Here is a 44,081-nt window from a genome sequence, read left to right as displayed (position 1 = left end):
AGATATTTATGATTTTTAAGTATAAAAATCAAGATATTTTATTAGCGAACACCGAATTTTGTTGGGTAGATGATGAGACCGGTCGCTGTTCGCTAATCAGGATTTACTCGACGTCGACGTGATGGTCATTACTCTCATCCGCGCTCTCTTCTGGCTCGATAGTAATCACTAACAAGTCATCGATTCCGAGATCGGTATCGCTGCTGTGATGTGGATCCATATGGCCGATAATACTTTGATAATAGCGACGGATGTTTTCAACATAAGCGCGAGCTTCATCTCCACGAGCATAACCATAACGCGTTTGCGAGAAATAGCGTTGTTGACGCAAAAGAGGAAGACGATCTTTAACATCGGCCCAAGCATCCGGCGACCCACCTTGTTGGCGAGTTAGACGGCGAGCATCCATCATATGCCCATAGCCAATATTATACGAAGCCAATGCAAACCAGATTTTTTCATGCTGCGGAACACTGTCTGGAATGCGTGCAACCATTCTGCGTAGATACTCGACACCACCTTGAATCGATTGCTCTGCATCGAGTCGATTGGTCACTCCGACACTGCGCGCCGTTGGTAAGGTGAGCATCATCATTCCGCGAACGCCGGTTGGCGAGCGAGCAATCGGATTCCAGTGTGACTCTTGATAAGCCACCGCAGCAATTAAACGCCAGTCAAATTCTTCTGAATATTTTTGAAACAGCGGTGCCCATTTAGGTAAGCGAGTTTCCAAAGCACGGATAAAGGCGCGAGTATCCACATAGTCAAAGTTACCAACATGACCAATGTATTTCTCTTCTAAAGAGGCTAAGCTTCCAGATTGTTTGAGATTACCGAAAAACTCAATCATTAACGCATATAAGCTTTCATCATCTGAACGCCGCATAAACCACGAAATAGGCTGGTCTTCGGTCATTTCAAAGGCCATCGCGATATCTGGATAAATACGTTGTGAGAGTGAAATTTCTACTGAGTCTGCCATGGTAAACAGCAGCTCACCTTTAGAGACCTGTTTCAATAGCTCACTCACATCACTATTATTATCAATCACGTATTGAAAATCAGGATAACGCTCGGCAACGCTGGCTAATGTCGTAGTAAAATGAGAGTCGTTGACGATTTTAAAAATAGGCTGCTGATCATTATTTGCCAACAGTTCATCTTGTCTGGCGATTAACTGATTAATGTTACGAGGTCGCCATTGGCCAGGTTTATATACCACCTGTTGCGATACATAGTAATAGGCTGGCCCAGCGCGATACTCTTTTAAGCGCTGTTCTGATTGACTTAACCCAGCAGCAATAATATCTATCTCGCCATTTTTTAACGCTGGAAAGAGACTCGATGTACGATAGGCCGGTTTCATTTCTAACCGTACCCCTAGTTCACGAGCAAACTCTCTTGCTAATTCATAATCAAGACCCGCGGGACCATCTGGGCCAATGAAATAGGACAGCTGATTATTCAACGTACCGACTCGTAATACGCCTCTCTCGCGGATTTTTTCTAGCTCACTTTTCGGCTCAGAGTCAATTTGGCAGCCGCTGAGAACGAGCAGGGTTAATGCTAGCCATAGCGCACGATAGAAAAACGTGAAAGAAAATGGGGTCATTGATTAGCGATCTCTTACATCCGGTATGTCTTTATACCAAACCCGAGGCGTTGAAGGCAAAGTTTATACACCATCGCTCAGGAATAGGAACTTAACGACCTTATTTTTCTGAGCTTCTTGAACAACCTTGTCGAGCGAGCAATGAGGGCTGGTGCAAAATATACGAAAAAATGGCGCAAACGGTTGCTTTTAGTGTTACGTCACAAAAAGAAATCCTCTATAATGCCCTCGCAATAATGAGTCGACATTGGTATTTGTTTATTAATTCATACATAACCATTTGTAATGTAATGAACTTATTCCAATTTCATCTTAATCACTTGTATATAGAGACCTAAGCTCATGAGAATTTTGCGTGGCTCCCCAGCGCTTTCTGAATTTCGCATTCAAAAACTGCTCGAAACGTGTCGTCAACAAGACCTACCAGTTACTGGTATCTATGCTGAGTTTATGCATTTTGCTGATCTTAATGCTGAGCTCGACAGCGCTGAACAGAGTAAATTGCAACAATTACTCACTTACGGCCCAACGATTCAAGAGCACCAACCACAAGGTTTACTGTTGCTAGTCACGCCGCGTCCCGGCACCATCTCTCCTTGGTCTTCTAAAGCCAGTGACATTGCTCATAATTGCGGCTTAGGCAAAATTAAGCGCTTAGAGCGTGGCACGGCTTATTATATTGATAGTCAGAGCCCACTGACTGAGGCTCAAAAAACCGAACTAAGTCAATTACTTCATGATCGGATGATGGAAGTGGTATTCAGTGATTTAGAGTCGGCGAGTGCCTTGTTTACTGTCGCCGAACCTGCACCATTGTTACCAGTTGATATCCTCACCGGCGGCCGCGCTGCGCTTGAACAAGCAAACGTTTCCCTTGGTTTGGCATTAGCCGACGATGAAATTGACTACTTAGTCGAGAGTTTTACTCGTTTAGGTCGTAACCCGAATGACATTGAATTAATGATGTTTGCGCAAGCTAACTCTGAGCATTGTCGCCATAAAATCTTTAATGCCGATTGGACGATTGATGGCGTAGAGCAGAAAAAATCGCTGTTTAAGATGATCAAAAATACCTTTGAAGTCACCCCTGATCACGTCCTTTCTGCTTATAAAGATAACGCTGCCGTTATGACCGGTTCTAAAGTCGGCCGTTTCTTCCCGGATCCCGATTCTCGTCAATACACTTATCATCATGAAGATGCCCATATCTTAATGAAGGTAGAAACGCATAATCACCCAACGGCTATTTCACCATGGCCCGGTGCGGCAACGGGTTCGGGCGGTGAGATCCGTGATGAAGGCGCAACCGGTATCGGTGGTAAACCGAAGGCTGGATTAGTCGGTTTCAGCGTATCTAACCTACGTATTCCTGGGTTTGTTCAACCGTGGGAAAGTGATTTTGGTAAGCCAAGTCGGATTGTCACCGCGTTAGACATTATGCTCGAAGGTCCACTAGGCGGCGCGGCGTTTAATAATGAGTTTGGTCGTCCTAACTTATTGGGCTATTTCCGAACCTATGAAGAGCAAGTGATCTCTCATGCGGGAGAAGAGGTGCGCGGCTATCATAAACCGATTATGATCGCTGGTGGGATGGGCAATATTCGCGCAGATCATGTGCAGAAAAAAGTGATCCCTGTTGGTGCGCAGTTAATTGTGCTGGGTGGCCCAGCGATGAATATTGGACTTGGTGGTGGTGCGGCATCGTCGATGGCATCGGGTCAATCAGCAGAAGATTTGGATTTTGCTTCTGTACAACGTGAAAATCCGGAAATGGAACGTCGCTGCCAAGAGGTTATCGACCGCTGTTGGCAAATGGGTGACGCTAACCCGATTGCCTTTATTCATGATGTTGGGGCGGGGGGTATTTCTAATGCCCTTCCTGAGTTAGTCAATGATGGTGATCGTGGTGGTAAATTCCAACTCCGTGATGTGCCCAACGATGAACCAGGCATGAGTCCACTAGAAATCTGGTGTAATGAATCTCAAGAACGTTATGTACTAGCGGTTGCTCCAGAAAACATGCCAGTGTTTGAAGCGATTTGTAAACGTGAACGCGCCCCTTATGCGGTGGTTGGCGAAGCGACTCAAGAGCGCCATTTAACCCTTGAAGATAGCCATTTCGATAATACGCCGATTGATATGCCGATGGATATTTTGCTGGGTAAGCCACCGAAAATGCATCGTCAAGCCACTACGCAACAAGTACAAAGTCCGGCGTTAGACCGCTCTAATATTGAGATGAATGACGCTATTGATCGCGTCCTACGCTTGCCAGCCGTGGCCGAAAAAACCTTCTTAATTACCATTGGTGACCGCTCGGTAACTGGATTAGTGGCACGTGATCAGATGGTGGGGCCTTGGCAGGTGCCAGTAGCGAACTGTGCGGTAACCGCGGCCAGTTACGATACTTATCATGGCGAAGCGATGTCCATGGGCGAGCGTACGCCAGTTGCGTTGCTCGATTTTGCTGCTTCAGCACGCTTGGCGGTTGGTGAAGCGATCACCAACATTGCCGCCACGCATATTGGTGATATTAAACATATCAAGCTGTCTGCCAACTGGATGTCGCCAGCAGGACACCCTGGGGAAGATGCTGGGCTTTATGCCGCAGTCAAAGCAGTTGGTGAAGAGCTTTGTCCGGCATTAGGGTTAACCATTCCCGTCGGTAAAGACTCCATGTCAATGAAGACCCAATGGCAAGATGATCAAGGGCAATCTCAATCAGTGACGTCACCATTATCACTGGTGATTACTGCTTTTGCTCGGGTGGAAGATGTGCGCAAAACCATCACTCCTCAGTTGAGAACCGATAAAGGTGAAACAAGCTTAGTTCTGATTGATTTGGGTAATGGTAAAAATCGCCTTGGTGCAACAGCACTGGCTCAAGTTTATAAACAATTAGGCGATAAGCCAGCAGATGTTGATAACGCTGCGCAGTTAAAAGGTTTTTATAACGCGGTTCAAACGCTGGTCGCCCAGCAACAAGTGCTCGCTTATCACGATAAGGGCGATGGTGGTTTACTGGTTACGTTAGCAGAAATGGCCTTTGCTGGGCATTGTGGGATTGACGCTAATATTGCGCCATTGGGCGATGACCACTTAGCGATTCTGTTCAATGAAGAGCTTGGCGCTGTATTGCAGGTGCGCAACGAGGCGCTGACTTCAGTACTGGCTACCTTAGCGAATCATGGATTAAAAGCCTGTTGCCATGTGATTGGTACGGTAACGGACTCGGATACGTTACGTATTACTTCAAATCAGCAAGTTGTGGTTGAACGTAACCGCACCCAGCTACGCACTATTTGGGCAGAAATGACCCATAAAATGCAGGCATTGCGTGATAACCCACGCTGCGCTGATCAAGAGTTTGCGGCTAAGCAAGATAACCTTGATCCGGGTTTGAATGCTCAGTTAACGTTTGATGTCCAGCAAGACATTGCCGCGCCGTATATTGCTAAGGGAAGCAAACCCAATATGGCTATCTTGCGTGAGCAAGGGGTCAACTCACACGTGGAAATGGCTGCTGCCTTCGATCGTGCTGGCTTTAATGCCGTCGATATCCACATGAGTGATATTTTAACGGGGCAAGTCGTTCTTGATGAGTACCATGGTTTGGTCGCTTGTGGCGGTTTCTCTTACGGAGATGTGCTCGGTGCTGGTGAGGGATGGGCGAAATCGGTCTTATTTAACCCCCAAGCTCGTGAGCAATTTGAGCGCTTTTTCCAACGCCAAGATACCTTTTCATTAGGGGTATGTAACGGTTGTCAAATGCTGTCTAATTTGAAAAGCTTGATTCCGGGCGCTGAGTTATGGCCACGGTTTGTGCGCAATGAATCTGAGCGTTTTGAAGCGCGCTTTAGTTTGGTGGAAATTCAACCGTCGCCGTCACTGTTTTTTAATCAGATGGCTGGTTCACGGATGCCGATTGCCGTTTCTCACGGTGAAGGCCGAGTGGAAGTGCGTGATCTTGGTCATTTAGATGCGATAGAGCAATCTGGTACGGTGGCACTGCGTTTTGTGGATAACCATGGTCAAGCGACTCAACAATACCCGAACAACCCGAATGGCTCGCCAAATGCGATTACTGGCTTAACGACCCAAGATGGCCGAGTGACGATCATGATGCCGCATCCTGAGCGAGTATTCCGTACGGTTGCCAACTCATGGCATCCTGATCATTGGGGAGAAAATGGTCCTTGGATGCGTATGTTCCAAAATGCGCGTAAAAACCTCGGTTAAGTTTACTCTTTAACGGAGCGATGCTCGCGCTCTAATACCCCATCAAGCCGCGGTTCGTCTGCGGCTTGATGCTATCGGTTGAGCGTAAAATTTTGCAAAAAAAGCGGAAAAATAGTGAAATTTGTGCTCTAATGCCGCGCTTACCAAGGGATGGTGTTCAACATATTCAGCGGCTAAGCCAGTCGGCTCTAAGCGCGATTAACGTTGATGAGTAATCCCTTCTTCTTCCCTTAGGAAAATGAAAATGTCAGACAGTAAAAAATTCACGATTAAAGTGACCGAAAAGAATAATGGTTGGGCGGCAGAAATTGTTCGTCAAGTTACCTCCCGTCGCACCGTCGTTTCAAAGCGCGAAATGGGTTTTGAGAGCGAAGCACAGGCACAAGCTTGGGCTGAAAAAGAGTTGATTGGTTTTATTGAAAGCCAAGCTAAGCGTAATGAGCGCAAAGCCGTTGCAAGAAAAGAAAAACAAGAGAAACAAGACTAACGCGTTTCGTTTCGTCGACTTGTTGGATGATAAAAAACTCACTTCAATTTGTGGGTTTTTTACATTTATGGCCCATACCATCTTGTCTATCAAGTCGAGCTATGCGTATTAGCGAAACTGACCAACCTCAGGTAAAAACTCAAACCCCGCATTGGCCAAGCGTGCTTCTAATGCCTGACGATCGATAGCAAAATGATCACTCAACTTATCAAGGTCACCAGCAAACTCATCGCGCAGCTTCATATTAACGATACTCATCAGCATGATGGGATCCATATTCGCAAAATTGTCGAGCATCATGCTTAGTCCTCAAAATCAGAAATGAGCAAATTGGCAGCAGCGAAAGCGGCTTTTTCTTGAGTGTCTTTAGGCAGAGTCGGATCGGCAGCAATATCATTTAAGGTTTTTACTGCGCAGGAGATAGCTTTAGGGATATAGCCTTGATCGCCACTGCCAATTTGTGCGTACAGCTCGCGGACTAAATCACAACAATCGTAAACTCGCATCTGGGTTTCCTATTGATAGATGATAACGGCTCGCAATGATACACAGGGTATGTTCAGAAAACAAAATCATTCTCTCGTTTCCGACTTGAAGCGATAAGGGCTCTATACATTAATGGTGAATAGATAGTCTTGGAACCCGCATGGGATAGAACTGATTTTTGCCGTTTTTAAGGTGGAGCTTTTAAGCAGCATCGATAAAAAAGGCTGCCATTCAGCAGCCTTCATTGAGAATGAGTGATGGATGATCATCCACTCACATCGCTTATCTATCGCCCAATTGCTCGTGAATAAAGCTCACCATATTGGCCATGGGGACGGCAGATTTTTCACCACTGCGACGATGTTTATACTCAAAGTTGCCTTCATCCATGCTGCGATCACCGATGATGATCGTATGCGGAATACCGATCAGTTCCATATCCGAGAACATCACGCCTGGGCGCTCTTTACGATCGTCAAACAAGACTTCAATACCGGCTGCGGTTAATTCCGCGTAGAGTGTTTCCGCCGCTTGTTGAACTCGCTCAGATTTGTGCATGTTCATTGGTACAATCGCGACTTGGAAAGGGGCGAGTGCATCTGGCCAGATAATGCCGTACTTATCGTGGTTTTGCTCGATGGCTGAGGCCACAACACGAGAAACCCCAATCCCATAACAACCCATTTCTAAAATAGTGTGTTTACCATTGGAATCGAGTACGCCACAGTTCATCTTTTCCGAGTAGTTAGTCCCTAACTGGAAGATATGACCCACTTCGATACCGCGTTTCAGCATCAAGGTTCCTTTACCGCATGGGCTTGGGTCGCCTTCAACGACGTTACGCAGATCTTCCACTTTCGCTAGCTCAACATCACGGCCCCAGTTAATACCGAAGTAGTGTTTGCCGTCAATATTGGCACCCGCGCCAAAGTCACTCATCACCGCTACAGTGCGATCAACGATAAATGGTAGCTGAAGGCCGACTGGTCCAAGAGAACCAGGACCTGCACCAATCAGCGCGCGAATTTCTTCTTCGCTGGCCATTTCTAATGGAGCGGCAACTTCAGCGAGTTTCTCTGCTTTGATTTCATTGAGTTCATGATCACCACGGATGATCAGTGCCACGATAGGGGCATCGATCTCATCAGAGGCTTTGACAAACAGTGTTTTAACGGTTTTCTCGATCGGTAGACCGTGCTGCTCAACCAATTCAGCGATGGTTTTTGCGTTTGGTGTATCAACCAGCGTCATTTCTTGGGTTGGAGCTGGGCGCTCGATTGCTGGCGCTACCGCTTCCGCTTTTTCAATGTTGGCTGCGTAATCTGACTCAGTAGAGAAAGCAATAATGTCCTCACCACTTTCAGCCAGCACGTGGAATTCATGCGAACCGTTACCACCAATCGCACCGGTATCGGCTAATACGGGACGGTAATCCAGCCCCATACGATCGAAGGCTTTACAGTAAGCGTCGTGCATCGCTTGGTACGATTTTTCTAGACCGTCTTTGTCGATATCAAAGCTGTAAGCATCCATCATACAAAATTCACGGGCACGCATCACACCAAAACGAGGGCGGCGTTCATCACGGAATTTGGTTTGAATTTGGTACAGGTTCAACGGCAGTTGCTTGTAAGAGCTGACCTCGTTACGAACGAGGCTGGTTATTACTTCTTCAGCCGTTGGGCTAAGAACAAACGGACGAGTATGGCGGTCAGTAAAGCGAAGTAGTTCCGGGCCCATTTTTTCTGAGCGGCCGGTCTCTTCCCACAGTTCAAACGGCTGGACAACGGGCATCAAGGTTTCAATCGCACCGGCGTTATCGATCTCTTGACGAACGATGTTTTCGACTTTACGCAGTACACGCAGACCAGTAGGTAGCCAAGTATAAAGACCTGAAGCCAGCTTACGGATCATACCTGCACGTAACATGAGCTGGTGGCTCACGACTTCAGCGTCGTTTGGAGTCTCCTTCAGAGTAGAAAGAAGATATTGACTGGTACGCATTCTATGGTATCCGTTTATCATGATTGAAAAGCCCCTCATCATTATGAGGGCGTAAAATTAAGCCTTGTATAATATCAGCCAATCGGCTTTGTCAAAAGCGTTCAATGCTCGTTACTGTCACTAACTTATCGAGAACGGTAAATTTCACATTCAAATTGAACAAATTGACCGCATATTCCTTATTGTCCAGTTGGTTTTTCTTGTAGGCGGGACGTGGATCTTGCGCTAAAACCTGCTCAATCACTTGTTGTTCATGGTGATGCCCCGTAAGTCTATTGAGTTGTGTTTGTGCTTGAGGGGAGAAAACCACAGGCAACCGCTCTGGTTCATGGTCGGCATAGCCTCCGGTCGCTTGAGGAATTGCATCCGAGTATGGAATATAAGGCTTAATATCAATCACTGGTGTGTGATTGACCAAATCGACACTGCCTAACTCAAGAAACAATTGCTCACCTTGTTTGGTTATCCCTTTTAGTTCAACGGCAGACATACCGATGCCATTCGGGCGAAAGGTTGAGCGGGAAGCAAAGACTCCAACCCGTTCATTGCCACCAAGGCGAGGTGGTCTTACCGTTGGTTTCCAGCCTGCGGCCAAATTTTGATCAAATAAGAACAGTAACCAGAGATGAGAAAATTGTTCAATGCCACGCACGGCTTCAGGGGTATTCGCCGTCCCGAGGAGTTTTAAACGTGCGGTTGCCGCGGGCACTAAGCGAGGTTGACGAGGAACCGCAAATTTTTCTTGATAGGGACTTTCAATAATACCAATAGGATCAATTGTATACATAACCGAACGCTGAATAATAAGAATGAGACATGCCAACATAGCACATTTTTTACTTGCATTTTTAGTTGATAATGATTATTAATTGATATGTTATAATGTATCAATTTTCGGAGGGGCTATGAAAGTAGGAATTCATCCTGAATATCGACCAGTGGTGTTTCATGATACCAGTGTTGATAAATATTTTATGATTGGTTCGACATTAAAAACCGATCGCACGATCGAGTGGCAAGATGGCAAAACTTACCCTTATTTTACGGTCGAAGTTTCAGCAGAATCGCATCCTTACTACACGGGTAAGCAGCGTGTGATTCAAAAAGAGGGACGTGTGGCTAACTTTAATCGTCGCTTTGCTCAATTTACCAAGGAATAAACCATGAAAGTCTTAAGTTCGTTAAAAAGCGCAAAATTACGCCATCCAGATTGCCAAATTGTCAAAAGACGGGGCCGTTTGTACGTGATTTGTAAAACCAATCCGCGCTTTAAAGCCGTGCAGCGTTAAAAATTGGACAGGATCATAAACAGCGAAAGGAAGGCGGTTTAGGTTCGATCACAAAACACGTTAAACAGTAATGACTCATCAGATGATTGATTTACCGATTAATCATCTGATTTTTTGTTTAAAATCGGTTAAAAATAAGACTGAAATTTACACTTTGTAACATGTTCAATTTTTACTTATTCGTTTCCTCAAGTAATCTGCGCTCGATTTTGACATTTTTGTCACATATGAGTAGGAATAATAACAAGGAGGGAACAGATGAGTTCATCTGCTTCGATTAATCAACCAGCACCGAAAAAACCGCGCTTTACACGGTTTTTAGATGCTGTGGAATATTTAGGGAATTTATTACCTCATCCCATCACACTGTTTGCCATTTTTTGCGTGGCAATTTTAGTCGCCTCAGGTATTGCTGGTTATTTTGAAGTGTCGGTTGTCGATCCTCGACCTGAAGGTGCAAGAGGTCGTGCTGCCGATGGTATGATCCATGTGGTCAGCTTACTGAATGGCGATGGTTTACAGCGCATTGTGACCAATCTTGTTACTAACTTTACCGGTTTTGCTCCTTTGGGCACGGTGTTAGTTGCCATGCTGGGTGTCTCGATTGCTGAGCATTCTGGCCTGCTGTCTGCTGCGATCCGTGGCATGGTGATGGGCGCTTCAAAACGCATGGTTACGTTTACGGTTATTTTTGCCGGTATCATGTCTAACACGGCGGGTGAACTGGGTTATGTGGTGCTTATTCCACTTGCCGCCATGCTGTTCCATTCATTAGGGCGTCATCCTTTAGCTGGCTTAGCGGCTGCGTTTGCGGGTGTTTCTGGTGGTTATTCTGCCAACCTACTCATTGGTACGGTCGATCCGCTGCTTTCTGGGATTACGGAAACGGCGGCGCGAATTTTGGACCCAGAATACATCGTAGGCCCAGAAGTAAACTGGTACTTTATGGCCGTTTCCACCTTCTTTATTGCAATTGCTGGTGCTTGGGTTACGGAAAAAATTGTTGAGCCTAAATTGGGTAAGTACAATGTGGCTGAAGCGGGTGATGATTTATCACAAGATAAAATGGGCTTTTTGACCGATGTGGAAAAGAAAGGCTTAAAATACGCTGGATTCGCCACCGTCGTTGTTTGCGGACTGTTGGCTTGGACGATTGTACCGGAAAATGGCGTATTGCGTCACCCTGAAACCGGGCTGGTTGCAGGTTCCCCGTTCTTACGCAGTATCGTTGCTTTCATCTTTGTGTTCTTTGCTGTTCCTGGCTTTGTCTACGGTAAAGTCGTTGGTACGATGAAAAATGACCGCGATGTGATTGATGCGATGGCAAAATCCATGTCCTCAATGGGCATGTATATTGTGTTGGTGTTTTTTGCCGCTCAGTTTGTAGCATTTTTTAGCTGGACTAACTTTGGTCAAGTGTTTGCTGTCGGTGGTGCTTCTTTCTTGCAAACCATTGGTTTGACTGGTCCAATGCTGTTTTTTGCTTTTATTCTGATGTGTGGCTTTATTAACCTGATGATCGGCTCGGCTTCAGCACAATGGGCGGTCACGGCACCTATTTTTGTGCCTATGTTGATGCTTGTTGGCTATGCACCGGAGACCATTCAAGCGGCGTACCGTATTGGTGACTCTGTGACCAATATCATTACCCCCATGATGAGTTATTTTGGTTTGATATTAGCGATTGCGAGTCGATACATTAAAAATCTAGGCATTGGTACGCTGATTGCGGTCATGATCCCTTATACGATAGTCTTTACATTAGGTTGGAGTGTACTGTTCTTTGTATGGGTATTTGTGCTGGGTATGCCTGTCGGGCCGGGCGCTGCAACCTATTATATTCCTTAATCTTTTCACTTTAACGAAAGAGTAAAAACAGGCTTAACGCCGCTGCGATGATGAAAATGGCAGCGGCGTTTTTTGATCGTAAACAGGGGCATCTCGACATGACCAAGATTATCTGACAACGTTTAGCGTCGGCGAGTCAACCAGCGATCGAGATGGTTGGCGAATTCACGTCGCTCGGTTTGAGATAATGCATTTGGGCCACCCGTTTGAATGCCACTTGAGCGCATGGTATCGAGAAAATCTCGTATGTTCAGCCGAGCTTTAATGGTTTCAGTGGTAAACAGCTCTCCTCGTGAACTCAGTGCTAATGCACCTTTCGTGATCACTTCGTCGGCTAATGGGATGTCTGAGGTGATAACTAAATCTCCCTTTTCGACTCGCTTAACAATTTCATTGTCGGCAATATCAAACCCAGCAGGAACTTGCAATGCAATGATATTACTGCGTTTAGGGAGTGGGATTTGATGGTTAGCAACAAACGTACATTCTACTCCCGTACGTTCAGCGGCTCTGATCAGGGTTTCTCTGATCACCTTAGGACATGCGTCGGCATCGACCCAAATTTTCATCTTGATTCCTTCTGATTGGTCAGTTCGGCGGCTAACTGTTCGACTCTAGTACTGAGCATCGCGAGTTGCTGTTCAAGTTGGGCAATACGTTGTTGATCCGTTAGTGGAGTAACGCTATTGACCTCAACCTTTGGGACTCGTTGGGCTTGTTTCCAACTTGTTATTGCCGCAATAAGGACGGGGATTGGCAGCGAGGTGCTAAGGCGAGATTTCACCAGAGCCACCGTTGGCGCTTTTCCTTGTTGTTGTAATTGCGTGAAAATAGCCTGTAATTCATGCGATAGATCTTTACTGAGCATATTCTGTCCTTGTGTCATGGATAGTGCCTATCTTACCCATAAATGATGGCTTCGTGTTGAGTTTTCTCTTCTCTCAATCTTTGTTCTTTTGGTAGCAAAAGAGGGCGTTGTGTGTAAGAGATCGCTTACCTGTGATGTGCGAGAAAAGCGCTACGTTATTGAAGTCTTAAGATATGAAAACCCTAATAGATTGTTTTATAAGTGATTAAATTTAATGTTGAACTATTTGAGTGATATGAAACTTGAACTTGGGATTGAATCGTGGCCAGAAGTGAGTAGATTAATAGCTGTCGCAGCGGAAGTGACAAGGAATAGGAATGACACAAGGAGTGTTGCTTCAAGGATGAGACGGTGAATCGGAACATCGCCGCAAGGATTAGGACTCATTAAGGATATGACCATTGACATGAGGTTGATGGGCAAGGAAAGCAGGACCCTATGGAATAGGTCGGGACCCCTTCAGGATGAGGGTAGGACACCGCTCAAGGAACAAGTGAAGGAAACTAACCAGGATCGGTTAGTGTCATGGATGAATAGGACACCGCCAAGGTGGCGATGCATAGGATAAGGTCACTGGATTGTACCGCTACTATTAGGGACGATGCAGGGAGCACGAACAAGTAGCTGGATTGCTATAAGTAAGACTTAAGCCCCGATACCATGTGTGTCGGGGCTTTTCTTAGTTCGGATAGGGCAGTGAAAACATGATGTTGCTGCCGGTAATGTCGAACGGTTTGAGTATAATGATAATTATAATAATGTGATGTTGAGCAAATGACATCAAGATCAATACGTCATCGTTGGGATTGGTTTACTTTCGCCTACTTCTTCAAGAAAACTCCGCAGTGGCTTAGCGCTGTTTATACCGCGAGACGGTGAAGTGGCAAGGTTGTCGTGATACCCGCGCTATCATTATGATGGCTACGGAGTACGACGATTTGTTTCTTTACTCGTTTTAGGTATTGAGAGAATTGATATTGTTGAGAACAAGGATGGCCCGTGACGATAGTAACACGTAGAACGTTAATAGTGCCTTATACCGAGACGTTTGAATCTGATTTTTTGATGCTTAATTGTTGTGCTAAAAATCGTGCCCAAATGAATGGCCCGAAAACCGTGGCTGCGGCGAGACAGCAATTTCAACGTATTTTACATGACCCTCACTTACATGCGATGGCTGTGCTGGATAATTATAATCGTGAATACATGGGGCATTTGTACGTTGAAGTCGACGAGCAGAGTGCTGAGTTGGGCTTTGTGTTCGATAAAAGTTATTGGGGACAAGGGATCGCTAATGAGGCATTGCAGGCTTTTTTCCCTAAAATTTGTCAACGATTACACCTTGAGAAGGTGATGGCTAGGGTCAACGCTCAGCATGCGGCGGCTCAATCTATTTTGGATAAATTAGGTTTTGTTTCGATAAGAACGGAAGACGACATTTTTGGCGTGTTTTATGAGTATCAATGGCAACGCCAAACCGAGTTATCCTCATTTGCCAGTTACTTTCTCTGAGCAGTAACGGCGTTAAGTTTAAAGCATTCGGTGCGGCGGCAGATGAAAGCCCGAGGGGGTAAAGCCGACCATCACCAGTTGCCCTTGATAGCAATCATCGCCGAGTGCAGAGAATTCAAAATAGTAAACCGTATGCCAACGCCAGCGATGAGCTGGCGTTTTCCATTTATGCTGCCCAAAAGAGACACTGAGTAACTGTAAATCTAATGCTGCGCATTTACGTGCTATACACTGTTTGGCTATTTCTGATTGACGACGCTGCTGCCAAAATAGGTAACAGATTAAGCTCAGTAGAATGATGCCAATAAGGTTATTAATCATTCGCTTTCCTTTATGGCGATGAAGGTTTGGTGGCACGCTGTAAATTGACCAGCGCTTGAGAGAGTTCTGGTGAAGGGCTGCTATGGAGTAGCGGTAATAGCACGACTCGCAGCTCTGGTAACATGACTAAATCAGCAAAAATTTGATTAAATAGCGTTTGATCGCCACTTTGCGCTAGGCGCAGTAAAAATCGTTGAGCACGTCCGCTTTGTTTTAGCGCAGACCAGCAACGACCGGCGATAGCAATCAGTACTTCTGGGTGACAAAAAGAAGAGTCATCCAACACTTGATCAATCCATTGAGCTAGCTGCTCTGGCGTCCCTCCAGAGAGTGCTCGGATCAACGCGGCCAATAAAAATAGATCACCTTCAGGTTGCGTGATGCAAACTCGTAATTTCTCATCGAGAGCCTGTGCTAGTTCATTAGGTAATGAGCTGTGTTCAAGGGCTCCGAGCAGAGCATAGAGCACTGGCGAAGGTAAATGGGGTAACGCATTGATGATTAACTGGCTATTATTAGCGTCGTTAAGGCGTGCACAGATATCGCTAATACCTTGCAGGCCAACACTTTGCCAGTTATCCCATCCTAAATCACCCGTTAAGTAATGCTGGGCATGTTCATAATATTGGCTACTTGGCAATGAGAGCTGTCGACGAATTTGACTATGAATGACCGCCATTTTTTCTTCGCTTGGCTTAAAGGTATAAGGATTATTAGCAAGCTTTTGTTGTTGAGCTTCGGTTAATTCGCCGGTGAGGCGCGAGCCCATTGCTTCGAGAACATAGCTAAGAAACTGGCCTATTTCCGTTTGGGCCAGTAACCCGCGTTCATCAAGGTTAAATTTTACAAACCATATCCACGGTTGTTGGTGTTGATGCCAATAAACAATCGCTAGATGAGCCTGACGTTGCAACGGGTAAGGGTACGGTTGTCTTGCTTGTTCAACATGGTGAAATTGTTGTGCATCGACGGGTTGGATTCGCCGTCCCAGATCAAAAATCTGATAGTGTACTTCACTCTGTTGGAGTAAATCAGTGAGGGTATGAATCGGCTGCATAAGGGATTATTTGTTCCTAACTTTCTTTGTTTAATAAATGGTATCATTTGTCGCAAATTCAAGGCCCAACAAATAAACATTGATGATCAATCCGACACCTTTACCGGTTTTGCTGCAACAATTAACCACAGAACTCAAAGCGGCGGCTTTATGGCAAGCACATCGCCCAACGGAAGATAAGCTCCTCAGTCGAGAGCCGTTTGCTATTGATACGCTACACCCACACGAATGGCTACAATGGATTTTTTTACCTCGAATGTGGCAATTACTCGACACGAAACAACCTTTGCCTAGAGGGTTTTTGTTAACGCCTTATTTTGTTGAAGCGTGGAAAGGGCAATCCGGCTATCAGCCGTTGATTGAGGTATTAATAGAGATAGATAGAGTGGCGCAACAATGTTAGAGATTATTTATCAAGACCCGTATCTGGTTGCAGTCAATAAGCCAGCGGGAATGCTCGTTCATCGCTCTTGGTTGGATAAGCATGAAACTCAATTTGTGATGCAAACCTTACGTGATCAAATTGGTCAACATGTCTTCCCTTTGCACCGCTTAGATCGACCGACATCTGGCGTACTTGTGTTTGCATTATCCAGCGAAGTCGCCTCAACACTGATGCCCATGTTTGCTAGTCAACAAATGGAAAAAACTTACCATGCTGTAGTGCGAGGCTGGATTGAGCAAGCGGATGTTTTGGATTATCCATTGAAGGTTGAGTTAGATAAAATCGCCGATAAGTTTGCTCAAGAAGATAAAGAGCCGCAATCAGCAATGACTGCTTATCGACCGCTGGCCAAAGTTGAAGTGCCTTTTTCTACCGGCAAGTTTGCCACCACCCGCTACAGTTTGATGGAATTGAAACCGAAGACTGGTCGTAAACATCAACTGCGGCGTCATATGGCACATTTGCGTCACCCGATTGTTGGCGATACCACTCATGGTGATGGTAAACATAATCGCTTGTACCGTGAGCAGTATCAAGTGCAGCGTTTGATGCTTCACGCTAGCCAATTAAGCTTTATTCATCCTTATACAGAGCAAATGGTCACCTTAAACGCAGGGTTTGATGACGATTGGCAACGCTTGTTTAGCGCTTTTTCATGGCCAGACCCACAACAAAAAAGCCTTCTCGATTGAGAAGGCTTTCCTTTATATCTTTGATTACTTGGCTAAGTAATCACGAATCGCAGCTTCAATGCCTGCGCCATCTAAACCTAATTCAGCATGCATCTCTTCTTGCGTCCCTTGAGCAATAAATTGATCCGGCAAGCCAAGATTTAAGGTCGGTTTGAGGAGTTTTTGCGCCATCAAATACTCAACCACAGCCGCGCCAGCACCGCCAGCAATAACGTTTTCTTCCAACGTGACCAGTACGTCATGGCTATTAGCTAACTCAGTGATCAATGCTTCATCAAGCGGTTTCACAAAGCGCATATCCGCGACGGTGGCATTAAGCGCTTCGGCGGCTTGTAAGGCATTAGGTAACAAGGTGCCAAAACTGAGGATCGCCACTTTATCACCTTGACGGATCAGGCGGCCTTTGCCAATCGTCAGTGGGGTAAAATCGGTTTCAATTTTCACGCCCATGCCGGTACCACGAGGGTAGCGCACGGCACTTGGCCCTTGATGCTGATGACCAGTATAGAGCATTTGTCGGCATTCATTTTCATCTGCCGGAGCCATGATCAATAAATTGGGAATACAACGCAAGAAGCTTAAATCAAACGCGCCTTGATGAGTTTGACCATCGGCACCCACTAATCCCGCGCGGTCAATCGCAAACATCACGGGTAGATTCATAATTGCCACATCGTGGATCAATTGGTCATAACCGCGCTGTAAAAAGGTTGAGTAAATCGCCACAATCGGGTGATAACCGCTGATTGCCATTCCTGTTGCGAGGGTGACGGCATGTTGCTCAGCAATCGCGACATCAAAATACTGACTAGGGTACTCTTTGGAGAAACGCACCATCCCCGAACCTTCACGCATCGCAGGGGTGATGGCCATCAATTTAGGATCTTGCGCGGCCATATCACATAAGAAGTCACCGAAGATTTTTGAGTACGTAGGCTTACTTTCAGCACTCTTTGATAGGCTGGTATGGTTTAAATCAAATTTGGGTACCGCATGATAACCAATCGGATCTTTCTCTGCTGGAGCGTAGCCCTTACCTTTTTTGGTCATGACATGCAAAAATTGCGGGCCTTTGAGTTCACGCATGTTTTTGATGGTTTTAATCAGTTCTAACACATCATGGCCGTCAATCGGACCGATATAATTAAAGCCAAACTCTTCAAATAGCGTCCCCGGTACGACCATACCTTTTAAATGCTCTTCGGTACGACGTACCAGCTCTTTAATCGGTGGAATGCCCGATAAAACTTTTTTGCCGCCTTCACGTATCGAAGTGTATAAACTGCCAGACAGTAATTGCGCCAAATGGTTATTGAGTGCGCCGACATTTTCTGAAATCGACATTTCATTATCATTTAAGATAACCAGCATATCGCTGTCGACATCGCCTGCGTGGTTCATGGCTTCAAATGCCATTCCCGCGGTTATGGCACCATCACCAATCACACTGACGACTTTACGTCCTTTGGCTTCTTTCGCGGCGCAAATAGCGACGCCGAGCGCAGCACTGATTGAGGTTGATGAGTGACCAACAGAGAGGGTGTCATACTCGCTCTCTTCTCGCCAAGGAAAAGGATGCAGTCCATCTTTTTGACGAATGGTCGACATCTGCTCGCGGCGACCAGTGAGGATTTTGTGAGGGTAAGCTTGATGGCCGACATCCCAAATCAGTTTATCAAAAGGGGTTTGGTAGACGTAATGCAATGCGACGGTTAGTTCTACTGTGCCTAATCCAGAGGCCAAGTGACCGCTAGAGCGACTGACGGAATTCAGTAAATAGGTACGTAACTCATCACAAAGCTTAGGTAGCATTTCTTTGGGCATGCTACGCAGTTCGTCTGGGGTATTTGCTAGGGCCAGTGTTGGATATTTCGAAATATCAAGAGTCATAGTTATGCGCGCTTATCGTGTTAGTTTTTGCGCTCGATGACGTATCGGGCGAACTCTTCGAGATGCTCAGTATTATACGGAATCGCTTGTAATGCTTCGAGCGCTTCTGCAAGCAGAACTTGAGCTTTATTCATGGCACCTTCTAAGCCGAGTAGGGCTGGATAAGTGCTTTTATGCAGTTGTTGGTCTGAACCTTGCGGTTTACCTAATGTTTCAGTATCGCTGATGATGTCTAAAATATCATCTTGTACTTGAAAGGCGAGGCCTACCGCTGCCGCATAGCGATCCAGTTGCGGTAAAATAGCCAAGCCCTTTTGGCCTGCAGCCATGGCACCCAATCGGATGGCACAACGCATCAGTGCACCGGTTTTATTGTGATGAATGGTTTCTAATTCGTCTAATGTTATACGACGATTTTCCGCGGCCAGATCTAACGCTTGACCTAAACACATTCCCTGAGCACCAGACGCTTCGGCTAAAGCTTGAATCATTTTGATCCGATTCGTTTCACCATGAGTGGAGAGTTGACCTTCTGCCAAAATAGTAAACGCCAGAGTTTGCAGAGCATCCCCGGTTAAAATCGCCGTTGCTTCATCAAATTTAATATGACAGGTTGGTTTTCCACGACGTAAGTCGTCGTCGTCCATGGCGGGCAAATCATCATGAATCAATGAATAAGCGTGGACACATTCGACAGCGCAAGCTGGAGTATCGAGATCAGTCAGTTGGCAGCCGAGCATTTGTCCGGTGATGTAGACCAAGTAAGGGCGAGCTCGTTTACCACCAAGCAATAAACCGTAACGCATAGCTTCAATCAAAGGAAGATGCTGATAAGGTAAACGATGTAACCACTCGTCTAGTTGCTGATTATTTCTCTGTTGAAAAGAGGAAAGCGCCTCAATCATAGGATCTGTATTACTCTCTGGTTATTCGGGAACAGCGGTGAATTCAGCTAACGGTGCATCGTCCGAGTTATCAAGAAGAATGCGCACTCGTTGTTCGGCTTCATCGAGTTTGGCTTGCCCGCTGCGAGCTAAGGCGATACCCCGTTCAAATTTTTTTAATGCTTCATCGAGTGCAATATCGCCGCTTTCTAATTGTTCAACTAAGTTATCTAGCTCTTCGATTGTCGCTTCGAAGGACATATTCTCCGGTTTTTTGCTCGCCATAATCATTTTGCCTCAAAAAAGATGCACGAAAGTTACCTTAGGGCGTACAGATGGTCAAATTTAACCAAGCAAATTTGTTATAAATAAGGCGCTTTTTTATCAGACCGCTAAGCTTATCTAAAAATAGTCAAACATAATCATTAATTTTAGGAGGGCTATGATGGTCAAGACCTCAGGGGAACGTGTTGCTGCTGTAGCGTTGTTTAACTCAGTGATAAGGTCACTTATGCTGCGCTAATAATCTGAAGTTTATTGAAAGCAAAATGTTTTTTTGCGATAACGAGTCAAAGAGCGGCACTTGGGGATAGTGGGTTTTGCGTATAAACTTAACCATAATATAAGTTAAAGATTTTGCTCTTGTGCCGATAAGAAGAGTAATCTCAATAATGCAGATGACAAGCATGAGGAGCGCTTCGTGGATTTAGCAACGCTAGTAGGCCTAATTGGTGGTCTGGCTTTCGTTTTGATGGCAATGGTCGTTGGTGGTAGCCTTGTGATGTTTGTCGATGTCACATCGGTTCTGATCGTCGTCGGTGGTTCAACCTTCGTTGTGTTAGTCAAATTTACCATGGGGCAGTTTTTTGGTGCGGCCAAAATTGCCGCTAAAGCGTTTATGTTTAAAGCGGAAGAGCCTGAAGACTTAATTGCCAAAATCGTTGAGATGGCCGATGCAGCGCGTAAAGGTGGTTTCTTAGCGTTAGAAGAGATGGAAATCTCTAATTCATTTATGCAAAAAGGCATCGATTTATTGGTTGATGGGCACGATGCTGATGTCGTTCGCACCGCATTACAAAAAGACATCGTTTTAACCGATGAGCGCCATGAATTAGGGACGGGTGTTTTTCGAGCCTTTGGTGATGTAGCCCCTGCGATGGGGATGATTGGTACGTTGATAGGCTTAGTGGCCATGTTATCAAATATGGATGACCCGAAAGCTATCGGCCCAGCAATGGCGGTGGCGTTATTGACGACGTTGTATGGGGCGATCATGGCAAACATGATCTTCTTCCCGATTGCCGATAAATTGGCGCTACGCCGAGGACAAGAAACCTTAAATCGTCGTTTAATTATGGATGGTGTCTTAGCGATTCAAGATGGACAAAACCCGCGAGTGATCGATGGCTATTTGAAAAATTATCTTAATGAAGGTAAGCGAGTACTTGATGTCGATAATGAATAGCGGGGGGCCATCATGGAGGATCTAAAACGCAAATGCCCACCGCCGGGCCTGCCTGCCTATATGGGAACCTTTGCCGATTTGATGGCATTGTTGATGTGCTTTTTTGTACTGCTGCTGTCTTTTTCAGAGATGGACGTTCTTAAATTCAAACAGATCGCGGGTTCGATGAAGTTTGCGTTTGGGGTACAAAACCGTTTAGAAGTCAAAGATATACCTAAAGGGACCAGTGTGATTGCTCAAGAGTTTCGTCCAGGTCGTCCTGAGCCGACTCCTATTGACGTGATCATGCAGCAAACAATTGATATTACTCAGCAAACGTTAGAATTTCATGAAGGTGATTCCGATCGAGCTGGTGGTAATCAGCGCGATGATGGTCAGCTAACGGGCGGGGAGTCTCCTGAAACCTCGACTGAAGATAGTCAAGATAATGAAGACGCTGAGCAGGAGCAAGAGCAATCTGAAGCCCTCTCTGAAGAGATGGAAATTGTTTTAGAGAACATCAAAAAAGCCTTAGATCGAGAAATTGAGCAAGGGGCCGTTGAGGTGGAAAACTTAGGCCAGCAAATTCTGATCCGTATTCGTGAGCGGGGGGCTTTTCCTGAAGGTTCCGCCTTTTTACAACCTCAATTTCGACCCCTGGTTCGGCAGATTGCCGAATTAGTCAAAGACGTTCCCGGTATTGTTCAGGTGACTGGGCATACTGATAATCAACGATTAGATTCTGAGCTTTATCGCTCAAATTGGGATCTTTCAGCGCAGCGAGCAGTGTCGGTTGCGCAAGAAATGGAAAGAGTGACCGGTTTTGACCACCGACGTTTAGAAGTCAGAGGATTGGCTGATACCGCGCCGGTTGGCCCGAACGATACCGAAGCGCAACGCTCTCGTAATCGACGAGTCGAGATCGGTATCATGCAAGGAAAACCGCTGTTAAGTGAGGAGATCCCTTCACTACAATAGCATCAATCGTCGTTCTAGGTTCTCGATCCCAGAACCTAGAACCCAAATCTCCCCACTTATCATGCCATTCGCTTTTAAGCGAAGAGTCGTCATAAACCTTGCCTTTTATGATGATTTTCCTAATTGAGTAGATCGTGTATAATCCTGCCCCTTTGCTGATCTCTATCCTGAGCGTCACTGCTTAGCATGAAGCTCAATGCTTGTTTTGAACCTAATTTGCGAATAGCCCATGAAATTTATTGTTAAACCCCATCCAGAAATTTTTGTTAAAAGTGAATCAGTACGTAAGCGTTTTACCAAGATTCTTGAATCGAATATTCGCAATATTATTAAAAAGCGGACCACTGGCGTTGCGGTTTTTAACCGCCGTGATCATATTGAAGTCAGTGCCAATAGTGATCAGTTTTTTCAAAAAACATTAGAAATTTTAACCACTACGCCGGGTATCCAACAGGTATTACAAGTTAAGCAATCGACGTTTACCGACATGCATGACATTTATCTGCAAGTGTTAGAGACCAGTCGTGAACTGATTGAAAATAAAACCTTTGCTGTACGTGCCAAACGTCGTGGTAAGCATGATTTTTCATCGCTTGAATTAGAGCGTTATATTGGTGGTGGACTGAATCAAGCGGTTCCTTCAGCAAAAGTGAAATTAACTCGTCCTGATATTATTGTTCATATTGAAGTGACGGATGAATTACTCAATCAGGTGATTGCTCGTTACAAAGGGTTAGGCGGTTTTCCACTTGGAACGCAAGAGGATGTACTCAGCTTGATTTCGGGTGGTTACGATTCTGGTGTATCGAGTTATTTGCACATTAAACGCGGTTCTAAAGTCCATTATTGCTTTTTCAATCTGGGCGGGCCTGCGCATGAAATCGGTGTTAAGCAAGTCGCGCATTATTTATGGAACAAGTACGGCTCGTCAGCTAAGGTACGTTTTATCTCTGTTGATTTTGAACCGGTTGTTGCTGAGATTTTAGAGAAAATTGACGATGGTCAGATGGGCGTCGTGCTCAAACGTATGTTTATGCGGGTTGCTGGCCGTATCGCAGAGAAGTTTGGTATTCAGGCGTTGGTGACTGGCGAAGCGATTGGCCAAGTCTCCAGTCAGACCTTGACCAACTTGCGCCATATTGATGGCGTGACCGATCGTCTTATTCTTCGTCCGCTGATCAACTGGGATAAAGGCGATATCATGGATCTTGCCCGTGATATTGGCACAGAAGATTTCGCGAAAACCATGCCAGAATATTGTGGTGTGATTTCTAAAAATCCAACCGTAAAAGCGGTCAAAGCTCTATTAGAAGAACAAGAAGCGAAATTCGATTTTACTATTTTAGATAAAGTGATTTATGACGCTCGTTTGATGGATATTCGTGATATCGAAAAAGAGAGTCAGCAGCAAGCACCGGAAGTGGAACAGGTCGATGCAGTACAAGAGCATGCTATCGTGCTCGATATTCGTAGTCCTGAAGAGGAAGATGATGCACCATTAGAACTTGACGGTATTGAAGTGATGACCATTCCATTCTATAAGTTAGCCACCAAGTTCGGCGATCTTGATCAGTCCAAAACCTATTTGCTCTATTGTCAACGAGGCGTGATGAGTCGTTTACAAGCCTTATACTTAAAAGAGCAAGGTTTTGATAATGTTAAGGTTTACCGCCCTTAGTTAACTTTAATCGGTTGTTAAACTACGTTTTGCCCAGTTGATGATGCTGGGCTTTTTATTATAGCCAAACAAGTTGGAGTCAACACTGCGGCGGCTTCAAGTAGGAAGTGGGTGGCGAATAGATAAAAAAACACCGCCAAAAGGCGGTGCTAAATATTTGACAGACAGGTCAAAAAATAAATACAGGAAGTATTTGTTTTGTTACAGGGGATAACTGTACAAAACAGGGTGGTAGAAACTACCGAACTCGAAAAACGAGTTTGCAAACACAACATCGCAACAGCAAACCAATTGATTCAAAAAGAATCAAGCCGTTCAGGCTTGCGTTACGGGGTGCAATATAGATTTTCTCTGGCTGGTTAGCAACGGACAATTTATAATGTTTCACATAAAAAAAACTAATCGGTTTTAGAGTGTCCCTATGTCCAGAAGATTACCACCGCTCAATTCATTAAAAGTCTTTGAAGCGGCTGCACGTCATTTAAGTTTTACCCGAGCGGCGGAAGAGTTATTTGTGACTCAAGCGGCGGTTAGCCACCAAATCAAGGCGTTAGAAGAATTCCTTGGCCTTAAGTTATTTCGTCGCCGTAATCGTTCATTGTTACTGACGGAAGAAGGACAAGGCTATTTTCTCGATATTAAGGATATTTTTAGTGCGTTGGCGGAAGCCACTGACAAATTACTTGAGCGAAGTGAAAAAGGCGCATTGACCATCAGTCTGCCGCCCAGTTTTGCTATTCAATGGTTGGTGCCTCGCCTGGCGGATTTTAATCAGCAACAACCTGACATTGATGTGCGTATCAAAGCGGTGGATATGGAAGAAGGATCACTCACCGATGATGTTGATGTGGCGATTTACTATGGTCGAGGTAATTGGCCTGGCCTGCGGGCGGATAAATTGTACCAAGAGTTTTTGATCCCGCTTTGCTCACCTGCGCTGTTAGTCGGTCCGAAGCCTTTAGTCACCTTAAGTGATTTAGCACGACATACATTATTGCATGATACGTCACGCAAGGATTGGAAGCAGTTTGCTAAAGAAAATGGTTTAGATTCGCTGAATGTTAACCAAGGGCCTATTTTTAGTCATTCAACCATGGTGTTGCAGGCTGCCGCTCATGGACAAGGCGTCGCGTTAGGCAATAACGTATTAGCGCAACCGGAATTAGATGCTGGACGTTTAGTCGCCCCATTTGATGAAGTGTTGATGACCAAAAATGCGTTTTATGTTGTTTGTCATGAGAAGCAAGCGGACATGGGACGAATTGCGACTTTTCGAGATTGGATGTTGAAAAAAGCGCGTAAAGAACAAGAGGTAATATTGGATGACGCAAGCCATAACCCCTTATGAATCAGTGATTATCGATGAGCCGAGCTGTGGTCAATCATCGACTTTAGCGGCGACATTTATTTTTGCCCATGGGGCAGGAGCGGATAAAACCCATCCATTCATGCAGACGATTGCCAAGGGTTTGGCCGCTAAAGGGATTCGCGTGGTGCGTTTTGATTTTCCTTATATGGTTAAACGTCAGCAAGATGGCAAACGTCGTCCGCCGGATCGCGCGCCTAAGTTACTCGAAGCTTACACGCAAGTGATTGAACAGTTCGCCAATCAACCACTGGTGATTGGCGGTAAATCGATGGGGGGGCGTATGGCGTCTTTATTGGCTGAACACCCACAGGTCCGCGCTATCGCCTGTCTCGGTTTTCCTTTTCATCCACCGGGTAAACCCGAACGCTACAAAGGGGAGCATTTAGCCTCACTGAGCAAGCCATGCCTGATATTACAAGGGCAGCGTGATACTTTCGGCTCACAGGCGGAAGTCGAACAGTTTCCACTAAGTCGTTCGGTTTCAGTGCAGTATCTTCCGGATGGCGATCATAGTTTTGCACCAAGAAAATCCTCGGGTTACCGCTTAGAAGATAACCTTGCTTGGGCAATTGAATCTTTGGCGCAGTTTATTGGTGAGGTTTATGATGAAAAGTAGTCAATCACTAACACTGATTGTGGGGGGGCTAGTCTGTGGTATTTCGGTCGCCTTAGGAGCGTTTGCCGCTCATGGTTTAAAAGCTCAACTGACGGAATATGCCTTAACGATTTTTCAAACTGCTGCTCATTATCAATTTATGCATGGTCTGGCGATGATTGCTTGCGGTTTAGCTCTTGGTTTACCGTTAATGGAAAAGTCGCGAAATTATTTTGGTCGTGCGGCGATTTGCTTTATCATCGGCATCTTTTGTTTTAGCGGTAGTCTTTACCTATTAGCGTTGACCGGAGTGTCGTGGTTAGGCTTCGTAACGCCCATTGGTGGACTGCTGTTTTTATTAGGCTGGTGCATGTTCGTTCTAGCCGCGATTAATATCAAAGAGGTAAGAGTGTGAAACAAGTCATGCTGTACTGTCGTGCGGGCTTTGAAAAAGAGTGCGCCGGTGAAATTCAGGATAAAGCGACACAGCTTGAAGTGTATGGTTTTCCTCGCCTTAAAAATAATACGGGCTATGTGTTGTTTGAGTGTTATCAAGCGGAAGATGCCGATAAACTCATTAAAAGCATTGATTTTCAAACACTTATTTTTGCTCGACAAATGTTTGCAGTGACCGCTGAGTTTACTGAGTTACCGAAAGATGACCGAATCTCACCGATTTTGAGTTACTTTAAACAGGAACAAGCATTTCCACAGTGTGGTGATTTACGCATTGAAACACCAGACACTAACGAAGCAAAAGAACTGCTTAAGTTTTGTCGTAAATTTACCGTGCCGCTGCGTCAAGCGCTGCGTAGCCATGGGGTACTATTGGCTAAAGAGAGCACTAAAAAACCGGTGTTGCATGTTTGTTTTACCGCTCCTGGACACTGTTATTTAGGCTATTCGTATAGCCATAATAACTCGCCATTTTTTATGGGTATCCCTCGTTTAAAATTCCCAGCGGATGCGCCAAGTCGCTCGACCTTAAAATTAGAAGAAGCCTTTCATGTCTTTATCCCTCGTGCGGAATGGGATACGCGTTTGGCATCGGGTATGTGGGCGGTGGATCTCGGTGCTTGCCCTGGTGGTTGGACTTATCAGTTAGTGAAGCGTTCGATGTTTGTTCATGCCGTGGATAATGGCATGATGGCACAAAGCTTAATGGACACCGGTCAGGTTAAACATCATATGGAAGATGGTTTTAAGTTTGAACCGCCGCGTAAGAACGTCACTTGGATTGTCTGCGATATGATTGAGAAGCCTGCGCGCGTTGCTCAGTTGATGGGGGAGTGGATCATCAGTGGTTGGGCTAAAGAGGCGATCTTTAATCTCAAATTACCGATGAAGGGCCGCTACGATGAGGTATTGCAAGATATTGAGAATCTGAAAGATTTTCTGAAACAGAATAAAGTTAAGTTTCGCTTACAAGCCAAGCATCTCTATCATGATCGAGAAGAGATCACTGTCCATATCCAGTCACTGTCGACCATTTCTCCCTACTAAATCGGTTTGTTGTTTGTTGATTCGTTTTGAGCCTAGTTTTGGGGCTCAAAACGGATATCCTGTAAATTAAAACCGAGTTCAATGTCAGTTTTCAGGGTGGCAACTTGCTTGCAAATCCTTGCTATTTCAATCTCTTGATCGAGTTTTTTCCGATATTTACTGGCTAAGGTGTCACTGGCATAAGCGTGTTCGATATCGGTAAATTCAGAGAGGATCGCTTGAGCTGCTTTAGGGCCGAGACCGGCGACACCAGGTACTTGGCTCGAACTCATGCCCGTTAGACCCCAATAGTCGGTCAATTGGCTCGGTTTTACCCCAAATTCTTGTTCGATAAATGGCGCATCTAGCCAGCGATGTTGAAAATAATCACGAATTTGTAAGGTCGGAGACAACAGCTGACAATAGCCTTTATCAGTGGAAATGATCGTTACTTTTTCACCATGGCTGGCCACTTTACAGGCTAGGGTTGCGACTAAATCATCCGCTTCATCACCTTCTGAAAGCAGTGAATCGATACCAAGCTCCCACCATGCTTGTTGAATTTGCTCCAAGCCATTATGTAGGCTAGTGGGCATCGGCTTACGTCCTTGTTTATAGCTTGGTAGTAGTTCGGCACGCCAGCCACGATCTTGCAACGCATGATCAAACACCGCAATCATGTGAGTCGGAGCGGATTCATTAATAATACGCTGTAAGGTGCGGCAGGTGGTATTAGCGGTGCGGGCGATATCGTTTTCATCGGGTTGAGCGGAATGCACTCTGCGGATCAGGTTTAACGCATCAATAATCACAAGATGAATAGACATAATCACCAAAAAAATAAGGGCTGTTAGGCCCTTATTGTAATGAAATTAAAGCAGATTACTATCCTTGCTGAGCGCCACTAGGAGCTAATTCGATAGCAAGGCACATAAGCGGTTGAGCCAGGAAGCTTCATCCGGTGTTGATTGACAAAGTCGTTGAGTAATCGGTCCATTTTTTTCATTAATGCTGGTTCACCATGCAGAGTAAACGGACCTTTGCGCTCAATCTCGCGGATCCCTTCCGCTTTGACATTACCAGCAACAATCCCAGAAAAAGCTTTGCGTAAGTTGGAAGCGAGCACCTCTGGGCGTTGATTAAGATGTAAATCCAAGCTCGCCATGCTGTCATGAGTCGGATCAAAGGGCAGTTGGAATTCCGGTTCAATTTTTAATGACCAGTTATAACTGTACGCATCGTCGTGATCTTTTCGATGCTGACGAACCAGTGGCATGGCATCTTTCATAATTCTTGCCGCTTGAACCGGATCATCAATCACAATCGTGTAGTGTTTGCGGGCTTCTTCACCCAGCGTACTACCAATAAATTGATCGATTGAGCGGAAATACGCTTCGCTCTCTTTTGGACCCGTCAATACAATTGGCATTGGTTGGTCTGCATTATCAGGATGCATCATGATCCCGAGAATATACAGCAGTTCTTCTGCGGTTCCTGGACCTCCAGGGAAAATGATGATTCCGTGTGCCATTCGGGCAAAGGCTTCAAGACGCTTTTCGATATCAGGCATAATCACTAATTGATTGACGATCGGGTTTGGCGGCTCGGCAGCAATGATCGATGGCTCAGTTAAGCCCAAGTAGCGCTGTTGCTGATAGCGTTGTTTAGCATGACCGATAGCCGCCCCTTTCATTGGCCCTTCCATCGCACCAGGTCCACATCCGGTACAGATATTGAGCTCTCTTAGCCCTAATTCATGGCCAACTTCACGGGTATATTGATATTCGGTCGCATTGATCGAATGCCCTCCCCAGCAGACGACAAGGTTGGGTTCTACCCCTGTCACCAAAGTGCCTGCATTGCGTAAGATACCGAATACTAAGTTAGTGATGTGGCTGGCATTGGTTAGGTTCAGTCTTTGATTTTCAGATAAGTGCATGTTGACGTAAACAATATCACGCAGCACAGCAAACAGGTGTTCTTGAATCCCTTTGATGATTTGCCCGTCGACAAACGCTTGCTCTGGTGGATTGGTGAGCTCGAGTTTAATGCCCCGCTCACGACGCAGTACGGTGATATCGAAGTTTTTGTACTGTTCGAGCATTTCTTTGGAGTTATCGGTATGGCTTCCGGAATTGAGTACTGCCAAACTACAATTGCGATACAGCTGATAGAGATCACTGGATGCGGTTTTTTTGAGTCTTTCTACTTCAAGTTGCGACAGTAGATCCATACTGCCGGCTGGGCTAACTTGAGTGATCATCTTGACCTCCTTAACAATCGTGGGAGAAGTGCTATTGGTCCTATGTCATTAATGCACTCTTTCAATCATAGTCGTTATTGATGGAGATAGAGTTTACATGGGTGACTTAGGGGGGAACACTCTGTCGTATCGGGATGCCATTTTAGTTCGTTTAGGTTCAACAGTTTGAAATGGCTTATTAATCTTGTGCGTAACCATGGTTTTGGAAAACATCGCTAGGCGCAAGATGTGAAATGAGTCACTAAGTTTACGGTAAATGGTTAAATGTTGTTCGTTTAGTGGCTTATTTCCAAGCCAGTTGATTAGGACCATAAGGCTTCATCTCCTGTAGGGAACGATGCAACCGTTCAAGAACAATTTCTGGTGTATCGGCTTCTTTAAAGTGGGTTGAAGCGGCACTAAGAGTGATGGTGATCTGTTTATCGCGAAATTTAAAAGGCAGTCTAGCCACATTACGCTGTATTTTTTGTATAACCTGATAGCACTCATTATCGGCGCGTTCTGGCAACAGTAAGATGAATTCTTCTCCTGAAAAACGCGCGGCGGTATCGGTTTTTTCCAGTTCTTTATGAATGGTTCGAGCAATCACTTTTAACGCTTTATCCCCAGCAAGATAACCAAAACTTTCATTAATCGCTTTAAAAGCATCAATATCTAAAATCACCAAACGCAAATTATGCTGCGTGCGAATCCAGCGCCGATACTCTAATTCTAATCGATCATTAAACGCAGTGCGGTTATACAATTTGGTCAGTGGATCTTGCAGTAGTCGCTGCGCTTGATCTTCTAATCGACGGCGATAATCTTGAGTCAGTTCTAGCAAGGTTTCCATTTGGTGCTGGGTATATTGCATACGTTCAATCAGCACTTGTTCTCGTTGTTCAGCATGAATCAAACGCTCGGATAAGGCTTCAATTTCACTAAATACCGCACTTACAGGCTTATTGGATTCGTTGGCTTGAGATGATAAAGCATGCTGGCCGCGGTTGACGAGGTGAAGGAGATCTTGATGCATATGTTGGCGATGCTGTTGATAATGGGTGCTTTGCTCAAGATTAACGCGGGTGCTTTGCAGATTTTTCGATAATGAACTATTGATTTGTTCGAGGAATTTCTCCGAGTTTTTACGCTCATATTGAGTACCATCGATGACTAATTTCAGCACTTGCAAAGCCAGCTCAAGTAATCCTTGGCTATTAACCCCAAGCAGAAGCTTGCTGCGGATATCCGTCAGTAAATCTCCAGCCTCACCTTCAAAATCCAGCTCGGTGATCAGGTGCTGTAGTTCATCACTGAGCTGAGTCAGGAGTGCTTTATCGCCGCAATGGGGAGCTTCTTGATGCCCGAGATTAGGATTATGAGCAAAAATTTTCATCGCACGTTGGTATAAATATAATAGACGCAACGCTTGATCTTGCTGATTGATGGTGTGATTGGTGCTTAACAATTGCTGAACATCGCGTTTCAGTTTGATGGGTAATCCCGGTAGATACAACAGGGTCTCTGCACACTGTTTCACTCGGACATCCATAGGGTGAGTTTGATGTTCATCGTTCGACGTTTGTGATTTCAACATGCGCTCCAGTACGGCTAAACCAGGAAAATTGAGCTAGTCTTTAATGGCCAATTTACACTATCTCAAGGATGAGACGCTATTTATCAATCTGTCGATAATAACAAATAATTAGTGGAGGTCATTAGCTCAATCTGTTAACCGCATAGCATTTATCCATCTTTTAAGAACTTTTTAATCTGCTCTTCATCACGATAAGATGAGTGAACCTTAATCAGTCCTTGATTGATCGCTTGTTGACACGATTTTCGGATGTTACTTGAGGCGAAACTGGCCGCAGGGGCGTTATCTATCGCCTTAAAATAGACCCAATGGCTGGTGTTGTCTTTTAGGCTCAGCTCTCTGGCGACCCCTGTAGCCATCAATAAAATATCCAATAATTCTTTATCATTAATGGCGGTGTAGGCTCTGGGTAAAAAAGGATAATCGGCAATCCCTAAGCGAATGGTTCGGTTTAAACGCCGCTCTGGTTGGAACTGATTGATTAAGTCTTGGACTTTATTAAACAGCTCTTCTGGTGGCCGATCTCTATCGATATTGGGTTCAATGTACAGTAAGTTTGCATCCGAGAAATGATAGAGCCGGGCTGGCTCCTCAAGATGGTCAGTTAAAAAACGCCCAAAAGCATGTTCGAGCTCTACACCTGCCGTATAGCCATGTTGTAAGTACATACTGCGCAGGAAAGGGAGATCAATCATCGCGAAGCGCAGACGATCATTTAACGGTTCATGAATCAATTCACCAATTAACCACTGCTCGTAATTATAGCTACTGCGTTGAAGAGAAGAGAGTAACTTCGCATTGAGCATTCTTAGGTTGGGTAAACGAGAGCGAGAATGCGTGAATAAATGGCTATTCAGCTCATCGATTTCGTCTTGTTGGTTTTGGATAATATAACCACGACGCATCAGGTAGAGAAACAATACAATGCTGGTTAAAAATAGCGTAAAAGCGATTTTTTGAAATTTGCTGTATTCACGTTGAGTCGCTTGTAGGGCTTTTTCTTGGCCAACTAAATGCAGGGTTTGTTCAACAAATTCTTTTTGCTGGCGAAAGGCATCTTCACTAATTTGGTTAAGCTGAGCTTGGCGAAGTTGAGTGATTTGGTGGCTTTTTTTACTCCATTCTAATGCGAGTAAATACTGCTCTTTTTGCTCATAACCTAAGGAAAGAAGTTGATAGGCTTGCTCTTCAATTTCCATGTCGTGTAGCGTTTCATTAAACTTGATTGCCGCTTGGGCGTAGTCAATCACTTGTCTATTGTTTTGCTGAGATAGGGCTAACTGAGCACTAAGTAAGGCGGCTCGCGCTTGCAAGCGTAGGTTTGGTGTGTATTGAAGGAGTTCCTTCGCCACGCTGAGATATTGTTCGGCTAGCGTATAGTTATAGAGCTGCCGATAAGTCGCGGATAAACTTAACCGAACATCAATCACACTGGCTAGATTGAGTTCACTACTTTCATGATCGATAACATTAAAATAATGCACCAAGGCTAAATTGTACTTACCTTGTTGAAAATAAACATCCCCCATCCGTTTAAGCACAGAAACAAGGATCGGCGATTTTTCATAGTTACCATAAAACTCGGCGGCTTGAGAGAGATGAACTAAAGCTTTATCCAGTACCCGACGTTCATAAAACAACTGCGCTAATAGATTATTGGTTTTTGCTAATTCTGCGCTGGCATTGGTTTCTATCGCCCCCCAATAAGCCGTGAGTAGTTCAGATAAGGCTAAATTGTAGAGTTTATGGTGTAGATAGTGTTTTCCGACGATCACGTGATATTCAATCAAGGGTTTTTTGGCTTGCAATGATTCAAGATAAGGTTTTGCTTCTGCAAACAGTTGATTAGCTAAAGTTATCTCGTTATTTTGTGACGCAATTTCTGCGCTGAGCATGGTGACATGGTAATCAATCTGCTTAGAGAGGCGATGTTCTTCGAGCAAGAGAGGGTGCTGATTGGTGATCTCGCGCAGTTGTTGACGAGCAGCATCTGCATCGTGATTGTGTCGCCACTGTAAACGAATCGTCATAATATCTAGCTCTAACGCCAAATAAGGAAGATCATGCTCTTGCGCGAGCTGTTTGGCTTCATCGAGCGTATCAAACGCCGTTTGTGTATTACCCAAGATAAACTCAGCAGTGGCTAAAATTTTTAGCGCATCAATGGTACTGCTTGGCGTTCGAATGCGGCTATCGGTTTCATCTCGACTAATATTGGACGGTGTTTTTTCGGTTTTATCCGCCAGCTTACGCTGCTCTAAATACTCTTCGACGAGATTTTTGGCCTGAATGGGAGAAATCTCCAATAAACCGTGTGCTTCGTTAAGTTGCGGCAAAGCGTAGACGGCGGCTTTTACCCAAGGAGAAATGCTCAGTAGGAGTAGGCAAACGTAAGGTATCCAGCGGAAAGAGGGCATTATAATGGGCGTCCTTTTATTGGCGAGCCATGCGTAAATTATGCTCAGGTGAAGGTCGTTCGGTTGAGCGGAATGGATTGATGTCTAAGCCGCCTCGACGTGTGTAACGCGCCAATACAGTGAGCTGTTTAGGCTGGCAGTAACGACACAAATCATGGAAAATTCGCTCAACGCATTGCTCATGAAATTCATTATGCTCACGGAATGAGACAATATAACGCAATAATGCTTCGCGTTGTATTTTCGGCCCGTGATAGGTGATTTCAACACTGCCCCAATCCGGTTGATTGGTGATCAAGCAGTTTGATTTGAGTAAGTGGCTGTGCAGAGTTTCGGTGACGATTTCAGTTTCCGTCGCTTGTTCCAATAAGGTAGCATCAAACTGATAGTGATCGATTTCAATATCTTGCTGATCAATACATTCACCTTGCATCGAAACAATCGGTTGATTGGTATAGTGAGCAAGTGGGAATAACTGCACTGCAACGCTTTCACCAGCGCACGCCGACAGATCGTTTATCAAGTGAGTTTGTACCGTTTGCCAGTCTTGAAAACGAGATTGATTGAAGCTGTTTAAGTACAGTTTGAACGATTTAGACTCAATTAAGTTAGCGCTGGTGGCTGGAATGCGCACTTCACCAATCGCCACTTGTGGTAGGCCTTTACTGCTTAACCAAGAGAGTTCATATAAAGTCCAAATGTCACAGCCTTGAAAGGGGAGTGTCTCACCAAGATCGAGATCGTTGCGGTTGAGGCTACGTGGCACTGGCTGCAACAAACTTGGGTCATATTGGCTGGCATAGGCAGTGGCTTTGCCAAGGGTTAAGCCAGATAGCTCTTTGGCATCAGAATATTTGCTCATCATTTATCATCAAATCGATTAGAATAATCAGAATTTTACGCAATACTGCTCACGCTGTCATTAGCGTTTGTCGTCAGTTTCGTTATGGAGAACCCTATGGCTCATTTGGTCGCCGCCGCGTTGCGTGATTTCTCGCAACGTTATCTTCAAGCTTATCAACAGAGACATCATCATCTGCCTAGTAGCGATGAGTTAAGCCATATGCCTTCCCCTTGCATTGAGCAGCAAAGTAACAATAGCGTTTATTGGCAGCCGGTGGAACGTGCTCAGAGTGCTGATTTACAGGCGGTGGAGCAGGGAATTGAGCTGAGTTTACATAGTGATATTGCGCCATTTTATGGCAGCCAATACAGTGGAGATTTACCGGCAACGTGGCGCGGTCACTCGCTGACGTTATTGCAAGTCTGGAGTGATGACGATTATCTTCGTTTACAGGAAAATATTCTTGGCCACTTGGTGATGCAACGGCGTTTAAAACAAAAGCCCACCATTTTTATTGCGACCACAGACGATGAAATGGCGGTGGTGTCGATTTGTAATCTCACTGGGAATGTGATTAGAGAAACGTTAGGTACCGACGAGCGGGAAGTCTTGTGCGCCGATGTGGCGGATTTTTTAAACCAACTTGAGCCAGCGGTGTAGAACGATGTATGTAGTAGAGCTTGAGTTTGAATGTTTTGATAACACGACCATCAGTGCGGTAGATAAAGCGGTCAACGGTTTGATGGATGCCTTGCGCTATAACGGTCAAGTATTGGGTAGAGAGTTTCCGCTGGTGCTTGGTGATGGCGAGTTTTTCTTGCGCGCCGTGTGCCCAGAGCAAGATAGTTTGCACCCGAAATACTATTCAGATTTTGTCAAAGCTTGTTTGCATCGCTTATCGGAGGCTTGTTTACTGGCGCCTAAAGTGCGTTTGCTTGGCCGTGATATTAACTCAGAACAAGCAGCAGACTGCGAGCCACCGAGTTGGCAGGTGCTATACACCACTTATGTGCATACTTGCTCGCCACTTCGTAGCGGCGATACCTTATTGCCTATTCCTTTGTATCGTAATCCGCCTACCTTTAATGGTGACCATAAAGCGGTGATCAAATGGCAAACGGAATGGCAAGCTTGTGATGAAATTCAGATGGCAGGAGGCTGCAAAGCTGAACACGCCGCGCTGCATGAGCTGTGTGATATTGATAGCGATCTGTTTCGTCGTGGTTGGGATTTACGGGGACGTATCGAGTATTTAACCAAGATCCCGACCTATTACTATCAGTACCGAGTGGGTGGAACGAGCTTAGCCGATGAGCAAGCTCGTCCTTGTCCTAAGTGTGGCGGCGCGTGGTTACTGGATGAGCCTATCCATGAGATTTTCCATTTTAAATGCGATGACTGCAAAATCGTTTCTAATCTCTCTTGGGATCATTTGAAAAATGAGCCCGTCGCTTGATCCTAATCGCGAGCATTGACTGATGACCGCTAATAAAAAAGAGACCAGCCAGTGGCGGTCTCTTTTTTGTCGTGCATTTTCAGTAGTGTTGGTCAGTTACCAGCCTTTGACTGCGCCACCATGGAAAATTTCTGAGGCGGCTTTATACACTTCGTCAGTTTGATATGCTTTGAGGAAGTTTTGTACGTTCTCAGCATTAACATTATCTTGACGAGCAACCAGTAGGTTCACGTAAGGTGAGTTTTTATCTTCGACAAAAATACCGTCTTTTTCAGGGGTAAGATTAATCGAGCTGGCGTAAGTGGTGTTAATGATGGCTAGTGCGACATCATCCAAAGCGCGAGGTAGCTGAGCGGCGTCCAGTTCCATAATGCGCAGGTTTTTCGGATTGTCAGTGATATCACGCACGGTCGCAAGCAGACCAATATCATCACGTAAGGTGATTAAACCTTGTTGTTGTAGCAGCAATAAAGAGCGACCTAAATTGGTTGGGTCATTGGGCACCGCGACTCGTGAGCCAGTAGCTAATTCATCAAGAGTGGTGATTTGTTTTGAATAGCCAGCGATAGGATAAACAAAAGTGTTACCAACAATCGCTAGCTTATAGCCACGATCGGCAATTTGACGATCTAAATAAGGTTTATGTTGAAATGCGTTAGCATCAATCGAACCATCGTTAAGCGCAGCGTTTGGGGTAACATAATCAGAAAACGTTACCAGCTGGACTTCAAGGTTATAGCGCTCTTTCGCGACGCGAGCCGCCACTTCCGCCACTTGTTCTTCAGCACCGGCAATCACGCCAACTTTGATTTTGTTCATGTCGACCGCTTTTTCGCCGCATCCCGTTAATACAATAGCCGCGGCAGCAATCGCCAATAAACCTTTAAGTGAAAACTTCATTATTATCTCCTTGTTATATAAACATTATTATCTATGATCAACGCGGCGCACTAAGTGGTCACCAACCGATTGAATAATTTGTACCAAAATAATGAGCATGATGACGGTGACGGTCATGATGGTGACGTCGTAGCGATGAAAGCCATAACGAATCGCCACATCACCTAAACCGCCGCCTCCCACGGTGCCTGCCATGGCTGAGTAGCTGACTAAGGTCACCAAGGTGATGGTTACCGAGTTTAAAATGGTTGGCATAGCCTCTGGTAACAGGACTTTACGAATAATTTGTAAAGGCGTTGCGCCCATGGCTTGCGCCGCTTCAACCAGTCCGCTTGGCACTTCAATTAATGCTCCTTCAATTAAACGGGCAACAAAAGGAATCGCACCGATGGTCAAAGGGACAATTGCCGCAGTGGTGCCAATGAAAGTACCGACCAGCATTTTGGTGATCGGAATGATTGCGACCATCAACACCAAAAACGGAATCGAGCGGCCAATATTGACGATAGCGCCAAGGACACGGTTCAGTTTGGTATTTTCCAATAACCCGCCTTGTTTGGTGGTATGTAAAATAACCCCGAGTGGAATGCCGATTGCGAAGCCAATAATGCCAGCGACTGCCACCATATAAATCGTTTGCCAAGTGGCGCTGAGTAGTAAATCACCATTAAAAGCGATCCAGTCGATAATCGTATTAAAGGACATAACCAAGCACCTCAACTTTTACATTATTCTCGCGAAGATAGTCTATCGCCGCTGCAGCATTGTCATCATCACCGAAAATTTCTGCGACCATCATGCCAAATTTCACCCCGCCAGCGTAATCGAGATCAGAGCTTAAGATACTGACATCAATATTAAATTTACGGGCGATTTGTGACATTAATGGCGCGTCAACAGTGGCTCCTGTGAATTCCAAGCGCACTAACGGATAGCTTCCAGCCACACGAGTCGGTTGTAAGCGAGCCTGATAATCTTCAGGAATAGACAGATCTAACGTTGAGCGAATAAATTGATGGGCTAATTGGGTTTTAGGATGTGCGAAAATATCGCCTACCGTGCCTTTTTCCACCAATTCGCCATCACCGATGATCGCCACTTGGTGACAAATGCTTTTCACGACATCCATTTCATGGGTGATAAGTAAAATTGTGATATTCAGTTTGCGGTTAATTTCTTTCAGCAGCTCTAAAATCGATTGAGTTGTCGCCGGGTCAAGCGCACTGGTGGCTTCATCACATAACAGCACTTTGGGTTCGCAAGCCAGTGCGCGAGCAATCGCCACACGCTGCTTCTGGCCGCCACTTAAATTGGCAGGATAGGTATGACGTTTATCCGCTAAACCGACGAGTGTTAGTAGCTCGCTAACTTTGTGCTCAATATGCTCATGGGTATGATTAGCCAGCTCTAATGGTAGAGCAATATTATCGAACACGGTACGGGAAGAAAGCAGATTAAAGTGCTGGAAAATCATCCCAATATTGCGTCTGGCTTGGCCTAATTGCTGATTGGTTAACTGAGTTAAATCAATCCCATCAACAATCACACGTCCACTGGTCGGTTTTTCTAATAGGTTAACGCAACGGATAAGAGTACTTTTCCCCGCTCCCGATGCGCCGATGACACCAAAAATCGTTCCTTGGCTAATCTCTAGATCAATGTTTTTCAAAGCGTGAATAGCTTTATCACCCTGATGAAAGACTTTATTAACTTGATGAAGTTGAATCATAAACGAAACCCGTATCGAGATAGGCGCATACACCTGAACTGTCCTTTGATTTGATGCTATGAGTTCTCGCTTTTTAAGTCAATAGATATTTTTACGTCTGGACGTCTAAATTGCCGTGAAATAAAAGTAATCAACTTAACGACTCATTAAGGAAGGAATAGTTGAAGTGCTGACGTTACTGGCAGTGATGCAATACTTTTGCGTGTAGCATCTTGAGTATAGTTGAGTATAATTCTTAGCAAATACATCCTAAGAGAGCAATATTTTGGCGAAACCTGCTGTGTTTTTGGATCGTGATGGTGTGATTAATGTCGATCATGGTTATGTGCACGATGAGCACGATTTTCATTTCATCGAAGGGGTCTTCACTGCGGCAAAGCAGTTAAAAGAGATGGGTTACTTATTGGTACTGGTGACCAACCAATCAGGGATAGCTCGTAGATTGTTTAGTGAAGATCGCTTTCTCTCTTTAACGCAATGGATGGATTGGAACTTTGTCGATCATGGTGTCGAGCTGGATGGTATCTATTATTGTCCACATCATCCAGAACATGGCGTTGAGCCTTATCGTCAAGAGTGTGATTGTCGTAAGCCTAAGCCGGGAATGTTGCTTTCTGCACGCGACTTTCTAAAAATAGACATGGCGAACTCAGTGATGATTGGTGATAAAGCGGAAGATATGATGGCTGCTCAAGCGGCAGACGTTGGGCGGAAAATTTTAGTGCGTACTGGTAAAGCGATTACTCCACAAGGTGAAGCCTTGGCTGAGGTTGTGTTGGAGAGTATTGCCGATGTGCCTGCTTATTTGGCAGCTCAATCGTTGGTGGCAAAGGATTAATGGCTAAAAAACTGACCATAACCGACATTGCTCGCCTTTCAGGTGTCGGTAAATCGACGGTATCTCGGGTATTAACCAATGATCCGAAAGTAAAACCTGAAACTCGGCAACGAGTCGAGCAGGTGATTGCCGAGTGCGGTTATGTACCTTCGAAGTCCGCTCAGTCGATGCGTGGCGGCAGTCAAAAAGTGGTGGGGGTGATTATTTCCCGCTTAGATTCACCATCAGAAAATCGTTCGATCAGCAGTATGTTACAGGTGCTGTATGCGCACGGTTATGATGTGGTGATCATGGAGAGCCAATTTAATCGTGATAAAACCCGTGAGCATCTCAACGTACTTGAAAAGCGTAATGTCGATGGTGTGATTGTCTTTGGTTTTACCGATATTGATTTAACGTCATTAGCAGAGTGGCAAGATAAAGCGGTGTTGGTTGCCATGGATCATGATTCCATTTCTTCGATTAATTACGACCATCAAGCTTTAATTGAAGCAGCCTTAACCCATCTTAAGCATAAAGGATTAACCAACATTGCGTTTATTGGCGTTAATCCAAAAGATAAAACAACCGGTTTAATGCGCTTACAAGCTTATCTGAATTGGTGCCAACAGCAGGGTATCGAAGCCAGATTTGAAACCGGTGAGCTACACCATGAAAGCGCTTATCAGTTGGTTGATAACGTTTTAAATGCTCATACTGAGGCCATTGTCTGTGCCAGCGATACTTTGGCGTTGGGCGTAATCAAGCGCTTACAAGAGCAGCAGCGTGATGACATTGTTGTAACGGGTGTCGGTGGTAATGAGCTGCTGTCTTTTTTATTTCCTAACATCTATAGCGTTGATCCGGGTTATCGTCAGGCTGGCAAGCAAGCCGCAGAGCTACTCATTAAACACTTATCTGGTGAGTTAACCGAACCGGTACATTTAACTCAACCCCCCGCTTATTTTAGATAACGCCATGAGTGTTGGGCTTTCTAGGTGATCTGAAAACTCCTCATAATTATCAGTGGGTTATTCTTCATTTTGCGTTAACTCTGTATGGTCGGAGTTAACGTGTTTTATCCCCACTTTCTTTTAACGCGACGACCTTTGTTAACCTAGCGACCACTGCAAATTCTTTGGATGTTGCGTATCTCTTTTACTATTGATGATTCGATTGTTTGTGATCGCTTTCAATTAATGGGATTGTTCCCATTTTGGTTTTTCATTCATTGTGTCATTATTCAATCAGATTTGGGATTGTTCCCACAGTAAGTTCAACTATTATAAGTAAAAACCAAATAGGGTGGATAAGGGTATGGGTAAGATAGTCAAACAAGACGTGGTACGTCTTATTGAGCTGATCGGCGGTAATGAAAATATTGCCAGTGTCAGCCACTGCTTAACTCGCTTACGTTTTGTATTAAACGATACTGAAAAAGCCGACATTAAGCAGATTGAAACCATTGGTATGGTCAAAGGTTGCTTTACTAATGCGGGGCAGTTTCAAGTAGTGATTGGTACTGAGGTTGACGAGGTTTATAAAATCTTGCTGCAACTGACGGGTAAATCAGAAGCGTCAAAAGACGATGCCAAACTTGCCGCGCGTAAAAATATGAATGCGTTAGAGCGTGGTATTTCCCATTTAGCTGAAATCTTTGTCCCTCTATTACCAGCGATCATCACCGGTGGTTTGATTTTAGGTTTCCGCAATGTGATTGGCGACATCAAGATGTTTGATGGCCAAACATTAACTGAAATTAGCCAGTTTTGGGCCAGTGTCCATGCCTTTTTATGGTTAATTGGTGAAGCGATTTTCTTCTTCTTACCGGTCGGGGTGTGTTGGTCGACGGTCAAGAAACTCGGTGGGACACCGATTTTGGGGATTACTCTGGGGGTAACCTTGGTTTCTCCACAGTTGATGAACGCCTATCTGATTGGTACTCAAGTACCAGAAGTGTGGGATTTTGGCTGGTTTGCGATTGAAAAAGTCGGCTACCAAGCTCAGGTTATTCCTGCCATTCTTGCTGGGGTGGTGTTAGCCTTTATTGAAACCAATCTCAAACGCATTATTCCTGCTTATTTGTATTTAGTCGTTGTTCCTTTTGTATCGATTATTCTAGCGGTGATTTTAGCCCATGCATTCATTGGTCCATTTGGACGTGTGATTGGTGATGGGGTAGCGTTTGCGGCTAAAGCGGCGATGACGGGTGATTTTGCAGTGTTAGGCTCAATGGTGTTTGGTTTCCTCTATGCGCCACTGGTGATCACCGGGATTCACCACACTACTAACGCGGTTGATTTGCAACTTATGCAGCAACTCGGTGGTACACCGATTTGGCCACTGATTGCTCTTTCTAATATTGCTCAAGCATCTGCTGTGGTTGGCATTATCATTATCAGTAAGAAACATGGTGAACGCGATATTTCAGTGCCAGCGGCAATTTCCGCTTATCTTGGTGTGACTGAACCTGCGATGTACGGTATTAACCTCAAGTATAAATTCCCAATGTTGAGCGCGATGATTGGTAGTGCACTGGCCGCGGCAATTTGTGGTAGTGCTGGCGTTATGGCTAATGGCATCGGCGTTGGTGGCTTGCCAGGTATTCTCTCCATTCAACCGCAATATTGGCTGACTTTCTTAGTCGCGATGGTGGTGGCGATTATCGTTCCGGCTGCCTTGACCTTAGTGATGTACAAGCGTGCGTTAGCCAAAGGCGAATTAGAAGTCAGTAAAGCGTAACTAGCATTTTTAGAGTGGCGGATTGGTCACTCTGTTGATTATTTTGGTAAGTGAGTAAGTTATGAGTGCAGTTAATCAAGATCCGTTATGGTGGAAAACCGCCACCATCTATCAAATTTATCCGAAAAGCTTTTGCGATAGTGGCAATAAAGGCACTGGCGATATTCCGGGTATTATTTCTAAGCTCGATTATTTGCAGAAATTAGGCATCGATGCCATCTGGTTAACGCCGGTTTATCAATCGCCGATGATCGATAATGGTTATGATATTGCCGATTATTATGCCATTAACCCAGATTTTGGCACCATGGCTGACTTTGATCAGCTATTAGAACAGGCGCATCAGCGTGGTATTCGTATCATTATGGATATCGTGGTTAACCATACCTCCACGGATCATGCATGGTTTCAATCGGCTCTGGGTGATAAAAATAGTCCTTATCGTGATTACTATATTTGGCATGATCCGGTCGAGGGTGGTGTCCCCAATAATTGGCAATCAAAGTTTGGCGGCAGTGCGTGGGCGCTCGATAAAGCGACCAATCAATATTATCTCCACCTATTTGCTGAGCAGCAGGCGGATTTAAACTGGGAAAACCCTCAGGTTCGCCAAGAAGTCAAAGATGTGATTGCATTCTGGGCTGAAAAAGGCGTTGATGGCTTTCGCTTAGATGTGATTAATTTAATCTCTAAGCAGCAGGATTTTCCTAATGATCAACAAGGGGATGGTCGCCGTTTTTATACCGATGGTCCACGGGTTCATGAGTACCTGCAAGAGATCAGCCGCGATGTATTCCAGCGTTATGGCAGCGTAACGGTGGGTGAAATGTCATCAACGACTTTAGAGCATTGCCAGCAATATTCTTCGTTAGACGGTAAAGAGCTGTCGATGGTATTTAATTTCCATCACCTTAAAGCCGATTATTTCAATGGTGAAAAGTGGACTAAAGCGCCGTTTGATTTTCTGCAATTGAAGCAAATTTTCAATCATTGGCAGACGGGGTTAAATGGTCAAGGCTGGGGAGCGCTATTTTGGTGTAACCACGATCAACCGCGGGTGGTTAGCCGTTTGGGCAATGACAGCCAATATCGGGTTGAATCAGCGAAAATGTTGGCGGCCTCGATTCATATGATGCAAGGGACTCCTTATGTCTATCAAGGGGAAGAGATTGGCATGACTAACCCTGGTTACACTTCCATTGAGCAGTATCGCGATGTGGAAAGTACTAATATGTATGACATTATGGTTAATCAGCAAGGGGTTAGTGATCAAGAGATGTTGGCGATTTTGGCGCAAAAATCTCGTGATAATTCTCGCACGCCGATGCAGTGGAACAGTCAAGCCTACGCTGGGTTTAGCCAAGGTCAGCCTTGGCTAGAAGTGGCGAGTAATTATCTACAGATCAATGCTGAACAAGCGCTGGCCGATAAAAATTCGGTGTTTTACTTTTATCAACGTTTGATTGAATTACGTAAAACCGTACCAGTCATCACCGATGGTGATTATCGAGATCTCTTGCCGTCACATCCGGCTATCTTTGCGTATCAACGCCAAGATGATCAGCAAATCCTGTTGTGTATCAATAACTACTACGATCAAGAAGAAGAGTGGGTGTTACCGGATGAGTTACCATTAGAAAATGCTCGTTATCTATTAGGTAATTATGCCGGTATTGAGCAGCAATCGGTATTAGCACATCAAGTTCTCCGTCCTTACGAAACGCGAGTGATAGTGATTGATCGATAATCCTGATTGAGTCTGTTTTAAGATTCGATGTTTGGCTTCACGTTTAATAATGTGAAGCCTTTTTTATTATCTGAAAGTCTACCTGCTAGAGGGGATAGTATGGATTGAAGATACAAAAAAGCCTGCTCTCTGAGCAGGCTTAATCGATATGGTGGAGGGGGACGGATTCGAACCATCGAAGGCGGAGCCGGCAGATTTACAGTCTGCTCCCTTTAGCCACTCGGGAACCCCTCCAAGGGGTTTACGGATAACGTATTCGTTATCACGTCACTTAACTGACGTTTTCCCAACGCATCAATCAAGGATTTCTCTTGCGAGAGAATATGGTGGAGGGGGACGGATTCGAACCATCGAAGGCGGAGCCGGCAGATTTACAGTCTGCTCCCTTTGGCCACTCGGGAACCCCTCCA

40 protein-coding genes, 2 tRNA genes and 1 pseudogene are annotated in these 44,081 nt (G+C 45.1%); 21 read left to right on the top strand and 22 right to left on the bottom strand.

Features of this window, described 5'->3' with window-relative positions; all coding sequences use genetic code 11:
- Nucleotides 1–103 precede the first annotated feature (103 nt).
- On the bottom strand, nucleotides 104–1,612 hold the full coding sequence (mltF, locus tag CAG60_RS05395; RefSeq protein ID WP_158144153.1) for a membrane-bound lytic murein transglycosylase MltF: 1,509 nt from the start codon (nucleotides 1,610–1,612) through the stop codon (nucleotides 104–106).
- A 342-nt stretch (nucleotides 1,613–1,954) separates the two neighbouring features.
- Here mltF and purL point away from each other — a divergent pair, with 342 nt between their 5' ends.
- Together purL and CAG60_RS05385 are read left to right on the top strand one after the other, a co-directional pair.
- Nucleotides 1,955–5,851 carry a phosphoribosylformylglycinamidine synthase gene (gene purL / locus CAG60_RS05390; RefSeq protein WP_161438455.1) on the top strand — a complete coding sequence of 1,299 codons (3,897 nt, stop codon included), beginning with the start codon at nucleotides 1,955–1,957 and terminating at the stop codon, nucleotides 5,849–5,851.
- 244 nt (nucleotides 5,852–6,095) lie between these two features.
- On the top strand, nucleotides 6,096–6,338 hold the full coding sequence (locus tag CAG60_RS05385; protein WP_158138040.1) for a DUF3622 domain-containing protein: 243 nt from the start codon (nucleotides 6,096–6,098) through the stop codon (nucleotides 6,336–6,338).
- A gap of 108 nt (nucleotides 6,339–6,446) precedes the next feature.
- Here the strand turns inward: CAG60_RS05385 and CAG60_RS05380 are convergent, their stop codons facing one another.
- The 4 genes from CAG60_RS05380 to tsaA all read right to left on the bottom strand — a co-directional run bounded on the left by CAG60_RS05380 (nucleotide 6,447) and on the right by tsaA (nucleotide 9,615).
- A complete protein-coding gene (locus CAG60_RS05380; protein WP_040904594.1) occupies nucleotides 6,447–6,638 on the bottom strand; it encodes a DUF4250 domain-containing protein in 192 nt (63 codons plus the stop codon).
- A gap of 2 nt (nucleotides 6,639–6,640) precedes the next feature.
- Nucleotides 6,641–6,844: a YaeP family protein gene (locus CAG60_RS05375; RefSeq protein ID WP_004395765.1), complete on the bottom strand. Its 204-nt coding sequence runs from the start codon at nucleotides 6,842–6,844 to the stop codon at nucleotides 6,641–6,643.
- Nucleotides 6,845–7,106: 262 nt separating this feature from the next.
- Nucleotides 7,107–8,828 carry a proline--tRNA ligase gene (locus tag CAG60_RS05370; protein ID WP_158138042.1) on the bottom strand — a complete coding sequence of 574 codons (1,722 nt, stop codon included), beginning with the start codon at nucleotides 8,826–8,828 and terminating at the stop codon, nucleotides 7,107–7,109.
- Nucleotides 8,829–8,919: 91 nt separating this feature from the next.
- A complete protein-coding gene (tsaA, locus tag CAG60_RS05365; protein ID WP_161438454.1) occupies nucleotides 8,920–9,615 on the bottom strand; it encodes a tRNA (N6-threonylcarbamoyladenosine(37)-N6)-methyltransferase TrmO in 696 nt (231 codons plus the stop codon).
- A 118-nt stretch (nucleotides 9,616–9,733) separates the two neighbouring features.
- On the opposite strand from tsaA, the gene CAG60_RS05360 reads away from it, so the two are divergent.
- The 3 genes from CAG60_RS05360 to CAG60_RS05350 all read left to right on the top strand — a co-directional run bounded on the left by CAG60_RS05360 (nucleotide 9,734) and on the right by CAG60_RS05350 (nucleotide 11,965).
- Nucleotides 9,734–9,988 carry a type B 50S ribosomal protein L31 gene (locus CAG60_RS05360; protein WP_154168816.1) on the top strand — a complete coding sequence of 85 codons (255 nt, stop codon included), beginning with the start codon at nucleotides 9,734–9,736 and terminating at the stop codon, nucleotides 9,986–9,988.
- Nucleotides 9,989–9,991: 3 nt separating this feature from the next.
- Nucleotides 9,992–10,117 (top strand): type B 50S ribosomal protein L36, encoded by a 126-nt coding sequence (gene ykgO, locus CAG60_RS05355; RefSeq protein WP_040904587.1) that lies wholly within the window; start codon nucleotides 9,992–9,994, stop codon nucleotides 10,115–10,117.
- A gap of 258 nt (nucleotides 10,118–10,375) precedes the next feature.
- On the top strand, nucleotides 10,376–11,965 hold the full coding sequence (locus CAG60_RS05350) for an AbgT family transporter (protein WP_154168814.1): 1,590 nt from the start codon (nucleotides 10,376–10,378) through the stop codon (nucleotides 11,963–11,965).
- Between the two features lie 122 nt (nucleotides 11,966–12,087).
- Here CAG60_RS05350 and CAG60_RS05345 read toward each other — a convergent pair whose 3' ends face one another.
- Both CAG60_RS05345 and CAG60_RS05340 read right to left on the bottom strand, forming a co-directional pair.
- Nucleotides 12,088–12,534, bottom strand: coding sequence for a YaiI/YqxD family protein (locus CAG60_RS05345; RefSeq protein WP_154168812.1), 447 nt, complete (start codon nucleotides 12,532–12,534; stop codon nucleotides 12,088–12,090).
- The gene (locus tag CAG60_RS05340) at nucleotides 12,531–12,833 is read right to left on the bottom strand and encodes a hypothetical protein (RefSeq protein WP_154170688.1); all 303 of its coding nucleotides are present in this window, start codon (nucleotides 12,831–12,833) and stop codon (nucleotides 12,531–12,533) included. Before CAG60_RS05340 ends, CAG60_RS05345 begins: the two co-directional genes overlap by 4 nt.
- Before the next feature lie 999 nt (nucleotides 12,834–13,832).
- Here CAG60_RS05340 and CAG60_RS05335 point away from each other — a divergent pair.
- Nucleotides 13,833–14,345 (top strand): GNAT family N-acetyltransferase, encoded by a 513-nt coding sequence (locus CAG60_RS05335; protein WP_158138046.1) that lies wholly within the window; start codon nucleotides 13,833–13,835, stop codon nucleotides 14,343–14,345.
- Nucleotides 14,346–14,363: 18 nt separating this feature from the next.
- Here CAG60_RS05335 and CAG60_RS05330 read toward each other — a convergent pair whose 3' ends face one another.
- A complete protein-coding gene (locus tag CAG60_RS05330) occupies nucleotides 14,364–14,666 on the bottom strand; it encodes a DUF3301 domain-containing protein (protein ID WP_161438453.1) in 303 nt (100 codons plus the stop codon).
- 10 nt (nucleotides 14,667–14,676) lie between these two features.
- Nucleotides 14,677–15,723 carry a DUF3549 family protein gene (locus CAG60_RS05325; protein WP_161438452.1) on the bottom strand — a complete coding sequence of 349 codons (1,047 nt, stop codon included), beginning with the start codon at nucleotides 15,721–15,723 and terminating at the stop codon, nucleotides 14,677–14,679.
- An 82-nt stretch (nucleotides 15,724–15,805) separates the two neighbouring features.
- Between CAG60_RS05325 and CAG60_RS05320 the strand changes: the two genes are divergently transcribed.
- Both CAG60_RS05320 and truC read left to right on the top strand, forming a co-directional pair.
- Complete coding sequence (locus CAG60_RS05320; RefSeq protein WP_161426469.1) at nucleotides 15,806–16,126, top strand: YqcC family protein; 321 nt, start codon at nucleotides 15,806–15,808, stop codon at nucleotides 16,124–16,126.
- Nucleotides 16,120–16,860 carry a tRNA pseudouridine(65) synthase TruC gene (truC, locus tag CAG60_RS05315; protein WP_154168802.1) on the top strand — a complete coding sequence of 247 codons (741 nt, stop codon included), beginning with the start codon at nucleotides 16,120–16,122 and terminating at the stop codon, nucleotides 16,858–16,860. Before CAG60_RS05320 ends, truC begins: the two co-directional genes overlap by 7 nt.
- 24 nt (nucleotides 16,861–16,884) lie before the next feature.
- Here the strand turns inward: truC and dxs are convergent, their stop codons facing one another.
- Genes dxs through xseB form a run of 3 tightly spaced genes read right to left on the bottom strand, consistent with a single transcriptional unit; the run spans nucleotide 16,885 to nucleotide 19,919 of the window.
- A complete protein-coding gene (gene dxs / locus CAG60_RS05310; protein ID WP_154168800.1) occupies nucleotides 16,885–18,750 on the bottom strand; it encodes a 1-deoxy-D-xylulose-5-phosphate synthase in 1,866 nt (621 codons plus the stop codon).
- Nucleotides 18,751–18,770: 20 nt separating this feature from the next.
- Nucleotides 18,771–19,655, bottom strand: coding sequence for a (2E,6E)-farnesyl diphosphate synthase (gene ispA, locus CAG60_RS05305; RefSeq protein WP_158138053.1), 885 nt, complete (start codon nucleotides 19,653–19,655; stop codon nucleotides 18,771–18,773).
- A 21-nt stretch (nucleotides 19,656–19,676) separates the two neighbouring features.
- Nucleotides 19,677–19,919 (bottom strand): exodeoxyribonuclease VII small subunit, encoded by a 243-nt coding sequence (gene xseB / locus CAG60_RS05300; RefSeq protein WP_004395753.1) that lies wholly within the window; start codon nucleotides 19,917–19,919, stop codon nucleotides 19,677–19,679.
- Between the two features lie 415 nt (nucleotides 19,920–20,334).
- Here xseB and pomA point away from each other — a divergent pair, with 415 nt between their 5' ends.
- The 7 genes from pomA (at nucleotide 20,335) to rlmM (ending at nucleotide 27,201) form a co-directional block, all read left to right on the top strand.
- Nucleotides 20,335–21,099 carry a flagellar motor protein PomA gene (gene pomA / locus CAG60_RS05295; protein WP_004395752.1) on the top strand — a complete coding sequence of 255 codons (765 nt, stop codon included), beginning with the start codon at nucleotides 20,335–20,337 and terminating at the stop codon, nucleotides 21,097–21,099.
- A gap of 12 nt (nucleotides 21,100–21,111) precedes the next feature.
- Entirely contained in the window at nucleotides 21,112–22,056 is a 945-nt protein-coding gene (locus tag CAG60_RS05290) for a flagellar motor protein MotB (protein WP_004395751.1), read from the top strand.
- 229 nt (nucleotides 22,057–22,285) lie between these two features.
- Nucleotides 22,286–23,734 carry a tRNA uracil 4-sulfurtransferase ThiI gene (thiI, locus tag CAG60_RS05285; RefSeq protein WP_161438451.1) on the top strand — a complete coding sequence of 483 codons (1,449 nt, stop codon included), beginning with the start codon at nucleotides 22,286–22,288 and terminating at the stop codon, nucleotides 23,732–23,734.
- Nucleotides 23,735–24,155: 421 nt separating this feature from the next.
- Nucleotides 24,156–25,082 (top strand): transcriptional regulator GcvA, encoded by a 927-nt coding sequence (locus tag CAG60_RS05280; RefSeq protein WP_154168794.1) that lies wholly within the window; start codon nucleotides 24,156–24,158, stop codon nucleotides 25,080–25,082.
- Complete coding sequence (locus CAG60_RS05275) at nucleotides 25,057–25,719, top strand: alpha/beta fold hydrolase (RefSeq protein WP_161438450.1); 663 nt, start codon at nucleotides 25,057–25,059, stop codon at nucleotides 25,717–25,719. Before CAG60_RS05280 ends, CAG60_RS05275 begins: the two co-directional genes overlap by 26 nt.
- Complete coding sequence (locus tag CAG60_RS05270) at nucleotides 25,709–26,113, top strand: DUF423 domain-containing protein (RefSeq protein ID WP_154170687.1); 405 nt, start codon at nucleotides 25,709–25,711, stop codon at nucleotides 26,111–26,113. Before CAG60_RS05275 ends, CAG60_RS05270 begins: the two co-directional genes overlap by 11 nt.
- Nucleotides 26,110–27,201, top strand: a complete 1,092-nt coding sequence (gene rlmM, locus CAG60_RS05265; RefSeq protein ID WP_161426465.1) for a 23S rRNA (cytidine(2498)-2'-O)-methyltransferase RlmM — start codon at nucleotides 26,110–26,112, stop codon at nucleotides 27,199–27,201. The genes CAG60_RS05270 and rlmM overlap by 4 nt, the downstream gene beginning before the upstream one ends.
- Nucleotides 27,202–27,233: 32 nt before the next feature.
- Here rlmM and xni read toward each other — a convergent pair whose 3' ends face one another.
- From xni to queF, 5 genes and pseudogenes are all read right to left on the bottom strand, one after another.
- Nucleotides 27,234–28,007: a flap endonuclease Xni gene (gene xni / locus CAG60_RS05260; RefSeq protein ID WP_161438449.1), complete on the bottom strand. Its 774-nt coding sequence runs from the start codon at nucleotides 28,005–28,007 to the stop codon at nucleotides 27,234–27,236.
- A 77-nt stretch (nucleotides 28,008–28,084) separates the two neighbouring features.
- The gene (ppnN, locus tag CAG60_RS05255; RefSeq protein WP_072668673.1) at nucleotides 28,085–29,443 is read right to left on the bottom strand and encodes a nucleotide 5'-monophosphate nucleosidase PpnN; all 1,359 of its coding nucleotides are present in this window, start codon (nucleotides 29,441–29,443) and stop codon (nucleotides 28,085–28,087) included.
- Nucleotides 29,444–29,726: 283 nt separating this feature from the next.
- Nucleotides 29,727–31,043: pseudogene (locus CAG60_RS05250) on the bottom strand (diguanylate cyclase domain-containing protein); the annotation flags it as partial.
- A gap of 125 nt (nucleotides 31,044–31,168) precedes the next feature.
- The gene (locus tag CAG60_RS05245) at nucleotides 31,169–33,436 is read right to left on the bottom strand and encodes a tetratricopeptide repeat protein (RefSeq protein WP_161438447.1); all 2,268 of its coding nucleotides are present in this window, start codon (nucleotides 33,434–33,436) and stop codon (nucleotides 31,169–31,171) included.
- Nucleotides 33,437–33,452: 16 nt separating this feature from the next.
- Complete coding sequence (gene queF / locus CAG60_RS05240; protein ID WP_161438456.1) at nucleotides 33,453–34,298, bottom strand: NADPH-dependent 7-cyano-7-deazaguanine reductase QueF; 846 nt, start codon at nucleotides 34,296–34,298, stop codon at nucleotides 33,453–33,455.
- 96 nt (nucleotides 34,299–34,394) lie between these two features.
- Here queF and syd point away from each other — a divergent pair, with 96 nt between their 5' ends.
- Nucleotides 34,395–34,940, top strand: a complete 546-nt coding sequence (syd, locus tag CAG60_RS05235; RefSeq protein WP_154168784.1) for a SecY-interacting protein — start codon at nucleotides 34,395–34,397, stop codon at nucleotides 34,938–34,940.
- Nucleotides 34,941–34,944: 4 nt separating this feature from the next.
- On the top strand, nucleotides 34,945–35,736 hold the full coding sequence (locus CAG60_RS05230) for a Zn-ribbon-containing protein (RefSeq protein WP_161438446.1): 792 nt from the start codon (nucleotides 34,945–34,947) through the stop codon (nucleotides 35,734–35,736).
- Nucleotides 35,737–35,832: 96 nt separating this feature from the next.
- On the opposite strand, the gene CAG60_RS05225 is transcribed toward CAG60_RS05230, so the two are convergent.
- The 3 genes from CAG60_RS05225 to metN are packed head-to-tail and all read right to left on the bottom strand — an operon-like array spanning nucleotide 35,833 to nucleotide 38,365.
- Complete coding sequence (locus CAG60_RS05225; RefSeq protein WP_158138065.1) at nucleotides 35,833–36,636, bottom strand: MetQ/NlpA family lipoprotein; 804 nt, start codon at nucleotides 36,634–36,636, stop codon at nucleotides 35,833–35,835.
- Between the two features lie 27 nt (nucleotides 36,637–36,663).
- On the bottom strand, nucleotides 36,664–37,341 hold the full coding sequence (locus tag CAG60_RS05220) for a methionine ABC transporter permease (RefSeq protein ID WP_004395739.1): 678 nt from the start codon (nucleotides 37,339–37,341) through the stop codon (nucleotides 36,664–36,666).
- Nucleotides 37,331–38,365, bottom strand: coding sequence for a methionine ABC transporter ATP-binding protein MetN (metN, locus tag CAG60_RS05215; RefSeq protein ID WP_161438445.1), 1,035 nt, complete (start codon nucleotides 38,363–38,365; stop codon nucleotides 37,331–37,333). The genes CAG60_RS05220 and metN overlap by 11 nt, the downstream gene beginning before the upstream one ends.
- Nucleotides 38,366–38,630: 265 nt before the next feature.
- Here metN and gmhB point away from each other — a divergent pair, with 265 nt between their 5' ends.
- The 4 genes from gmhB (at nucleotide 38,631) to treC (ending at nucleotide 43,671) form a co-directional block, all read left to right on the top strand.
- Entirely contained in the window at nucleotides 38,631–39,203 is a 573-nt protein-coding gene (gene gmhB, locus CAG60_RS05210; RefSeq protein ID WP_161438444.1) for a D-glycero-beta-D-manno-heptose 1,7-bisphosphate 7-phosphatase, read from the top strand.
- Entirely contained in the window at nucleotides 39,203–40,156 is a 954-nt protein-coding gene (gene treR / locus CAG60_RS05205) for a trehalose operon repressor TreR (protein WP_004395736.1), read from the top strand. Before gmhB ends, treR begins: the two co-directional genes overlap by 1 nt.
- Before the next feature lie 343 nt (nucleotides 40,157–40,499).
- Nucleotides 40,500–41,924, top strand: coding sequence for a PTS trehalose transporter subunit IIBC (treB, locus tag CAG60_RS05200; protein ID WP_154168774.1), 1,425 nt, complete (start codon nucleotides 40,500–40,502; stop codon nucleotides 41,922–41,924).
- 61 nt (nucleotides 41,925–41,985) lie between these two features.
- Nucleotides 41,986–43,671, top strand: a complete 1,686-nt coding sequence (treC, locus tag CAG60_RS05195; protein WP_161438443.1) for an alpha,alpha-phosphotrehalase — start codon at nucleotides 41,986–41,988, stop codon at nucleotides 43,669–43,671.
- A gap of 149 nt (nucleotides 43,672–43,820) precedes the next feature.
- Here the strand turns inward: treC and CAG60_RS05190 are convergent.
- Nucleotides 43,821–43,905, bottom strand: a tRNA-Tyr gene (locus CAG60_RS05190).
- A gap of 90 nt (nucleotides 43,906–43,995) precedes the next feature.
- Nucleotides 43,996–44,080, bottom strand: a tRNA-Tyr gene (locus tag CAG60_RS05185).
- Between the last annotated feature and the right edge of the window lies 1 nt (nucleotide 44,081).

The sequence above is a fragment of the Vibrio sp. V33_P6A3T137 genome (assembly GCF_009904835.1).
GTDB lineage: Bacteria > Pseudomonadota > Gammaproteobacteria > Enterobacterales > Vibrionaceae > Vibrio > Vibrio metschnikovii.
The sequence above is the reverse complement of the archived record's forward strand: the minus strand, read 5'-3'. Positions and strand labels throughout refer to the sequence as shown.

Excerpts from the sequence above, each read along its gene's own strand:
- syd (WP_154168784.1), top strand. The coding sequence starts at position 34,395 with ATGGCTCATTTGGTCGCCGCCGCGTTGCGTGATTTCTCGCAACGTTAT.
- treR (WP_004395736.1), top strand. The coding sequence starts at position 39,203 with ATGGCTAAAAAACTGACCATAACCGACATTGCTCGCCTTTCAGGTGTC.
- CAG60_RS05275 (WP_161438450.1), top strand. The coding sequence starts at position 25,057 with ATGACGCAAGCCATAACCCCTTATGAATCAGTGATTATCGATGAGCCG.
- CAG60_RS05225 (WP_158138065.1), bottom strand. The coding sequence starts at position 36,636 with ATGAAGTTTTCACTTAAAGGTTTATTGGCGATTGCTGCCGCGGCTATT.
- queF (WP_161438456.1), bottom strand. The coding sequence starts at position 34,298 with ATGAGCAAATATTCTGATGCCAAAGAGCTATCTGGCTTAACCCTTGGC.
- CAG60_RS05270 (WP_154170687.1), top strand. The coding sequence starts at position 25,709 with ATGAAAAGTAGTCAATCACTAACACTGATTGTGGGGGGGCTAGTCTGT.
- CAG60_RS05320 (WP_161426469.1), top strand. The coding sequence starts at position 15,806 with ATGATCAATCCGACACCTTTACCGGTTTTGCTGCAACAATTAACCACA.
- CAG60_RS05370 (WP_158138042.1), bottom strand. The coding sequence starts at position 8,828 with ATGCGTACCAGTCAATATCTTCTTTCTACTCTGAAGGAGACTCCAAAC.
- CAG60_RS05325 (WP_161438452.1), bottom strand. The coding sequence starts at position 15,723 with ATGCAGCCGATTCATACCCTCACTGATTTACTCCAACAGAGTGAAGTA.
- CAG60_RS05375 (WP_004395765.1), bottom strand. The coding sequence starts at position 6,844 with ATGCGAGTTTACGATTGTTGTGATTTAGTCCGCGAGCTGTACGCACAA.
- CAG60_RS05385 (WP_158138040.1), top strand. The coding sequence starts at position 6,096 with ATGTCAGACAGTAAAAAATTCACGATTAAAGTGACCGAAAAGAATAAT.
- CAG60_RS05380 (WP_040904594.1), bottom strand. The coding sequence starts at position 6,638 with ATGATGCTCGACAATTTTGCGAATATGGATCCCATCATGCTGATGAGT.
- CAG60_RS05230 (WP_161438446.1), top strand. The coding sequence starts at position 34,945 with ATGTATGTAGTAGAGCTTGAGTTTGAATGTTTTGATAACACGACCATC.
- purL (WP_161438455.1), top strand. The coding sequence starts at position 1,955 with ATGAGAATTTTGCGTGGCTCCCCAGCGCTTTCTGAATTTCGCATTCAA.
- ispA (WP_158138053.1), bottom strand. The coding sequence starts at position 19,655 with ATGATTGAGGCGCTTTCCTCTTTTCAACAGAGAAATAATCAGCAACTA.
- CAG60_RS05330 (WP_161438453.1), bottom strand. The coding sequence starts at position 14,666 with ATGATTAATAACCTTATTGGCATCATTCTACTGAGCTTAATCTGTTAC.
- treB (WP_154168774.1), top strand. The coding sequence starts at position 40,500 with ATGGGTAAGATAGTCAAACAAGACGTGGTACGTCTTATTGAGCTGATC.
- CAG60_RS05340 (WP_154170688.1), bottom strand. The coding sequence starts at position 12,833 with ATGCTCAGTAAAGATCTATCGCATGAATTACAGGCTATTTTCACGCAA.
- xseB (WP_004395753.1), bottom strand. The coding sequence starts at position 19,919 with ATGGCGAGCAAAAAACCGGAGAATATGTCCTTCGAAGCGACAATCGAA.
- CAG60_RS05290 (WP_004395751.1), top strand. The coding sequence starts at position 21,112 with ATGGAGGATCTAAAACGCAAATGCCCACCGCCGGGCCTGCCTGCCTAT.
- CAG60_RS05280 (WP_154168794.1), top strand. The coding sequence starts at position 24,156 with ATGTCCAGAAGATTACCACCGCTCAATTCATTAAAAGTCTTTGAAGCG.
- CAG60_RS05245 (WP_161438447.1), bottom strand. The coding sequence starts at position 33,436 with ATGCCCTCTTTCCGCTGGATACCTTACGTTTGCCTACTCCTACTGAGC.
- CAG60_RS05345 (WP_154168812.1), bottom strand. The coding sequence starts at position 12,534 with ATGAAAATTTGGGTCGATGCCGACGCATGTCCTAAGGTGATCAGAGAA.
- thiI (WP_161438451.1), top strand. The coding sequence starts at position 22,286 with ATGAAATTTATTGTTAAACCCCATCCAGAAATTTTTGTTAAAAGTGAA.
- mltF (WP_158144153.1), bottom strand. The coding sequence starts at position 1,612 with ATGACCCCATTTTCTTTCACGTTTTTCTATCGTGCGCTATGGCTAGCA.
- CAG60_RS05360 (WP_154168816.1), top strand. The coding sequence starts at position 9,734 with ATGAAAGTAGGAATTCATCCTGAATATCGACCAGTGGTGTTTCATGAT.
- xni (WP_161438449.1), bottom strand. The coding sequence starts at position 28,007 with ATGTCTATTCATCTTGTGATTATTGATGCGTTAAACCTGATCCGCAGA.
- treC (WP_161438443.1), top strand. The coding sequence starts at position 41,986 with ATGAGTGCAGTTAATCAAGATCCGTTATGGTGGAAAACCGCCACCATC.
- CAG60_RS05220 (WP_004395739.1), bottom strand. The coding sequence starts at position 37,341 with ATGTCCTTTAATACGATTATCGACTGGATCGCTTTTAATGGTGATTTA.
- truC (WP_154168802.1), top strand. The coding sequence starts at position 16,120 with ATGTTAGAGATTATTTATCAAGACCCGTATCTGGTTGCAGTCAATAAG.
- metN (WP_161438445.1), bottom strand. The coding sequence starts at position 38,365 with ATGATTCAACTTCATCAAGTTAATAAAGTCTTTCATCAGGGTGATAAA.
- dxs (WP_154168800.1), bottom strand. The coding sequence starts at position 18,750 with ATGACTCTTGATATTTCGAAATATCCAACACTGGCCCTAGCAAATACC.
- CAG60_RS05350 (WP_154168814.1), top strand. The coding sequence starts at position 10,376 with ATGAGTTCATCTGCTTCGATTAATCAACCAGCACCGAAAAAACCGCGC.
- ppnN (WP_072668673.1), bottom strand. The coding sequence starts at position 29,443 with ATGATCACTCAAGTTAGCCCAGCCGGCAGTATGGATCTACTGTCGCAA.
- ykgO (WP_040904587.1), top strand. The coding sequence starts at position 9,992 with ATGAAAGTCTTAAGTTCGTTAAAAAGCGCAAAATTACGCCATCCAGAT.
- tsaA (WP_161438454.1), bottom strand. The coding sequence starts at position 9,615 with ATGTATACAATTGATCCTATTGGTATTATTGAAAGTCCCTATCAAGAA.